The sequence below is a fragment of the Gilvibacter sp. CC01 genome, assembly GCF_055755295.1.
Map to the genome: position 1 here is coordinate 1,153,501 of NZ_CM146909.1, position 57,671 is coordinate 1,211,171.

The window sequence follows — 57,671 nt, forward strand, 5'->3', positions numbered from 1 at the left end:
CTCCACTTTCATTGCTGGCAGTTCAATAGGCTCTACACCTGGCTGCGATAGCATGGCCCCTTTTTTACCTAGGGTAAGACAGATCATTTTAGCACCCCAATCGTGTAAGGTCTTAAAGAGTTCTTTCGGTTCGAGCGCATAGCCAAAAATACGTTCTACATCGTCTAGACTTGCCTTTATAAGGGCGCCGTAAGCACAATATTTCTTTACCACTTCTAGAGCCTCTGCTCTATCTGGCCAAATAGAAGGTGCGTAATTGATATCAATGCTCACCGTAGCTCCAGCGCTATGGGCAATTTGTGCTGCTTGTAATATACTTTCTCTTGCCGGTTGACGGCTAAGTCCAAAACAACTACAGTGAAAAAGTCGAGTTCTTTTGAGATCTTCTAAAGGAAGCCGCTCGGCACTAATCTGATAATCTGCAGCGCGCATAGGAATAAACTCCGGACTGCCTTCGGTTCGTGACACAAAGATGACCGTAGTTGGGTGCGCTTCTACTTCTTGCAAGCCATTAAGGTTAAGCTCCGCTTCCTCAAAGCGCTCTTTAATATAGGTGCCAAAGCCGTCTTTACCAATGGCAGCGATTAGGCCTACATTTAAGCCAAATCGCGCCAAATTCATGGCAACGTTTGTTGGAGATCCACCTAAATATCTGTGATAGTCCTTTATTTCTGCTATAGGTCGCTCTTTTTGATTTCCTATAAAATCGATCAGGGTTTCCCCTGCGCAAATGATATCGAGTTGCTCTTTTTGGTCCATTAAAATAATTGTTCTGGAGGCGTGAGTTGGTTTAGCTCCTCCCGTAATTGATTGTTTAAAAAAGTAAGGCCGTATTGGAAGGAGGCGTTCATCCAGCCAAAGCCTTCTGTGGTAATATACTCAAATTCGGTTCCTACATTGCCGTATTCTGCAAAGACCAGATGTGTTGCTTTTACGACATCGTATTTCTCTGGAATAGTCCCGTTGTAATCCGCAGCATTTCGCACTATCATATAAAGCCATCGGTAAACGGCCTCCTGCAATTCTTTATGAAAACCATAGGCTTGTAAACCTTTCCAGATCATCATCTGATGCGGAGCCCAACCATTGGGGTAATCCCATTGGCGTTGTGGTCGCTCTGGGCCAATAGCTCCCCTGCTTACTGCATCACAAGAAGTAATACCTCCTTGCTCCATAAGTTTTGGCAGCAGATTTTCTATTAAAGCTTGTGCTTGCTGCTGGGAAGCCATGCCGCACCAAAGTGGTGTTAACGCGGTTGCAGAATTAAAAGCTACTTGTTCATTGAGGTTGATGTTGTAATCGAAATAAGTACCTGCGGACTCATTCCATAAATATCGGTCTACCAATTCCTTTCTCTTTGCAGCAGCTTTGGTGAACTGCCCGCTGTGATACACCTTGTCGCCAAAAACAAAATGATCGTCAAAAACCTCTTTTATCAAATCGGCAAAATCGGTTTCGTATTTATAGAGAAAGGCATTGAGCTCTACCAAGACCAGATCTGCACAACGGCCTTCCAAACGGTATGAAGTATCATGACCCGATTCTCTTACAGTTCTATCATGTACAAAATAGGTGTCTAAGGCCTTATTCTTTATAGTGCCGCTAGTGTACTGGTCGATGTATTCTTTTATGCTGATACCAGCCTGCTGGGCGTGCGGACCAATAACGGAATCGTAATGACCAGATTCTGCCTCCGGAGTGATTCCAAGGCCTTCTGCCAAAAATTGGTTGAGTCCTATAGTAGTCAATCGTTTACCCGGCACCATCCAAACAGTTTCGTATTCTGTGATAGCCGTGGCCAAATGGGAAGCCAGCCATTGGACGTCCCCAGTCTTCTCAAATACTTCTCGGATCTGACTCGAATAGAAAGGCGGTTGTGTTCGGGTGAGGTAGTAAGACCTATTTGCGTTCAAAATCTTCCCGTAATGCTGAATTTGATATTGAAAGTTATCGGCCATGGAAAGCGCCAAATGCGTCTTGCCGTCTATATGCAAACCTATGCTCTCAAAATAGGAATCCCAGCCATACATTTCGTTAAAACGTCCACCGGGAACAACAAAAGGTGCACCTCTCAAAGCATCATCTTGCTGATAAAGCCGCAAGGCGAGAATTCCTGGTTGATTATTCAAGCTAGCTACATACTCTGGAGTAATATCTTCTGGCAATTGTACCACCTCAACAGAATGAGCTGCCTCAAGTGCTTTGTAATAGTCTAAGGCTATCTTATCTCCAAAGGGCACATAGACCTTTAGGGCTTGTTCTGCTAAAAATTCATTCTTAGTATCGGAGATCAAAGCTGCGATTCCGTCGGCATCTAGGCTACGCGTAAGACCGTCCCAAAAGTAATCACGGATCATACGCGAAACCCTATCGGCAGGAGGCTCTTCTAATTTGCTCAATGGAATCACGGTCTGGCTAGCCCCTTCTCGCTGGGCAATAACCAGTTCTTGTAACAGATTGGACAGGAAATATGTTCCCTTAAGCATATAGGCCTCGCCAACTGTATTGCTTAGTTTAAACGCTTTAGGCCCCTTATCATTGATAGTGATCTTTTTGTCTCCATCGGTGTCTTCTTGGGCCAAGAGCGCTTCTAGTGTTGCAGCTATGTCTAGTCTGAACTCCATGAGTGGTACGGCTAAATTATGCAGTCAATGCCTGCTTTTGGATCATTCGATAAAAGATCCAGATCGCAATTAAGATCAAAGTTACCGGAACCAAAGCAAAATAGAAAGCCGTTGCTCCGTCATAGGCCTCAAACACATGGCCGGTAATTATAGATCCTGTGGTTCCTCCTAAAGCAGAGAAGATCACTATCAAACCAGAAACGGAGCTGTGCATATACTTGGGCTGCGAGCTCAATATCGTTGAGTTTATTGTCGGATAGATGGGCGCCAAGAAAAAGCCCAATAATGGCATTAGGTATACCACCAAGGGTGCATTGGTCCAGCTGATGTTACCACTAACTTCGGTAGTCCCCGCTAAAGGCAAGGCAAGTAAAATGATCGCCGCTACGGCTAGTAAACAAACCGACAGGACATAAATCCATTTGATCCTTGCCAATATAGCTCCGGAGGCAAAACGCCCGATCATGGTCGCTCCACCTAAAACCGCTCCAGCCTGAATTGCCATAGACGATGGCGTGCTTAAAATATCTTGATAAAAGGTCGGAAACCAAGTCTGGAAACTCTGTTCTATAAGTACGTACAAGAAAACGCTCACTATAAAAACCAAGACCAAAGGCTTGGCAATGGTTGCGAACATTTCGTAGAAATCTTCTTTTAAACTGCGTGATTCTATCTTCGCGGCACTTTCATCTAGTTTTGAGAAGCACAATACAATTAAGGCCAAAAGCGACAATCCACCTAAGAACCAGTACATATTGTACCATTCTTGTGACTTCGGATTGGCATCGTCCACAAATAAACTAAAGGCTACATTACCCACTAGAATTCCGGCCATAAAGAAGGCCTCCAAAACGCTCATAAAACTGGCGTGTTGTTTAGCATCGTCGGTAACCAATCCAATGGTAGCAAATACCGAGACCTTGATCAGCGCAAAGGAAATTCCAATGGCCATAAAAAGCAGCTTAAAGTACCAAAACGCATCGGTAAAAGGCATTAAACAGCAACAGGCTGCAACCAGGATCAGACCGATTATCATGGACCTTTTAAGACCGATCTTGGGCAAGAAAGAGGCCAATAAAAATGATGTAATAGCTATAGGCAGGTCTTTAAACCCTTCTAACACGCTAGCGGCATCTTTAGTGATATCGTAATTGCGTTGAACCTGTAAAATAACCGTCCCTACGCTGTTGAGTAAAATTGCAAATACAAAGTAATTGAGCAGCAGGGCTATTTTAATTCCGAGTCCTTTCATGGCTATTTTTTAAATGCTAATCTTGCTGAACCTTAAGCCTCATGGCCAACACTCCAGCGATGATAAAAAAGACTCCGGCGAACAAAATGGCATTGATAGCACTATTGCCTAAAGCAAATTCAATGAGTGGTCCAAAGGATACGGTTTGAATAAGCATCGGAATAACGATCATCATATTCACGATTCCCATATACACTCCTCGACGGTCCGCAGGGATCACTTTAGAAACCATAGCGTATGGAATACCCATCATAGCAGCCCAACCGATACCAAATAGGATCATTGGTAAGAGAAGTACATACTCGTTCTTTATGTAAGGCAGAGCCAACATCGCCAAACCGGTAAAGAATAAACTGATCACGTACACTTTTTTCGAACCAAATTTCTTGGCAAAAGGTACCAAAGCTAGTGCTACGATCATGGTCACAAAATTGTAGGTTCCGTTCATAAGTCCAACTTGCGCTAAGGCCTCGTCCGCAGTAAGTCCCGGAAGCGAAGCTTTGAGCATTGGAGAAATAAACTGCCAGTAAATGAACAAGGCATACCACTGAAAAAAGTAGACCGCAGATAGTTTCCACATGAACTTGGGCATATCCTTGATGGCTTCGGAGGTCTCCATGAGCGGGACCAAGAGATCGCCAAATTTTTTGATACTCTTATTGTCTGGATTATTCTTGATGAGTCGATATAAAAAGGACAGCCAGAATAAGGCGATCACAAGCATTATGATCACCAATAGATTGTAATTCTCGTACAGATAAGGCCAAAAATAGGCAATACCCATACCTAGTAAAATAGGAGCCGAAAGTACTACTACTAAGGCGCTAACAACCTGAATCAGCGGATGTGGTTTACCTTCGTTGAATTCACGGATCTCTGCCAGTTCTTCGTCTGTAGGTGGTATTTCCGGTGTTTTCCAGACCGACCACAGGACAGTTGCAATAGAAGCGAAGGCCCCTAAAAAGAACGAATAATACACCCAAGTTGGAATGCTGGAGCCACTTGTAGCAGCCTCGGCCCCACCGCCAAACCAATCTTGGAATAAGAAAAGTGAAAAATTAGCAATGGTAATACCTGCCCCAACGAACAAGCTTTGCATTTGATAACCAAAAGTGTACTGCTTTTCAGGTAACTTATCACCCACAAAAGCACGGTAGGGTTCCATAGCAGTATTGTTTGCCGCGTCTAAGAGCCAAAGTAATCCTACGGCGAACCATAGTTCCGGACTAAAAGGGAAAGCAAACAAACACAAACTGGCCAAGATAGCTCCTATGAGGAAGAAAGGTTTTCTTCGGCCCCATTTTGGCGACCAGGTCTTGTCAGATATCGCTCCAATAATTGGTTGGATCAATAAACCCGTTACGGGGCCAGCCAAGTTGAGCAGTGGAAGTTCTTCGTGATGCGCCCCTAGGAATTCAAAGATCGGGTTAACCGCGCTTTGCTGTAAACCAAAGCTAAACTGGATCCCAAAGAATCCTACATTCATGTTCCAAATCTGCCAAAAAGAGAGTTGTGGCTTCGGAATCTTAGAAATGATACTCATACCTGTTTATTTAGTTGCGAATTAGTACCTAATATCCGCAATTTTTTAGGCAATTCTAAGAATCATTCACAGAAATTGAGATATAGGCAACGAAAACGTTATCGAAAGGCGTTTCCCTAGCTTTTTAATCGAAGAGAGTGCTGGTTTGCTCAGCCTGTATCATACGTAGCGCTTCTTGCATAAAGATCACTCCGGAGGCGCTGTAACCCATTTGTGTCTTACCTCCTAAAGTCTTGCTAATAGGGTTGTAATACTCTTGATAAGCCCAGTTGGGTTTGGAGCTTATTTCAGCTTCAAAGGCAGATGCGATCTGCTCGACTAATTCTGACTGTCCCTGTGCTGCTAAGCCGAGGGTAAAAAGTCCCATCCATACGGGCCATACTCCACCGTTGTGAAAATCACCCGGATGATTCTTAAAGCTGTAAGAATAATTTGTTTTAAGCAGATTCCAATCGTAAGAGTCCTCGGTTATAACAGGCCAAAACGCGGGTATCAAAGCGGCGCCTGTTTCACTTTTAAAAGAAGAGACCCTTGCGCGTATCGCATCCTTTTGTGCAGTGCTTAGACGCCAATACAACAAGGCTAGGGCATTTCCCCCAGCATCGAAACGCAGGTCGTAATAACCCGGCAGAAGAAAGGCGGCGAAATTCTCTACCCCTTTATCTAATGCATCTTGAAAACCCGCTTTGTGGTATGCCTTTTCTATACCAGTGGCTTCTGGCCAAAAATTAAGCTGTGTTTTACTATCTATATCGAATCCAATATCGCAGCCCAGATCCGAAAGTGCCTTTTCGGCAAACATCCGCAGTAAATTATCATATAGTGTATAGCCATGAACAGGATATTCATCTGCCCAATTGCCACTCAAGGGCGTGTAGATCCATCCTTTATTATTGAACTCTAAGTTGACCAAATACTCACGAGTTTTAAGCACTTTAGGCTCCATCACTTTCCAAGTAGCTTCGTCCCCGGTGTGTTTGTAATAGAGACAAGCTCCCAGAACAAACCAAGTATGGGCATCAATACGTCCGGCCAAAGACCCAAAAGATACTTCACCGCTACGAGGATCTATATTAGAAGGGATCATACCCGCTGCGGACTGATGTTCCGCAAGGGTGAGCAAGGAGGCTTTGAAGGCTTCTAAATGCTTGGCATCTTTGGTAATCAAAGACGCCAGACCACAGACCATAGAATCTCTGGACCAAATACGCTTGTAGTTGTCCTCGTCGAGGGTGCTAGCCAAAAAACCGCTGGGAGTGGCCAGATCGGTTAGGAGTTGGTGTGCTATATTTTGCTGCCCTGCTAACATAGTTGCTCTAGTTGGCCATAAGGCTAATTGCGAATCCTCCTCCAGCAGCCATGGCAATGGTCACTTTGGAATCTTTAGTTACCTCCATGGTTTCTATGGCGTAAGCTGTAGGGTTGTCGTTCCAATGAGCACCCTCACCATCTTTGTAAATGGTCGCTGTATAGGTCTTTCCTTCTGGCAAGAAATCAAAACTAACTTCTTGAGCTCGAACCGTCTCGCCTGTGATTCCACCGACAAACCAATTCTCACTGCCTTTTTCTTGTCTGGCGATTACGACAAAATCGCCCACTTCTCCATCCAAAACGATCGACTGTTCCCAATCTACGGCCACATCGCGAATAAATTGGAAAGCCGGATGGATCTCGCCATTGACGATATAGTGTTCTGGCAGGTCTGCAACCATTTGGATCGGGCTATAGATCACAACATAAAGCGCCAATTGTTGCGCCAAAGTGGTGTTTACCTGATTAGAAGTCTTGTACTCGTCGAACTTAATATTAAAAACTCCAGGGGTAAAGTCAATTGGACCGGAAAGCATCCGGGTAAAAGCGACTGTAGGCAGATGATTCGGAGGGTTACCTCCATCAGGTGACCAAGCGTTGAATTCTTGGCCGCGCAAACCTTCTCTAGAAATTGCGTTCGGATAAGTTCTGCGCTTCCCAGTGGCTTTAATAGGTTCATGCGCATTGATGGCAATCTTCTTTTTGGCTGCTTCGGTCAAGACCTTATGGTAGTGATTCACCATCCACTGGCCGTGGTGGTATTCTCCTTCTGGAATTATCTTACCCACATATCCAGTCTTTACCGAGTTCATGCCGTTCTCTTTCATAAAGTTGTAAGCCACTTCCATTTGCTTCTCGTAGGTACGCGGAGCTGCCGAGGTCTCGTGGTGCATGATCACTTCTACTCCCTTTTCTTTTGCATAGGCCATTACGGCGTCAAAATCGTAATCCGGATAAGGGGTCATAAAGTCAAACACTCCTTCTCTGTCGGTGGTATTGATCCATTGGTCCCAGCCAGTGTTCCAGCCCTCTACCAATAAGCCTTTAATGCCATTGGCCGCAGCAAAGTCGATGTAGCGCATAGCGTTTTCGGTAGTTGCACCGTGGCGTGATGAATTTTTAGCACCTTCGATATAGGTGTTCATGTCTTGGCTACCTTCCATATCCCAGGTGGATTTACCAATATGCATCTCCCACCAAATCCCAACGTATTTCATGGGCGTGAAATAGCTTACATCGCCAATTTCGTTGGGCTCGTTTAGATTTACGATAAGATTGGATTCAATAAGGTCTCCTGCGGATTCTCCCACCTGTAGCGTTCGCCACGGCGTATTGAAAGGTACAGTTAATTTGGCCTTGCCACCTAAACGCTCAGAACCTACCAATTCAGAAGTCATTTTATAGGTTTGCGTATTGACCTTTAAGGTCATGCCCGAATAGTTGGTCAGATCGGCCTCGTGAAAGCTCAAATACAACCCGCTGTCTGTCTTCATGGTCACTGGAGTGTTCACAGCGTTCTCTGGTATATAGGTGGCCACTAGCGCCGGATGGTCGCGCATGCTAATTGCGTCGATCTCACTGAATTTTGAATTGGTATATAACTGCTCATATATGTCCCAGTCTCCAGGTAACCACCAAACGTTGTGATCTCCCGTAAGGGCAAACTCTGTGTTTTCATCTAGTAATAGTACCTCTTTCATATGCTCTTGTTCCGGAAACTCGAATCGGAATCCAAGACCGTCGTCATACACTCTTATCACTAAAGAAAACTTTCTGGCAGCATCTCCTTGTTCACTGTAATCCAGTTTAAGCTCATTATAGGCGTTTTGTACCAAGCGCTGTTCGCCCCAGGGCATTTCCCAGGTTTCGTCCATTGTACTACTACTCGCTCCAGTGAGGGTCATGTTCTTGCCTAGATACTCCATGTCTTTAAATTCAAACCCAACAGTAGAGGTATCTACTATGGTTTTCCCCTTAAAAGTTACAGCATATACTGGGGTCCCAGTCGCGTTCAATCCAGTGTTAACTACCAGATTGCCATCCGGAGAACTCACACTGCTTTGCAACTCGGTTTCAGAACAGGAAATACTAACAATTGCCACGGCAAATATCATGACTAACAAGCGCATAGTACTTTTCATATATTATTGATTTTTGATAGGCAGATAAACTTCCGCTTCCCATTGGAGTGCATCTCCTCCCATATGTGGGTCGTTCTTGTACACCTCAAAAGGCAAGGGATCTACCTCGATATTGTTATTTTCAGCATGTCTTAACAACCAATACCATGATTTGTCAGAGATGCTGTAATTCCCATTAAAAATAGTCTTTATTCCGCTAAAAGCCTGAACCTCTTTGAACTTAACTACTGCGGATGGCGGTAAACTGTCTGAGGCTCTAATGGGGAAACAAAAGTCGAAAGCAATACTATCTGTCTTTTGGTCCCACTGTGTAACTCGCAGGAAGGGATCGCCTTGCAGTTCCAAATTGTTGGAGTTGATGTATCCCATAACATCGGCGATATTACCCAGCATGGTTCGGGCTTTTTGTTTTGCCGTGGTTCGCACCGAGACATAAGCACAATAGCGGCCACTTACCTCAGCTTGCGTTACCCGACCTACCCGATAGCGCTCCCGATAATCAACCCACTCCTTGGCCAAATCTTCTACCGTACGGATACTGCGTTTTACAAAATCGGTTTTGTAAACAGGCGCATAGAAATTCTGGATCCACTTATGGTTCAGATCGGTAATGTAGGCGGTTACCTTGGTAGTACTATCTGATGTAGGTTCTAGTTCCCATCGATACTCAAACAGGGAATCTTTGAGTTCTACTCTTTGTAAATAGCTCGAATACGGTACCCTTGATACTAGTTCTACAGCTGAGCTGTCTGCATCGCCTTTTACGGCCATCCAAGCCCCAAGATTGCTATATACCAATCCTGCCGGGTCCTTGGTTTCAAAACTGATGCGGTAATTGTAGGGCTTGATCAAAAAGTGCCAGGACAAAAGCAGCACTAGAGCAAGCGCCAATACCGTCCAAAGTCCACTTTTATTCATTGATCATGTTTAGTTTTTCAATTACAAGCTTACCCACCTGCTGACCCTGATCTATTCCATTCTCAACAGCGGCACGGTAATGAATTCCACCGTACATACGGCTAATAGCGGCTTCTCTGGCTGCAGCATCAAAAGATTCGAAAGAACGCACCGGGAGGCCATACGGCAACTCTGTATCGTCCAAAAAGGCAAAGTCGTCTCCGAAGATATCAGTAAGCACCGTTGCAGCAGCATTAGAGATCACGGAGTGACCACTGGTATACTCTGGGAATGGAGGCGTCTGTAAAATCGGCTCCCAGTTCTCGTCGATATGCTTGTTTATGAGTGTTTCCGGACGCACTAGATTAGATCTGTATTTCTCGGCCCAACAATTGATAAATCCATCAAACAAAGCGATCGAGGTTTTGGTATAGGCGTAAATGGTCTTGTTCAGATCTGCCTCTGCTTGCTTACAGGCAATTTTAGTGATACCCATCCAGTGAGCTCCGGGAGTGATCTTTTTGGTGGCAAACATCAAGTGTCCGCGAGTAACCGAAACATAAGGGTTACAATCCCAAAATTGAGCGATCTCTACCTCTTCGGATTTATCTCCAGCTGCAGTGATCTTTTCGCTTATGTCGTAAACCTCTTTGAGCTCTTTGTAAAAATCACTGTCTGGCTCTAACGAAAACGCTGGGTGACTGATAGGTTTAAACTGTGCAGCAGAGTCCAGCACCATAGGCCGGATCTTGTTCCAGTGCGGCTCTATTCCCTCCATATAAGCAGGAGGAGTAGGTTGCCAACGCGCCGGATCATCAATATCTACGGTAAACTTGGGCATGGTACGGGTTTGCTTGTAGTTGTCTCCGTCTAACCAGGCTTTGATATGATCGGCCACTTTCAAGCCATAGTTTTTAGAGGCTTCAAATTGCTGCGGATTGATCTCTTCCCAACGAGCATAAATACTGTCTGCATACGACTGCATCATATCTTCTGAAAAGATCAGTGACTTACTCACTTCCATATGAGCAACCAATGCGGCTACGCCAGTATTGACCTGCTCATCGCTCAGTGCAGGAATAGGCGTTAGCCCGGGCAATTGCCCAGCAAGAGAATTGTATTGTGAATCGCGCTGCGCCATGATCTCATAAGCAGCGACATTTGGATACGCATAGATTCTACTGGCAACCGGTGGAGAGAAAATATCGTGCACCATAACTTGGGTCACTTTGTCTACCGAAGCCTGAAAATCATTAGCGGAAACAGCTAAAGGTTCTGCCTCTTTACAGGCAAATAAGCTCAGCAGTAACACACTGCAAGCAGCTGCACGTTTAATTGTTTTTGTCATAGCTGCGTATTTCATAAATCTGCGTTTTATCGTTATTGAACACAGCCAGCAGGTAAGGCTTGTTCCCTAATTTTATCAGTTCCAAATGTCGCAAGGATTTTCGTAAAAACTGCAATTCTTGCGGCCAAATTATCTGCGGATCCGCTCCGGGAAGTATCAGGGTTCCCGGCTGGGAGTCATAGCGCCCATGAAAGGGGATCACTCCGTCGTAGTTCCCACCTAAAAGCAATTGCTCATCGCCTCGATTTAGAAAATCGAAAGCAAGGGCATCTTTAAGCGGTGCCAACTGCAATTGCATTCCGAAGGGAATAAATTTATAACTCCCAGAATCATTGCGCAAATAGCCAGAGGCCAATTGATGGACCTCAAAGCGTTTAGCGCTTTCAAGAGCATTTCGACCCATTACTTCTGCAATGGATTTACCCGCAAAGTCCGCAAAATTTGGAAACTTCTTTTTTAGACTGACCATTTGGCCAGCGAGTTCGTCTAAGGGTAATAGCGGATAATAAGTGCCCTTTTTGGATTGAGCTAAAACTGTTTCTGTGGCTCCGTTGTTGTCAAAATCTGCATAATACATCAAAAGCGGTTCGTTTTCGCTGGCTTTGAATTTAGCGTTCAATCCCCAATTGCCCAACACCAAGTCCAAGTCGCCATCGGCGTCCATATCGAATGGCAGAATAAATTGCCACAATCCGTTTAAGTCGGATTTAACAGGATCGACTTGTGTAAAGGAGCCAGCTTCCACTTTTAAAAAGACAGGTGCCATCCACTCCCCAACAACAATAAGGTCTTTTTGTCCATCTTGGTCAAAATCGTGCCAGATGGCATCGGTTACCATCGCCAATGAAGAAAATGCTGCCGGTACACTGCGCTTTAATACTCCGCTTTCATTGATCAACAAATAAGATTCAGGCTGCTTTCCAAAGTCGTTGGTTACAGCATAATCCCCCACAAATACGTCTAGATCACCATCGTCATCAAAATCAAAAGGAGCGACAACACTCGCATTAGAATAGGTCTGTTCTAAAACGCTTGATTGCTCCTCATCTACCGTAAGAACTCTTTCTAACAAAGCAGACGCCTGACCACTAAAATCAGCTCCAGCTGCACCTAAAATCAGCTCTTCTGTGCCGTCACCATCCAAATCTGCAAAAGCAGCGGCGACTTCCTCATAAACCTTGTCTTGGACTAAAAGAGGTGTTTCCAATTTAGTAATACCTCTTTCCCCCAACTGGAATAAAGCCGGCTCTTCGAATTTGGAACTTCCAATGAACAGCTCTTGCTGCCCGTCATTGTTCCAATCGCCCACGGCTACAGCTGGTCCTCTGTCAGACAAACGATAAGGCAAAAGTTTTTGACGGTTAAAATCTAGGTAATTATCTTCTTTATGTCTGTAGTCTAATCCAAGTTTTGAACTAGCCTCTCTAAACAGTACTGTATGGTTGGCATTGCTAAAAGTCCACTGCTGCGTTGCATCATCTTTATTGATCCGCAACCGCTGATTTGGCTTTACTGCTTTAAGCACTTGAGCCTCTCCTTCTGGCCAAACAATAACTAGAGAGTCTATCGCACTACTGTCTTGCAGTCCAAATTCAATAAGCGGTTCACTGCTGGACTGAAAGCCCCGAGCCGTATACAGTTCCTTGTAATAGGTTTTCCCTTGCTGATATACATAGGTCTTTGCGCCTATAGCAGACGGATTAGTGGGGCTACCTTTTAGCTCCAATTGGAGGTAATTTCCTTTGGAGTCAATATCGTTACGATATACTAAAAGCGGTGCATTCAAGGCATTGCTTATAACATCCATATCGCCATCCCCATCGAGATCGGCCAAGGCAGTAGCTCCAGCAATTTGAGCATCAGGCCCGATCCAAGCTTGGGTCTGATCAGTAAATTGCATACTAGCATTACCGCGAAAAACCTTGTTGGAAACGGCTCCAGAAGGCATCATATCTAAAGCCTTTTGGTCGACGAGCTTTTTACTCTCGCGGCTTTCATCTATGGCTTGGGCAGATAAAAAGCGAATAAAATCAAGGTCGTTAGGACGTTTTGGAATCCCGTTAGAGACCCAGAGGTCCTGATAACCGTCTTGGTCAAAATCGTGGAACAATGCAGCCCAACTCCAATCCGTAGCAGCCACACCACTCATCAAGGCTGTTTCTATAAAACTGCCATCTGGTTGATTCAAAAACAACATATTCCGACTAAACTGATAGTGATAGCCGTATTGCAAGAGTCGCATGCGCTGGGTTTGGAAATTCTCGTCTCCTTCTGAGGCTTTGATCACCGTTTCGTCTTCGGGCAGCATATCTAGAGTTATCAGGTCTGGTCTGCCGTCATTGTTGATATCCGCAGCATCATTACCCATAGAAAAACGAGAAATATGCCCAAAGGCATCGCGTAACTGTTCGCTAAAGGTACCGTCGCCATTGTTGAGATAATAGTAATCGTCTTCGTGGAAATCGTTGCCAATATACAGATCCGGATAGCCGTCTAAATTAAAATCAGCCACTGCCACTCCAAGGCCATAACTACTAATGCCCCCATATATTCCAGCTTCTTCGCTCACATCCGTAAACACTCCATTATCGTTGCGCATCAGGCGATCGCCAGTCTTTTCGTTGCGCTTTTCTCTGAGCGAGGATCGGCCAAAGGAACCTTGGGTATGCACGGCGTGGTTCAGCAAATAGACATCTAAATCGCCATCTAAGTCATAGTCTAAAAAGGCTGCAGAGGTTCCATAGGTCTGGGCATCCAATCCATAGGCGGCTGCTTCTTCTTTAAAGGTCCCGTCTCCTTGATTGATAAAGAGTTCATGCCCGCCGGTAAAGCCGTTGATCCCAACTACTGCACACACATAGATATCCAGTAAGCCATCGGCGTTGACATCGGCCATTACGGCACCAGTGTTCCAACTGCTATTTCCGGCTACACCTGCAGAAGCAGGAGCCTCTTCGAACTGAAAACCACCTTTATTGTAGTATAGCTTGTTAGGCCCCATATTGGCTGTGGCATAGATATCTGGAAGTCCATCTGCATTGACATCGCCCACTGCCAATCCACCACCATTGTAGAAGTAGAGATAATCCAATATGTTCAAACTGTCACCCTCTACTAAAGTGTTTTCAAAGGAAATTCCTGTTTGCTCGGCAGAGAGCAAACTAAAGGCCGTCTGCTGTTTTTGGTCTTGCTCTGCGCAGGACCACAACACGAAGAGTCCGGCAAGCAAAGCCCATTTAGTCATTCAAACGATGGATTTTAGGTTCGGAATCATTAATAGCAGTGATCATAAAGCGATTGCCGTTGGCATCTTTAAAGATCTGCATATGTTTGATCTCATCTTTTACAAAGAAGCCAGAGTCTGCATAATCTTGCCAAGCAAAATTCCCAGAACCGTCGTTTAGCAATACGGATCCGTAGTTGGCATCCAAACGCGAATACTGCGGCTTGAACTCGTAGTTGTTCCCTCCTAAGAGCAGGTCTAGAGCACCATCGTTGTTGAGATCTGTACATTGGATTCCACAAACACAGGAAAGTTGAGCACGTGCAGGTAAAGCAACAAACCTAAAGCTCCCGTTACCCTCGTTAATAGCAACCGTATTCTGTGAGGTCACTACCTCTTTTACCAATGCCCTGCCTAATACTGCAGGAGTGAAGAGTTCCTGAATGCTCTTTTTAGCATATTCAGACGCACGTAAATTCTCTTTCTTTAGGAATACCATTTGGTTAACGATCTCCTTCTTCTGATGGATCGGCATATCGCGACCATCTATTCTTTGCGTCACTAATTGTTCTATGGTTCCGTTATTGTCAAAATCGCTTATCCAGATCTTCATGGGCTGATCTGCACTAGGCTTGTAGTGCAAATTCTCTCCCTGATTACCCAGCACCAGATCAAGGTCTCCATCGCCATCTAGATCTGCAGCTTCTACTGCATTCCACCAACCTGTTAAGTTTTCAAGATCTGTAGTGACCATGCTTAGAGCCCCATCTTTGAGTTCGTATACCATAGGTGCACCCCAGTCTGAAATGGTGAGCAATTCCTTGGTTTCATCGCCTAAAAGATCGATCCATTGGGCATCGGTGACCATTCCACTCAGACGGGACAGGTTTTTAAGCACCTTGGCCGAAGCCAATTGAAACTGGCCGCCCCCCATATTCTCTAAAAAGACAGACGAAGGATCAATTCCGTAGATACCAATTACAGAACGAGCTCCTAAAAAGACATCCATATCACCATCGCCATCATAGTCGTAAGGTGCTATAGAAGAGATATTGGTTGTTCCAGGAGGTAAGGCCAAGCTAGACTTTTGGAAAATACCGCTGCCGTTGTTCACATATAGTCGAGCAGTAACCGAAGTATTCTCGTTCACTTGATTTCCACCGGAGCCGACCATCAGATCCAGGTCACCATCGCCATCGGCATCAAAAAAGCTCGCCGCAGTATCTTCTAATTCCAGATCTGCGATCAACGCTGGTTGTTTACTCTCACGCATCTTGCCATTTCCAGCATGCAAATAGATCATGCCGGATTGTCCTTTAGCTCCACCAATAAAAACATCTTCGTGACCATCGCCATTTACATCTGCAACAGCAAGCGCAGGACCTTCTTGAGAGACCTTTTTGTAGATCATACCTTCGTAGTCAAAGTCTTCGTAATTGTTTTCTTTATGCGGTTCTAAGGATGCCGCCATCTCAGTAACCAAAGTCTTTCGTGCTAGCGGTTTTGGTGGCTGGTAGGTCAAGGTAGCAGCGCTCATATCAAAGTCGTAAGTAGCGTTGGCAGCCAGATCGGTGCGCAGCTCGGTACGATCATCGGGCCAAATAACTCGCAACGAGTCTATCTTGGTGGCAGTTCCCAGACCAATGGTCATTGGATGCTCCATAGACGATTGAAATCCTCTAGACGGAATCAACTCTTGCAACACCTCTTGTCCGTCGTAATACATCCGAACACGAGTCCCAACAGCAAAACGGTTCTTATCGGTTCCTTTAAAACGCAATTTGACGTAGTTGTTATTTAATTGTTCGGAATTGTTTCGGTACAAGAAAGATGGCATGTTTACATTATTGACCACCAGGTCCAAGTCTCCGTCGTTGTCTAGGTCACCATAAGCAGCACCGTTAGACAGGCCTGGTTCGCCTAGGCCCCATGCATTGGCCTTATTGTCAAAGGACAGGTCTTTCTGATTGTGGTACGCATAGTTCGGAATTGGTACCACAGGCATCTTATCGATAATACTGTCTATAGCTTCCTTTTTTCCAGTCAAGGCCATCTTTTGGATGATCTCGTTGGCAAAGAAGTCCACAAAATCGAGATCGGTAAGGTCGTGGTTTACCCCATTGGTCACAAAAATATCGCGGAAGCCGTCGTTGTCCATGTCGAACATCAGGCCAGACCAGCTCCAATCCGTAGCGGACACTCCACTGTAATATGCGATCTCGGAGAAACTTCCGTTGCCGTTGTTAAGCTGTAGTGTATTCTGAATGTATTGCTGATAGAAATCCTTGCTCTGCTTCAATTTAAAGACATTGTAGCCCTCGAACTCCATAACTGACTTTACGCGTTGATCACCATCGGGTAGCATATCGGTAATGAAGATATCTTGGTTTCCATCGTTATTGATGTCTGCCATATCGATTCCCATCGCAGAAAGGCAAAGGTGAGACATCCAATTCTTAATGTCTTCTGTAAAGGTTCCGTCTCGGTTATTGATGTAGAGGTAATCGCGCTCGTAAAAATCATTGGAGACATAGATGTCTGGCCAAAGATCGTTGTTAATGTCGGTCACCATAACTCCAAGTCCAAAACCGATAAGACTACCGTATATGCCAGCTTCTTCACTAACCTCGGTAAAGGTGTCGCCGTCATTTCTAAGCAGCATATCACCAACTCCGCGGAAGATCTTAGGCACGTCCCAGTCTTGCGCTCTAACATCGCGTTGATGCGCAAAGCCTAGCGAGGTTACTGGTATGTTACTGTTATTCAAAATATAGGCATCCAGGTCACCGTCTTTATCATAGTCAAAGAAGGTAGCATGCGTACTGAAACCTGTTTTTGCCAAATTGAATTCTTCTGCCTTTTCGGTAAAGGTCAAATCGCCGTTGTTGATATAAAGATCGTTGTCGTGATTGTCGCCTTCCATATTTCCGGCATTACTCACATAGATATCCAATAGTCCGTCTTGGTTGATATCTACCATGTTTACTCCTGTAGACCATGGCTTGTTTCCGGCAACTCCAGCGCTGTCGGTTATATCTCTGAACTTAAAATTCCCTTCATTGAGAAAAAGTTTGTTGGGCCCCATATTGGCAGTCATGTAAATGTCTGCTAAACCATCGTTATTGATATCGCCAATGGCAACCCCACCCCCATTGTAAAAATTGCGGTATTTGAAAATGTTGAAGTCTTTCTGATTGACAACTGTGTTGGTAAATTCAAATCCTGTTTCTGCCGGGTCTGTCTTGGTGAACAGTGTAGCCGCTAGTTCCTCTGTTTGCTCGTTCTCAGTAGTCTCTTTACAAGAGATAAGCACAAGGCTCAATAGGCCTGCACATAAGAAGAATTTATTCATTGGGTACTTGAATAAGATCATTTGTTATTTCTAAAACCACCGCTTCGCCATTGTTTTGCGTTACAATTAAGTGCGGTTTGTTATTTATTGTTATTGGTTGTATTGCTCTGCAGCTTCCAGTCAAATTCAAATTCGGATCGTTAACAGCGTTAAAACCAGTTTGCGGATCAAAGAGCAAAATACTGCCTTTAGAGGCATCTAAGCGCCCTATTTGGGTGCTGATATCAGTGCGATTCCCAACTGAGAAAATATCCGGAAAACCGTCTGAATTAAAGTCTTTTACAAAGATATCATTCACGGTGGAAATTTGCGCAGAAAATGGGAGGGAACTTGTGTTAAAGTTACCGCTGCCGAGGTTCTCAAAATAGGTGGTTGCAAGATTGGTAACTTCCTTTACTGCAGCGACTTCCCATTGAGATTCCGGGAAGAGTTCTTCCTTGGTTGCCGCAGCAAAGGCTGCATAGGACAAATAGTTCTTGTTGAGTTGTGGTATTTGCTTGGCCAGCTCGTCTTTAGAGGGCAGCAAAACCTCTTTCCCCTTATAATTATAGCTGATAAGTGTTTCTGCGGATCCGTTACCGTTAAAATCTCCGCGGTATAGCCGCAACGGATTCATTTCTGAGGCTGTCAAACGAGAATTAAGCCACCAATTACCTGCAACGATATCGAGATCTCCGTCTGCATCAAAATCAGCTACTACAGCAGTCTCCCATAGACCCGAGTTGGCTTTGAAAGCCGATATTTCCTGCTTTTCTAATTTGCCTTTCTTGTTGATGTATAATTGCAGCGGCATCCAATGGCCAACAATTAATGCATCTGGCCATCCGTCATTATTAAAATCATTCCAGAGGATCTGCTTCACTTTGCCCAAGTCCATCCAAGACGGAGCAATACTAGCCGTAACATCGCTAAAACCTCCCTGGCCATCATTGGACAATAATAGCTGCGTGGCATTGGAACCAAACTCTTTGGCTATACCATCTACAGCAATGCTAAGGTCTAGATCGCCATCCTTATCAAAATCTACCACAGCCACCCCAGCTGCATTGACCGCAATAGCCGCAAAAGCATCCTGATCTTTCACAAAGCCGTTTGTAGTATTCCAATACAAACGAGGCCTAATGGTCTTACCTTTGGTGAATTCGTTTCCTCCACTAACCACTACTAGATCTAAACGAGAGTCACCATTAAGATCAGCGAAAAGGGCATCGACATCTTCTGCGAGCTTATCAACTTCAAGATCGAGCTCGGTATAGTCTTCAAAACTCCCATCTGGCTGCTGTAATTTCAAAACAGAAGCTTGTCCCTTGGCTCCGCAGAAAAACACATCTTCCAAGCCATCTGCATTTATATCGCCAACGGCTACCCCAGGGCCTTCATTGGTGCTCGCATAAGCAATGAGTGGATCTAAGTTGAATTCTAGGGAGGCGTTCTCTTTGTGGGAAAACAAGTCCTTTTGGGTAGGCTTTATAAATGAAGTGCCGCTTGTCGATGGCAGACGACTGTGCCTGAATTTACTGTCGAGCGAAAGGCTGTAAATCTTATTGATCTCGGGTTGGTATAAAACCGTATTTCTCAGATGATCTCCTGTCCAAGAGACTACAACAGAATCGATCTTGGTATCGTTACTTAAACCAAAATGCATGCTAGCATCCATAGCGCTCTGATAGCCTCGTGTTGGGAAAAACTCTTGATACTGCATTCCAGAAGGCGTGTAAAGCCGAACACGAGCCCCTATAGCGCGGCCGTTGCCAATACTATCTGATTTACTCGAATCATTGTAGGCATGCACTTGGAGCTGCCAATAATTTGTGGAATCTTTTTCACGGGTCAGGTTCTTATAGACCGTAGCAGTTTGATTCACGTTATTGGAAACTATATCTAAGTCGCCGTCATTATCGAGATCTGCATATATGCTCCCGTTGCTAAAGCTCGGCACTCCCGCCACCCAATCTTTGGATTGATTAGAGAACATTTGTCCAGTTTCATTCTTATAGAAATAATTAAGCGTTTTCTTTTCTGGAATCTTTGCTACAAAGGCCATGTCTTCTTCTGTCATGCCTTTGCCCAGACGCTTTTGGATACTCTCGTCGGCAATGAAATTGATAAAATCCATGTCGTTGGTAGCCCCAAGGATTCCGTTACTGATAAAGATGTCCTTGAGCCCGTCATTGTCAAAATCTGCAATTAAGGGTGCCCAAGACCATTCCGTGGCAGAAATTCCACTTAAAAATGCAGTCTCATTAAAACGCATATTCCCTTGATTGAAATGCAAGGCGTTCTGCATATACTGAGGTGCATAGCCGTTGCGCAGATAATTGCTGTAGGTAGAATAACCAAATTCGACACCGGAAGATTTGTAGGTTTGTAGATCTTCTGGCAGCATGTCCACAGATAGAATATCGGTGAGCCCGTCGTTGTTCAGATCGGCAAGATCAACGCCCATGGTATAATGTGAAGTGTGCCCTAGAGGGTTTTGCTTACTGCTGATCTGCTCGGTAAATACTCCGTTGAAGTTATTGAGATAGAGGTAATCATTCTCAAAGAAATCATTCCCCACATAAATGTCAGGCAAACGGTCGTGGTTCAAATATCCAAGACCCAGACCGAGACCATAGCCTATTGGGCTTTGATAGATACCTGCCTCTTCTGAAATGTTGCGATAAAAACCATTTTCATTGGCGTATAGTCGATCTCCTGACAGGGAATCGATCTGTTTGCGTTTGCTCCCTCGCCCGTAATTGCTGTTCGGATTTACAGTGTGATTCATGAGGAACATATCCAAATCACCATCCTGATCATAATCGAAAAAAGTGGCCTGGGTTGAATAGCCTTTAAAGTCTAAACCATACAAAGAAGCTTGTTCTTTAAAGCTGGGAACGCCGGTATCAGAAAATCCTTGATTTACATACAATTTATTGCCCCCAGCTTCTGGATCCAAAGGAGCTACTTTGCTCACGTAGAGGTCTAATAGACCATCGTTATTAATATCTACTGTAGTTACTCCAGTGGTCCAGCCGGAATCATCTAGGACTCCTGCAGCCTCGGTTATTTCTTCAAACTTAAAATTTCCTTGATTTAGGTAGAGTGCATTTGGACCCTCGTTAGCCGTGAAATACAAGTCAACAAAGCCATCATTATTAAAGTCTCCTGCTGCTAGTCCGCCACCGTTGTAATAATAGATATAGTTGAGGATGTTTCGCTCAGGACGATTCAATAATCTATTTTCGAAATCGATCCCGGTACTTTCTGCAGCAACGATTTCAAAACGATAATCTTTTGGCTCATCTACTGCGGAATCACAAGCGGCCAACACTAGCAAAAAAAGGCCAGTAAAACCGAGCAGAAAAGAAGAATATATGGAGGATCGCAGCTTCATTTGAACGTGACCGAAATGTACGATTTAGCAAAGAAATATGCGAAAAATCAACCCAGATAATGAACAAGAAACTTTATTTATAAGGTAAAAAAAAACAGGCTCCCAAAAGGAGCCTGTTTCTATCTTGAAAAAGGAAAATTCTAGTAACCTTCGTTCTGAACCAAGTTAGGGTTAGAAAGAAGTGCGTTAATTGGAATTGGATACAAGTTTCTGAAGCTAGCGCCTACAGAAGCAGGATCTTTGAATTCCCAGTCACGAGTGAACTGTCCGAAACGCAACATATCGTTACGTCTCCAGAACTCGTACCAAAGCTCACGTCCACGCTCAGCTAACATATCAGCTTCTGATACACTTCCTAGTGGAGAAGCTCCACGAAGTGCTCTTAGCTCGTTAACCATAGCAGTAGCGTCTCCGCCCATACGCATCATAGCCTCAGCTTTCATCAAGTGAGCATCTGCGTAACGGAATACGATCTCGTGAGAAGTAAATGATCCGTTTACTGGGTGATACTTGATCAAACGTACACCAGTAGCCTCGCCGTTACCTTGAAGACCAGGAAGTTCTTTAGTAAATACTAAGTCGTTCCCAGGACGGTCTTTAAGTTTAGTACCGTCTTCGTTGTACTGTTGGTTGATCAAGAATCCGTAACCAATACCTAAGTTAGTGTCATCTGCATTAGATGCATCTGGCACCCAACCACGACGCTCTTCTTGACCGTCACCTACGTAGTTAGAGTTTGGATCTCCTTCGAAAGAGTCATAGAACTCAGCCAAAGTAGTAAATCCGTTCCAACCACCACCGGCGTTGTCAGGAGCATTGATGTTGTAGTGCATACCATTCCAGATACGGTTACCTACAGAGGTAACAGCCCACCAGATGGTTTCGTTATCTACATCTTGCTTGAACAGATCAAAGTATCCAGCTTGCAATGCAAAACCATCGGCAGCGATAGCATCAACAGCGTCGATTACCGCTTGATAGTCTGTATTGTCGATAGAACCTTTGTGACGCTCAGCGTTAAGACGCAACTTAGCCAACATGAAGTTAGCAGCAGCACGAGAAGCGCGGTTGGTCTCTGCACTAGGTCCTGTAGCAGGAAGATCTGGCAATGCAGTTGTCAAATCGTTAAGAATGAAATCGTAAGCCTCAGCAGATGTAAGTACAGTAGGGTTTACCTCTGGTCCGTCATCTACGTTTCTGAATGGAGCAACTCCCCAGAAATCCATTACGAAATACATACTAAAAGCACGTAGGAACTTCGCCTCAGCAGCTTGCTGTGGAGTTGGGCTTGAACGAGAATCGATAACTTCCGAAGCACGGAATACATTCTGGTTCAAGTTGTTCCAAGTGTTCAAAATATACTGGTGTGTTGGAGACCAAGTGTGCGCGTGTAGCGTACGCCAGATTCCGTTATCACCCCAGTCAGTACCACGAGTTGGTACTAGGGTCTCATCAGTTGATACTTCATTCAAAGCGAAGAAGTTCGCCTGATCACCAAGTTGCCCGTAAACGTCATTGTATACGTTGTTAAGAGCAGCCTCAGCATTTACCCCGTTAAAACCAACAGATTCGTCAGTAAGAACAGAGTCAGTAGCCTCAATTTCCAAGTCGGTACAAGAAATTGCCAAAAGAGAAACGAGGGCCATCGCTAGAAGCGATCTTGTGTTCATCAAAATGTTTCTTTTCATAATAATTTTAGAATTTAGCATTTATACCAAATGAAATTGTTCTCGGTCTAGGGAAAGCCGTGTAATCGATACCGTAAACAGGGAAACCGTTCAATAGATCTCCACCACCTGGCGATACAGAAACTTCAGGATCAAGACCAGAGTAGTCAGTGATCACGAATAGGTTCTGTCCGATTAGCGACAATTGTAGCGCGTCAAACAATCCATCTTCTTCCATCGGCACGTTGTATGACAACGTCGCGTTCTGAAGTCTTACAAAATCCCCTTCTTCTAGGAATCTTGTTGAAACATCTGCAGCAGCGTCAAACGATTCACCAGCAGTAAGTGTGCTTGGTAATACGTTACGGCCCCCTCTAAATGCACCAGCCGTAAAGAATGCGTTTGCTGTGTTGTTGTAGATGTAGTGTCCGAACTGTCCGTTAAAGAATGCCGATAACGTCCAGTTTTTATAAGCAACTGTAGTAGAGAGACCAGCAGTAATATCTGGTAAAGCGCTCTTTCCTACGAATTTTTGTACGTCTCCTTCAGGATACAATGGTTGTCCTGTAGTAGCGTCGAATCCACCAAACTCTCTCAAGAAGTAAGAGAAAAGTGGCTGACCTTCTTGCAGCTGCTGAGCAAATGCAAGAGATAGACCTTGACCACGGATAGTACCTGCTGGGAATTGACCCTGTAGGCTAGTGATCTCGTTCTCGTTGTAAGTCAATTGGAAGTTAGCATTCCAGCTAAAGTCTTCTTGGTCTACGATATCGTATCCTAGAGCGATCTCAATACCTTGGTTGATTACCTCAGAATCTGGCAAGTTCAAGAATACGAATGGCTGAGCCGCTGGCTGAGCAGAAATAGTACGTAGCAATAGGTCTGTAGTAGACTTGCGGTATACGTCAACAGTAGCCGTGAAACGGTCGTTGTTAACACCAAAGTCGATACCAGCACCGAATTGCATAGTTTCTTCCCACTTCAAGTCAGGGTTAGCGAAAGACTGAGAAGAAGTACCTGGGATGTTGATATCACCACCGTCGTTGATAACGTCTCCACCACCAAAGCGCTCACGCTGTAGGAAGTTACCGTATCCTAGACCATCCTGGTTACCAGTGATACCCCAGTTTAAACGAAGTTTTAAAGTAGATACGTTATCTCCGATGAAATCTTCTTCGTTGATCTTCCAAGCTACCGCTGCAGAAGGGAAGTATCCATACTTGTTGTCATCACCAAAAGTAGATGAACCATCCGCACGCATAGTAGCAGTGAACAAGTACTTGTCAGCTAGTGTATAGTTTACACGAGCAAAATAAGACTGTAGTTCGTCAAAGCTATCGAAAGTATCTCCAAACAATGAACGGGTACGTGCACCAGTGGTGTTCCCGATGTTATCCTGAAGGATTTCTGGGAAAAGACGGTTTACGAAAGTTCCGTTGATGTTAGGAGCATATCCGTACTGCTGGTAAGATCCACCGATCTGGCTCTCTACTGCATCCGCAGAAGAAACAAGATCGTCGATCATGTCACCTAATTGAGTCGTAAAGAATCCGAAACCACTTAGGTTACGTCCGTTACGATCGAATTTTTGGTAAGAGTAACCTGCAAGAACATCCAATGAGCTGTTCTCAAATTCTTTTTTGTAGTTTAAAGTAGCTTCCAAAAGAGTGTTAGTAGCCTCACGCTGAGAAACACCAGCCACACCGTTTCCGAATGCACCTTGGTCTACGTTAAGCGCTTTTCCACTTGTAGCACTGCTTAAGAAAGTGTCAGTATAGTCATAACCTAGATTAACTTTTGCAGAAAGCTCAGACGTAACATCATACTCAGCTGAGAAGTTAACAAGGATACGATCTGTGTTACCTAAGTTCTCTGTGTAAGCCAACAAAGCAGCAGGAGAAGTTAGACCACCAGTCCCTGTAAAGTCAGGGTTATTAGGCCAAGTTGGGTTTGCTGAGTAAGCAGAACCAAGTAAGTCACCTCTAAATCCGGCAGAACCAGAAAGCGGTGCAAACTCGTCGTTGGTACGACCGTAAGAAGCCTGTAATCCTAATTTAAGTTTGTCTTCCAAGAAACGGTGCTGTGCGTTCAAACGTCCAGTAACACGCTCTAGAGAAGAGTTCTCTACGATACCGAAGTTCTTTCCGTAGCTAAAACTTGCACGGATGTTACCATCACCGTAATTGTTAGTGTAAGACAAGTTGTTTGTTGTAGAAGTAGCTCTTCTGAAAGCAACATCTTGCCAGTCCGTGTTTGCACCGAAGTTGCGTTCAGCGATGTCAAAACCGTTGGCAGTAGAAGCAGCTAAATAAGAAGGAGCATCAAGCAAGTCATACTCATTTGCAGCTTCAGCTACAGAGAAAGTAGAACTCAACTCAAAAGAACCTCCACGACCACTACGACCAGATTTGGTAGTAATGATCACAACCCCGTTCGCACCACGAGAACCGTAGATAGCAGTTGCAGATGCATCCTTAAGGATAGAAATGCTCTCGATATCATTTGGGTTCAAGAAGTTTAACGGGTTACGAGCTCCAGCAGAACCGAAAGTAGTTCCTGAAAGCTCTAAACTTGTGTCGTTGGCTAATGGCACACCATCAACTACGAAAAGCGGGTTGTTGTTAGAGCGGATAGAGTTCGAACCACGAATTCTAAATGCCACTGCAGAACCTGGTTCCCCAGAATCCTGAGAAATCTGAACCCCGGCAGTCTTACCTTGGATCAATTGTTCTGGAGAAGCGATAACCCCTTGGTTAAAGTCGTCCGATGTAACCGCCGTAACTGCACCAGTTGCGTCTTTCACAGTCGTAGAACCATAACCAATAATAACTACCTCTTCTAGTGCTTCAGTGTCTTCCTGCATCACAAAGTTGATAGTAGTCTGTCCGTTTACTGAAACTTCGGATGTAACAAATCCAACATAACTAAACACGATAGTGGCGTTAGGATCAACGTCGCTAAGCGAATAGTTACCGTCAAAATCTGTTTGAGCTCCATTAGATGTTCCCTTAACAAGAACATTCACCCCTGGTAGCGGTCCTGTTGCATCAGACACCGTACCCGAGACGCTAATCTGAGCGTAAACTGTACTCCCGAGTAGCGCAAACATCGGAAGTAGAAAAAGTCTCATTAGTAATTTGTTTTTCATACAGTTATTTGGTTTAGATTAAATAAAATTTCAAATTGTTTTAAAGATTTAACAACAACACTGATTGCTCAGGCTGCTGCCGTTATTTTTAGTCTATTACGCTTTAAAGTGATAAGATACGACTTTTTCACCAAAAAAGCGGTTGATGAATTTATGCTTTGAGCTTCAGTTAAAGAAAAATCAATTCCCCTCCAGTGATGGCTAATTCGCTGCCCCCGCTGAGAGTGTTCACCTGCTGTTTTGTCGTGTACTTTTACCGCTGTGGCCGTTGCATTTTCGCGAGGGGATTGATCTCCAAAATTAACTGTACTGTTTCGATGGTTGTGTGGTCGAACTGCGGCAGATTGCTCACCTGTAAAAATAGAAAATAGGCTCGTGTATGGTTTGTACCCACCATAAACGGCCTGTTCAGTTCTGCGATCTGAGCTAATTTTCTGCACTATCATGTTCATTAACTTCCTGATACCGAGAGACTTTGGTTGCAATCTTTCGATTTGAAGTCAGACAACATTAAAGCCTTATTTTCTTAACGTTGTCTTAATTTAATGGCTAATATTTACTTTTTTTTTGATTATTAAAAATAAACACTCTTAAAAACGCGATTTTCATAACCGAAAACGTTTTCGTATTTTCGACTCCAGAAAACGGCACAGAACGAAAAATTAACGAAAACGTGTGAGCTGTAGTCTTAAGCAAGGTTTTTGTTTAATCTTTACAGGCGTAAATTTTCGTAAATATTTTTCGATTTTCGTAGATGCCCGAATGTGTTTTCTACTAATGGTAGCCCTAAAGCTGCTACTGGCTTATGACTAACAACAACCAACTATAATAACCACCACTAATCTACCCGAGTGTCGGCAGACCCTATGGAACAAGTTACTCTTAAACAAATTGCGGAATATCTAGGCATTTCTATTGCCACTGTATCTAAAGCCTTAAAAGATTACCCAGATGTAAGCCAAAAGACAAAAGCCTTAGTAAAGGCCGAAGCGGAAAGGCTCAATTACCAACCCAATAGTTTTGCGGTCAACCTGCGTACCAAAGAAAGCAAGACCATCGGACTCATTATACCTGAGGTAGTACACTTCTTCTTTGGGAATATTGTAAGAGCAATTATAACCCAAGCCGAAAAGAAAGGTTATTTGGTGATCATTCTACAATCCGATGACAATCCGGAATTAGAAAAGAAGCAGATCGATCTGCTGATCAGTAAACGAGTTGACGGGATCATGATCTCCTTGGCCAACAATACCGTAGACATCTCTCATTTGCAAAAGGTGATGCGTTTGGGCATTCCGCTAGTAATGTTCGACAAGATATCTAAACTGGTCCCTTGTTCCAAAATCATCATTGACGACCGCAAAGCGGCCTATGAAGCAACCAAACATCTCATTGATCAAGGATGCACCAAGATCGCTCACTTTAGAGGCCCGCTCCTACCACAAAACTCCATCGATAGATTCCTCGGATATAAAAAGGCCCTAGAAGACCACGGACTTGAGTACAATTCCAAACATGTCTTCCTATGCGATCCTATCATCTATGAGAAAGGTAGAGAACACGCTGCTGCCCTATTGGATCAAGGAATGGACATAGATGGGATCTTTGCCAATACAGATATGGTAGCCATTGGTGCACTTTCTGTCTTTAACGAAAGAGGCATTAAGGTTCCGGAGCAACTCAAGATCATAGGTTTTAGCAATTGGTTCATCTCCTCTGCAATGACCCCAACTTTGAGCACCGTAGATCAAGACGGTGTAAAAATGGGTAAAAAAGTATTCAAAAGACTCTTTAAAGAATTGCGGGCCAAAAAGAACGGACAACTGCTTCCACCAGAAACAATAGCCATGCCAACCAAGGTCATAGGAAGAGGCTCTTCTATGGTAAGCAAAGCAGCCCTTACCGCCAAGTCCTAATCCTTTAATCGAGCTTCGAGTTCTGTCATTGGAATTTCTGTAGTAGCTCCAGGCGTTTCAGCTACTAAAGAACCTAGGGCACAACCTAATTTAAGGGCTTGTTGCGGGCTCTGATCTGCCAGATACAAGCTGTATACAAAAGCTGCCAAAAATGCATCACCGGCACCTACGGTATCAACCACCTGCGCTGGAAATCCTTTTTGGCTATAGAACTCCTCTCGATGCAGCACTGCGGCTCCCGCTGCACCTAAGGTCACACAGAGCGTTTCTGTTTGTGTTTTGGCAGCGAGTAAACGAAGTTGCTGCTCTAATTCGTCCGCAGTAATATCCAACTCCCTAAGCACCAAAGGAAGCTCATCTTCATTAAGCTTAATACAACTGGCCTTGTCCATTAATGGAATCAGCTGATTCATTTGATAATGTGGTGGCCTGAGGTTGATATCGAAAACCACGGTATCGCAACGCTCTACTAATTTGTGGAGCTGGCTCAGGTTGAATGCTTCACGCAAGGCCAAACTACCAAAAACCAAGATGGGATTATCAACTAAAATTTCAGGTGCTGGAATATGATCCCAAGCCACTGGCTGGCCTATGGTATAAGTGGCTGCGCCTGCTTGGTCAAGTTCCACATTAACATAACCCGTAGCCAACTCTTTATGCGGATAGATACAAGTCGTGTCTAGCCCGAGCTCTTCGAGATCAAAATAGGTTTCATGCCCTCTGGCATCATTTCCCACAGCACTGATAAGTTGTACTTCTGCACCGAGCCTATGAAGGCGAAAAGCTACGTTAAATGGAGCTCCTCCCAATACTTCACGATCCGGGAAACAATCCCAGAGAATCTCTCCATAGCAAACCACATTAGGCGTATTAGGCTTCTTCATCTACAAGCTTTTTCTCCAAGTCTTCTAAAGACACGCCTTTGGTCTCTGGCATTTTAAAGATCGCCCAGAGCAATTGTAAGACCATCATTCCCGCAAAGAAGTAATAGATATACCAAAGCGAGTCCCTAAGAATTCCTTCTTGCTCGTCAATAAAAAATGGGGTGATGAGAGTTATCAAAGCTGCAAACACCCAATGGGTACTTGTGCCCCAACTCTGGCCGTAAGCCCGAACTCGATTCGGGAAGATCTCTGAAATGAACACCCAAATAACCGCACCTTGTCCAATGGCGTGTGAAGCGATGAAAATACAGATAAAGGTAAGTAGCATGGCTGGAGAAGCATTCGAATAGAAACACCATCCGACCATAAGCAAACTAACAATGTAACCTATTGAACCTATAATTATGAGTTGTCGGCGCCCTAATTTATCAATAAGACGAACCCCAATAAGGGTAAAGACCAAATTCACGATTCCTATTGCAATAGAATTAAATAGTGATTCTTCTCCGCCCAAACCGGCTTGTTCCAAGATCTGCGGCGCATAGTACAACACAAAGTTGATTCCACTGAGTTGGTTGAAAAAGGCGATCAAGAAGCCTAACCAAAGTACACGATTGTATTTCTTCTGAAACAGTTTTTCACTGGTTTTAGGTTGAAGCAAATCTTGTTTAATCTCTTGCAAGACATGCTTGGCCTTATCTGCTGCGGAGTAGATAATTTCTAAAATTCCAAGAGCGCCTTGGTCGTCCTTTTTGTGAATGGCCAACCAACGCGGGCTGTTGGGCACTTTCAATACCATTATGGTATACAACAAGGCTGGCAAGGCTTCTACCCCGAGCATCCAACGCCAATCGTTGGCACCATCGAAACCTTTGAGTAACCAATTGGAAATAAAAGCAACCAAAATTCCAAAAACCAGGCAGAACTGATAGAGCGCTACCATCTTACCTCGGTTCTTGGCAGAGGTGATCTCAGAAATATAGATCGGCGCAGCCACAGAAGATACTCCTACTCCAACGCCACCAATAAATCTAAAGAACGAGAACGAATACGGATCTGGCGCCAAGGCGCTTCCTATAGCTGAGATAAAGAATAGCACCCCGATCCAAAAAAGGGTCTTTTTTCTACCTAATCTCTTAGTGGGGATACCTCCGGTTAGAGAGCCTAACACTGTTCCCCATAATGCCATAGACATGATAAAGGTTCCGTGAAATAAGGGCGAGGTGTTCCAAAGTTCTTGGATAGGTTTGTTCGCACCACTGATCACAACGGTATCGAATCCGAAGAGAAAACCGGCCAAGGCCACCGTGACCGACCATATTACAATTTTGTTCATCTTGTTGTTGGTTAGTTAGTTATTTCCAAATGCTTGGAATGGAATCTATCCGAAAGTTACGTATCCCAGACTTGCTTTGGTTAACCACCTGCACCTCATCATAAGGTATAGTGGGAAAAATTTGTTCGGTAAAGACATAGCGCCCCCAGTCTACAAACACCTCAATGGAAGAAGCGTCTATATAGACCGTTACATCCATCTCTTCTCCATTCGGCGTAAAGGGCTGGCTGTGGCGTTCTGCTCCAAAAGACGGCTCAAAGTCTACAATACCGCTTTGGGTTCTGTCAAAGGTCATTGTACTGTCTTGCGGAAAGAAGCCCAGTTCTATCTCTTCGCGTTTATCATTGCTTAAAATAAAGAAGGTAGTCTCATTGGCCGGAGCCTTAAACTGAATTCTATGCTGATTCAACGGAACAGAATCAAAGTAGACTTGTCCTGGAGCGTCTGCTGCATAAACTGGTTCGCGATCATAGACCAAGGTATCTACCTTGTCATAAGGATAATTGGTTAGGCGAAGCCCTTCTTTAAATTCTTTAAGTTTCAGGCTGCGCGGCAAGGTCATAGAACTGCGCCATACTTCAGTTGGGGTGTTGCGCGCGTAGTTCCAATTGCTCATCCAGCCTATGAATAGTCGCTCCTGATTAGGCTCATTATTATAAGTTACGCCCGCGTAGTTGTCTGTACCGTAGTCTATCCAAAGTGGTTCTTCTTGATCTGTTGTAAAAGTTTCTCCGTCCCAATCGCCAATGAAATACTGTGTTCCGGACCCGCCATTTGGCGCGCCTGGATTTATACTGATTAGTAACACCCAACGCGCATCATATGAACCGTGAATGCGAAGCTTAAAAAGATCTGGACATTCCCAAACCCCTCCGTGAGCGCCCTTGTCTTTGCCAAAATCGCTCATGTGTACCCAATCTTTTAAGTTCGGAGATTTATAGAATTTGGCATGGTCACCTGCAACCAGAACCATGACCCACTGCTCGGTTGTCTTGTCCCAAAATACTTTTGGGTCTCTAAAATCTTTGATTCCGTCATTGCCAATAACAGGATTGCCCTCATACTTGGTCCAAGTGTCTCCATTATCTAAACTGTAGGCAATGCCTTGGGTTTGAAAATCGGTTCTTCCGGCTTGTTCGCCTTCCATGAGGTGGTAGGTGAAAATAGCGACCAGTGGCGCTACACCGTCTTTTCCGAAGCCTGAAGTATTGTCGTGATCTACCACAGCGCTGCCAGAGAAGATGAGTCCGTGCTCATCAGGGTATAAAGCAATGGGCTTGTGCTCCCAATGTACCATATCTTTACTGGTGGCATGACCCCAATGCATCGGCCCCCAAACAATATCGTCTGGATAATACTGATAGAACAAATGGTAAACGCCATCATTGTATACCAAGCCGTTGGGATCGTTCATCCATTTGGCAGGCGGCGAAAAATGATATTGTAAGCGATAAGGTTCATCGTAATTGGAGCTGAACTGTGGAGTTACCTCCGCGGCATTTTGCGAAGCCTCTTTGCATCCCACAAGGAAAACAAGGAGTAAAAAAGGGAGATATCGCATGGATGTTTACTTAGTTGTGCCGCTAAGATAATAGAATTGTATTAGTTGCCGCCCACAAAAAAAGCAGCCCTGAGGCTGCTTTTCTGCTTTAAGTGTAAAATTAACCCTAGTGCGCAAAGCGGTAAGCCATTTTTGGCTTTACCTTACCGAAGATTCGGTGTTTTAACCAACGTAAAATCCCTGCTACACTGTAAGGAGTGAAATTGAACTGCAAACGCAGCTCTTGAGGGCTTTTACTTGAAACCGCATAAGCACCTTGAATATCAAAATCCAAATAAGGTGTATCAAATACCTCTTTTTTGGAGTAGTCATTTAAGACAAAAGAGTTGTCCCATGCCTTGAGGTAAAAACGAACCTTGGTGTAAACGGCCTCTGGCAAGGTCACTGCTTCGCGGGTCTTTATAAAAAGCCCGGTATGCTGACCTCTGAGTTGTAAACGGGTTTGTTGCATAAAAGATTCAATACTGGTGGTGTTGCCATTAGAATCTACTAATGCAAAACCGTTTATGTTTAGAGACATCTCTGCTATTTTTAGCGGATCGTTCTCTTTTTGTGTCAAACTTAAATTAAGGGTGTGCGCACGTTGCGTCTCCCAATGGGCAGCTAAGTCCAAACTGTTTGGAAAGGTCTGCCAAATACTCGGATAGAATTTTCTGTTCTTCATAAGCGTGTATTAACAATTAAATACAGGGCAAATTTCGGGCAATTCTATCCGCTTTTGCGCAACAAAATCCTCCGATTTATATGCTATTTGAACCTATGAACAGAGGGATAAAAGACTTGTTTATAGCACAATATATCATCTAGACGAGGGTGTATATCTGTGTAACTCAGGTTACGAAAATAAAGAGATGGTGAGAATAATTTTGATTTTAAAATAAAGAACAATTATGGCATTATTCAATTCAATTTTCAAGGCATCGATAAAAAAAGATAGCAACTACAACCTACTGAGCGTAGATAATTATAAGGAAGCAATAAGCAAAAAGACAGTCCAATTAGTAGATGTGCGCACTCCAGGCGAATTTAGAGCCGGGCATATTTCAGGTGCTGTGAACATAGACTTTTTTGATCGAGCAAACTTCAGATCGAGATTCGAGAAGTTTGACAAAGAAAAACCATTGTATATCTACTGTCGCTCTGGTAACCGCAGCCAAAAAGCCGCAAATATCATTAAGGATTTAGGATTCAAGGAAATTTATGACCTGGCCGGCGGGATCATGAGATGGTAATAATAACCCTATAAACATTATAACAAGGTGCAAAAAGTAAAGATCATCGGCCTATTGGCCATCGCAGTCACTATATTCAGCTGTAAAGAAGCGACGAAAGACACATATAAGAGCGCAAGCAAAGAAATGTTAGCTGCCCCTGGCGAGTATGCTGTACACCCAGGTAAAGCACTACTGGAGAATAAGTGTAACCTGTGCCACAGCCCAACTGCGTCCAATGATGAAGGCCGAATTGCTCCACCTATGGCAGCAGTTAAAGCACATTATATAAATGAAGACACCTCTAAAGAGGAATTCATCGCAACACTTTGGGATTTTGTGCAGCAACCTTCAGAAGATAAAGCAAAAATGCGCGGAGCCTTACAACGATTTGGTCTTATGCCTTATCAAAAATTCGATAAAAAAGAAATTGAACTAGTAGGTGAATATCTCTATGACTTTCAAATAGAGGAACCCGCATGGTTCAGAGACCATTGGCAAGGAAAGCAACCCGTCAAAGGACACGGCAACAAAGGTAATAGACAAAAGCAACGGCAAGGCCACAGACTATGATGTAAATCAAGTAAGAGGAATCCGGAACATCGTACTACCCAAATAAACATAGCCGTAAAAAACGAGAGATAGCTATGTAACACGGGTTACCTATGTTTTATTTACAATAGGATAATTTTATGCCATAAAAACAAAATAATAAGTTTAAACTATGGAAGCTATTCTAGATAAACAACAAACCAACAGCATGCCGCGTATTGGTGACGCGGCTCCAGACTTTAAAGCAGTGACCACAAAAGGTCCTATAAAGATGTCTGAATTTGCCAAAGACAAATGGGTGGTGATGTTCTCGCACCCTGCCGACTTTACCCCAGTATGTACCACAGAAATGAGCGGATTTGCCACTCGAAAGGCTGAATTTGACGCCCTGAATACTGAATTGTTAGGACTTAGTATTGACAGCATACACGCTCACCTGGGCTGGGTACAGAACGTACGTGAAAACACAGGAGTCTATTTTGACTTCCCTATCATAGCCGATCTAGACATGAATGTGTCTAAGCTATACGGTATGCTACAACCCAATGAAAGTGAGACTGCAGCCGTACGAGCTGTGTTCTTTATCGATCCTTCAAAAAAGATAAGACTTATTATGTACTACCCGCTGAATGTGGGTAGAAACATGGACGAGATTCTGAGAGCATTGGAAGCCCTGCAGGAATCAGACAAACACAAGGTTGCTATGCCACTTAACTGGAAGAAAGGGGACAAAGTGATTGTTCCTCCGCCAAAATCATTGGATGAGCTGAACGAGCGTCTTGTCGATGAATCATTAGAGAAAGTAACCTGGTACCTAGCAAAAAAGGAAATTTAGATAAACATGCTTCAGTAGGATTGGCATCATATGAAAATTTAGGTGCCAATCCATTTTATCAACACTAAGGAAACTTTTATGAAAATCAAACAATTCGAATACAAACCGTTGGCCCACTACTCATACGCCATTGTTAGTGATGGAGTAATGGCCATAATAGACCCCGAGCGTGACCCGATGCAGTATTACCAATACGCCAAGCAAGAGAACGCCAAGATAGTAGCTGTTATTCAAACCCACCCGCATGCTGACTTTGTAAGCGCACACCTACAGATACAACAAGAAACAGGAGCTACAATTTACAACAGCGCCCTTTTAGGTGCCGATTATCCACATCAGGGATTTGATGAAGGTGACACTATAAAACTAGGTGAGATCTTGCTGTCTGCACGCAACACCCCCGGGCATTCGCCAGATAGCATTACTATTGTAGCCGAAAGTGACAACACTACAGCTCTTTTTACAGGTGACACCTTATTCATAGGTGATGTCGGCCGCCCAGATCTTAGAGAAAAGGCCGGGAACATGACCGCCAAAAGACAGGAACTTGCTGGAATGATGTATGATACGATACAAAACAAGTTCAATGATCTGCCCGACGAAGCTTTGGTATATCCGGCGCACGGAGCGGGATCACTCTGCGGAAAGAACCTGAGTAGTGACAACAGTAGTACGTTGGGGCAAGAACGTATAGGTAACTGGGCATTCAAAAATCAAACCAAGGAGCAATTTGTGGCAGCTATTTTAGATAGCCAACCGTTTATACCAGCCTATTTCGGATTTAATGTTGGCATAAACAAAGTAGGAGCTCAGAACGTAAGAACTGCAAGTGCGGTCGTACCGTTCAAATACAACACTATAGCAGAAGGGCTGATTGTAGATGTAAGAGATCAGCAACGCTTTAAAACAGGTCACCTAGAAGGTAGTATAAACATTCAGGCTAAAAGTGAAAACGATAAGTTTGAGACTTGGTTGGGCTCTGTGATAGCACCAGAAGAGGCCTTTACTTTGGTTATCGACAAGCCTGAAGAGCTCGATGGTATACTGGATCGTGTGACCAAGATAGGTTATGAAGGACAACTCAATGCTGTGATCACCTTAGACAACGAGGCATTGGTCGGCAGTGACCTACTGAATGTTGAAGACTTTAGAAACAATCCCGACGCTTACACTATAGTAGATATTCGCAATGAAAGTGAAATAAACCAGGGAAAAATCTTTGCCACTGCCCTTGCACATCCACTGAATGAGCTAAGATCAACCTTAGACCAAATACCTACTGACAAACCCATAGTGGTACACTGTGCCGGGGGTTACCGCAGTGCAGCAGGTAGTAGCATCATTGCCAGCATGGTAAAAGGAACCGCGGTCTATGACCTCAGTGAGGAAGTAAATTCTTTTAAATAAGACCTTTCTTGGTAAAAAGGCCCGCTTTAAAAAGCGGGTTTTTTCAACTAAGGTATCAACGTTAACATACTAGAGTTGTGTAACCCTAGTTACTATACATCCCTACTAACAAGACTAACTTTACATCACTTTTCTAAGGTATGGAAACAGAAATTCTAGCAAGGATACAATTTGCATTCACCGTTGCTTTTCACTACATCTACCCCCCTTTAAGTATAGGTTTGGGGTTGCTAATGGTAGTCTTTGAAGGGCTCTACTTAAAAACACGTAATAAGCAATATCATATACTGGCCAAATTCTGGACCAAGATCTTTGCGCTCACCTTTGGTATTGGTGTGGTGACAGGTATAGTTATGGAGTTCGAGTTTGGCACTAACTGGGCCGTTTACTCACGCTATGTAGGTGATGTATTTGGCAGCGCCCTTGCGGCAGAAGGGATATTTGCCTTCGCTTTAGAAAGTGGCTTTTTGGGTATTCTGCTATTCGGCTGGAACCGTGTTAAACCCTGGGTGCATATGGTTTCTACTACTGGTGTATTCCTCGGATCCATGTTCTCGGCCATATGGATAGTTGTAGCCAATAGTTGGCAACAAACCCCAGCAGGATATCATATAGTCGGCGAGGGCCTAGAGGCCCGTGCAGAGATCACAGACTTTTGGGCCATGGTCTTTAACCCATCAAGTATGGATAGGTTGACCCATGTTTGGCTTGGAGCGTTTCTGGCCGGTGCGTTTCTGGTATTGAGTGTTCACGCTTTTTACCTAATAAAAGGACGCTATGTGAAGATCTCTAAAAAAGCATTTAAAATTGCACTAATAATTGCCACCTTCTTTTCAGTGGGCCAGCTGTTCACCGGCCATAAATCGGCAGAGGGAGTGGCAAAAAACCAGCCGGCCAAGCTAGCCGCTTTAGAGGGTCATTACGAAGCCTCTGGCCCGGCGGATATGTATCTTTTTGGATGGGTAGACCAAGAGCGACAACAAGTAAGTGGGCTTAAAATACCCGGCGGGCTTTCGTTCTTACTCGATTACGATACCAATGCGCCTGTAACAGGGCTCAATGCCTTTCCAGAAGATGAACGCCCCAAACAAGTGAATGCAGTGTTTCAATTCTACCATATAATGGTGACCATTGGAATGCTACTCATAGGTCTTACCCTTTTTAGTATGTTCCTCTGGTTGAAAGGAAAACTCTTTAGCAAGAAATGGTTGCTATGGATCTTTGTGTTCTCGGTTTTGCTACCACAGATAGCCAATCAGGTAGGTTGGTTTGCTGCCGAGATGGGACGTCAGCCCTGGGTGGTCTATGGGCTACTAAAAACCTCCGATGCCTTTTCACAAGCAGTAACTGACAATCAGATCTTGTTCTCACTCGTACTTTTCTTAGTGATCTACACCCTGTTGTTCCTGTTGTTCATCTACTTGCTCAGCAAAAAGATAAAACACGGCCCCTATGACGAGTCAGAAGCTCAGGATCGGCCATTTACCAAAGAAATAACTAAAGCCGTGACCGGATAAAAGAAAAAGTATATGGAGACATTTTTAGGATTGGACTACCCCACATGGTGGTTTTTGGTAGTTGGTGGACTATTCTCTGGTTATGCCATTCTCGATGGTTTTGACTTTGGTGCTGGAGCTTGGCATTTGTTCTTTAAAGAAGAAATGAGTCGCCGCATAGCGCTAAATGCTGTAGGCCCAGTATGGGATGGCAATGAGGTATGGTTGGTGATTGGTGGTGGGGCATTGTTTGCTGGATTCCCCCTGATGTATGCCACCTTCTTTTCATCGCTCTATATACCCTTTATGTTATTTCTGATGTTTATCATCTTTAGAGCCATAGCTATAGAATTTAGAGGCAAAGAACCTATGAAGTGGTGGCGCAATCTTTGGGATGTGTGCTACAGCGTCTCTAGCATTATGCTTGCCTTTTTATTGGGAATCGTATTGGGCAATGTGTTGCAAGGGATCCAAATTGGACCCAACTACTTATACCAGGGCGATGGAGTCTTTGAATTTCTAAACCCCTATGCACTAATGACAGGCGTAACAACCCTTGGGCTGTTCATGTCGCATGGGGCAATCTACCTTTTGCTAAAAACAGAAGGACGCTTATTCGCTAAGCTGCGTTTGCTATTGAAACGAGGCATGATACTATTTATGGTAAGTTTTGCCATCACTACTCTTTATACCTTACTATACATCCCACATCTGTCTGATGGTTTTAAGGCCAACCCTGAGCTATTTGTAGTCCCTTTGCTTGTCTTTTTAAGTATTGCTAATGTGCCCAGGCTGGCCAATAGAAAAAGATACAGACTTGCTTTTTTGTTCTCCTCCATTACCATTGCACTACTTCTGGTACTTGTAGCGGTAGAGCTCTACCCAGACCTGCTTATTTCATCTATAGGCCCAGAATACTCCATTGATATTTACAAGGCAGCATCGTCTACCAAATCGATGCAGATCATGCTCACGATAGTTGCTATAGGAACACCCTTGGTATTGGGCTACACCATTTTTGTGTATAAAACCTTTAGTGGCAAAGTTAAAATTGACGATCACAGTTATTAAAAGTATACCATGCGTAAGCTAGTTTATCTAATAATACTTTTTTCTCTCGGAGCATTTGCACAGCATGACCCAAAGCAAAGCGAACCCGAGACCCTAATGGAGATCTTTAAAAACTCGCACGTACACGGCCATGTACGCAATTACTTTATGAATACAGCCAATCAGGGCGAGCTAAGAGACTATTACACCAATGCCCTAGGCGGTGCTATTGCAATAAAGACGGCACCGTATAAAGGTTTTGAAATTGGCATTAAGGGTATCTTTACCTATAAGACCTTCTCTGCAGACCTTAATGAACCTGATTCTACAACTGGTCAGGTATCAAAATGGGAACACGAACTTTACGATATAAATGACCTAGACAATTTCAATGACCTGGACAGGCTAGAACAGCTCTACCTGCGCTACAACTTTAAGGACGGTTATGCTACCTACGGCAAAATGGAAATTGAAGATACACCGCTACTCAACGAAAGTGACGGGCGCATGAAACCCTTTGCATTTAAAGGGCTGTGGTTGAATTACCAGATTAAGGACCACCATTTTAACCTAAGCTGGCTAGACCGTGTATCACCTCGTAGTACTGTGGAGTGGTACAGTTTTCAGGAAGCCTTGGGGCTTACCAACAACGGTTTTCAACCCAATGGCGAAGTGGCCGAATACGCCGAACACCTGGAGTCTGAAGGGATAGCCATGTTGCAATATGAGACCGCCTATAAAGACTTTGACCTGCAAGTGAACCACTGGTATTTGCACCGGGTGATGAACACCAGCATGTTGCTTCTAGACTGGCACAAAAACGATTTTCACCTCGGGTTGCAATACGCGCTACAGCTGCCGGATAATGCACAAAAAGAGCTGGAGTACGACAACCGCTACCTGCAACCCGGAGAACGCGGACAGGTCTTCTCAACAAAAGCAGGGTTAAACAAACCGCATTGGAAGCTTGATCTGGCCTATACCCACGCCTTTGATACAGGGCGGTTCTTGTTCCCCAGAGAACTAGGCCGCGATCATTTCTTCACCTCAATCTCTCGTTCACGGCTGGAAGGTTTTGGCGATGTAGACGTACTAACCATTAGTGGCGGGACAGATTTAAAAATAGACCGCTTCTACATTGGGGCCGAGTTCACAACTGTATTTGGTGCAGAGGTAGATGATTTTCAGTTCAACAAATACAACCTAGATGAATATTACCAACTGAACACCCATCTGCACTACGAGCTAGACGGCTTCTTAGAAGGCCTTAAGCTAGATCTGCTCTACGTTTACAAGGAAAATACAAATAACACTGACCCCGAGACGATCTTTAATACAAGTAACTTTCACCAGTTGAACTTTGTGGTGAATTATGACTTTTAGGGCGTCAATAACAAGATGTAATTTATCAGCACTGTAAGTGATCCATTTAAGATGCTCTTATATTGTCTTCTATGCACACATCAACAACCTCCTATTTATGTTTTATTTAAACCTAGACTTCCTCTGCATGAGATCTTAAAATTCAGCGGATTCAACAGAAACAAAATTCACCTCTGTGTAACCTCGGCCAACTAAGGAGCGTCTCAATTCCAAATAACAAAGCCATGGCAATAAACAGCAAGGTCTTAGAATGGGTCTTTAGGCTATACGTTTTTATATTCTTGAGTATCTACGGATTTGGCAAATTGGCAGGAGGTCAATTTTACAGAAAAGGACAATTACCGCCAGAAGTAGGTCAATTAACCTTAGAACAGGCAGACAGCTTTAGTCTGGGATGGACTTTTATGGGACATTCCTACGGCTATATCTTAGCCATTGGAAGCGTACAATTGCTGGGTGCATTTATGCTTCTGTTCAATAAAACAAAACTGCTAGGCACCCTGGTTTTACTACCCATAATGGTAAACATCGTTCTATTCGACATTGTTTTTCTCGAACCTAAAGGCGCCTTGGTCAATGCCAGTATTTATCTGTTGATGCTATTGGGTATTTTATGGTTCAATCGATTGGCAATACAAAAAGCACTCAAGACAATAACCACTCTTAATTCAACTTCTACTCCTAGGTTTTTCAATCATGGCTGGAAATTCATCCTTCTTGTTTTGCTGCTGATGGCTGGAATCTTTTTTATAGATCAGACTCTTGTTGGCTTGGTGGGGAGGTAATCTAATCACCTACAATCATCAATCCAGTAAACGAAAAAAGCCCGCAGCTTTCGCTATGGGCTTTTTGAAGTGCGGATGCCCCCGAACGAAAAAATGATGTCCAGTGGACATCATTAGTGAGGGGTAGGCCTGTCGCGTCGGAAGTGATAGTTCTCTAATATTGATTTAAGGCAGCTCTTCTAGGAGTGTGACTGCCGCGCAGGCGGTTCGACCGCTGAATCAAATAAAAAAACCTCCAGTGGATGTTTTTAGCGAGGGGCCGGCGCTGAGGGAGCAGGCGGTTCGACCCCTTAAACAAACGAAAAAAGCCCGCAGCTTTCGCTGTGGGCTTTTTGAAGTGCGGATGAAGGGAGTCGAACCCCCACGCCTTGCGGCACTAGATCCTAAGTCTGGTATATATTGCACTAATAAAACATAAATTAACTCATTTTCAATGGTTTATGTTTTTCATCATTTTATTTAAAGTCAATTAATATCAGTTAATATCAACATTTGTTGTACCTATGTTGTACCCAGAATTCCTAATAAAGACGTATCTTTAAAGTGAATTTTTGACAAAATGTTGTACCTGATTTGGCTTTCGTATCTAAAACAGGTTCAAAATGTCAACGAGTGCAAAAATAATACTTCGCAAAAAGCCTAATGCAAAAGGGCTGTATCCGCTTGCAATTAGGATAACCAAAGACCGTCGTTCAACTTACAAACACATAGGCCATTACATTGAATTAGAGGATTGGGACTCTAAAAACCTAAAGGTAAAAAAATCGCATTCTGAAGCTGAAAGCCTGAACAATTTGATAGCTTCCAAACTATCCGAAGCCAGAAAAGGGCTTATTGCATTACAGACGGATAATAAAGGTGCTACTGCTCGACAAATCAAAAAAGAAATATATAAGCCAACTTCGAGCTTAACTTTTTTTGATTTTGCTGACGAGCATCTTGAAGCCTTAGAAGCTGAAAAGAAAATCAATCGCCATTCTACAGATTCAGCTTGGGTGAGTTATATAGAAAAATACTGCTCTGGCCGACATTTGACTTTCCAAGAAATCAATGAGCGCTTTCTCAAAAAATTCAAGATTTATTTAAAGGGTTCTTGCTCATTAACTGAAACTACTGCAATGAATGTAATGGTATTGATAAGGTTACTGTTCAATAGAGCCATTAGGGATAAGGTTGTAAGTAAGGAAATATATCCCTTTGGCAAGGATAAGTTTAAAATCAAATTTCCCGAAACCACAAAAACAGGGCTTTCAGGAAAAGAAATAAAAGCCCTGGAAAGTGTTACTGAACTAACTGATATGGAAAGACACTCATTAAATGTTTGGTTGTTCAGTTTCTATTTTGCTGGAATGCGTGTTTCGGATGTGTTGTTTATAAGGTGGTCCCAGATTTATGATGGGCGATTGCATTATAGAATGGGGAAAAATTCAAAGTTACTCTCCCTTAAAATTCCAGCTAAGGTTGAAAAAATCTTGCTACAGTACATTGAGGACAGAGTAAATGATGATGACTTTGTTTTCCCGGAAATGAAAAAAGCTGACTTATCTGATGCGAAAGACATATATCGAAAGAAAAAAGTAGCAAATAAAAAATTCAATGACCACCTTAAAAAGATTGCGAAAAGAGCAGGCATCCAGAAAAAAGTTACGATGCACATTGCTCGACATTCTTTTGGCAATATTGCAGGCGATAACATTCATCCGCTTATGCTTCAAAAATTATATCGGCATACGGATTTGAAAACCACCATTAACTATCAAGCTAATTTTATTCATAAAGATGCTGACGATGCTTTGGACAGTGTGGTAAATTTTTTATAAAAACATATTTTCTTAAAAACTCTAACCTATTAGAAAAACAAAATAAATATATTTAAGTATTTGCTTAAATAATTATATAATTGTAGCTTTACTCAAAATTGTAATTATGGCTCTTGAATTAAGTTGCACCCGTGCCGAGGCAGACCAGAAGCAATTGATGCGCTGTCGTGAGACGTTGAAAACAAGTTCAGAATCAATCAACAGTATTGGCAAGGTACTCGCCCTGGCAGGTAATGAGACCAGACTGAAGATACTTTTCCTCTTGAAAGAGGAAGGTGAACTTTGTCCTTGTGATTTTTCAGATATACTGGAAATGAGCGTACCCGCAATTTCGCAGCATATCCGTAAAATGAAGGATGCTGAATTGATAACTTCGAGACGTGATGGTCAAACGTTGTACTACTCCTTGGTCAAGGATTCAAGCAATGTGTTGGAAGGAATATTCGGTAGGCTTAAAGAAAACAAACAAGTAGCATAGAATGAACACATCCAAATCATCAAATACAGCAGCGTACACCGGCATTTTCACAGCGGTCGCTGCCTCAGTCTGTTGCATCACACCAGTGCTTGCACTATTGGCAGGAACAAGCGGTATTGCTTCGACATTTTCTTGGATAGAACCTTTTAGACCTTATTTAATCGGACTGACAATTTTAGTTCTTGGATTCGCTTGGTACCAGAAGCTAAAGCCAAAATCACAGCACGAAATTGATTGTGCCTGTGAAGATGATGAGAAACCTTCTTTTCTACAATCAAAAACATTTCTGCTTATTGTGACCCTCTTTGCGAGTCTAATGCTGGCATTTCCCTATTACTCAGGAATATTTTATACCCAACCAACCAAGGAAATCGTATATGTGCAACAGGACAATATTGTTAAAAAAACCTTTACCGTTGAAGGAATGACTTGTACTGGTTGCGAAAACCACGTCAAGAGCGAGGTAAACAAGTTGGACGGTATACTTTCTGTTAAGGCCAGTTTCAAAGAGGGCATAACAATAGTCAAATATGACCGCACCAAAGTATCTGAGGAACAAATAATAAACGCAATCAACAGTACAGGTTATAAAGTCTCTGAATAATATGGATACTACAATTTTAAAATCCACCATTACCTGTCCCAAATGCGGGCACAAAGAAGAGGAACAAATGCCCACCGATGCCTGTCAGTTTTTCTATGAATGTAAAAACTGTAAGGTAGTAATTCGGCCAAAGGAAGGCGATTGTTGCGTGTACTGTTCATATGGCACCAAGGCTTGTCCACCTGTCCAAAATGATATGAAATGTTGCGAATGAGCAAAATTAAAATTCCGTTAAACCCAACAAAAACTGTTAAAATTTTGTAATTTTGCATTGATGAAAAAGATCTTCCATAAGATATTATCCGTTTTGATGGCTTTGGTAGTGATGTTCACTACAATGTCGTTTACGGTGGATATGCATTATTGTGGGGATTCTTTGGTTGATTTTAGTTTCTTCACAAAAGCAGAATCTTGCGGGATGGAAAAAGCACAACCAACCAGGGGTTGTGAAAATCCTGCTATGAGCGAGAAATCTTGTTGCTCGGACCAAAAAATAGTGAAGGAAGGTAGCGACGACCTTAAAACATCATTCAATAAACTTACTTTTGAGCAACAGACCTTCGTTGCCACATTTTTCTACACCTATATCAATCTTTTCGAGGGACTTGATGAAAACATTGTTCCCTTCAAGGATTACTCGCCCCCCTTTATTGAACGGGACGTTCAGATACTTTACGAGACCTATTTAATTTGATTTTTAGACAGTAGTCCGATTCCGATACCCATCGGAACGGCACTAAGCCCAACGGTTATCCCGTTCTGGGCACGTTTTGTTGTATTCAACTTTTAGAATTGCAACAAGACCACCATTGTATAACTGTCTAATTATCATTTTGTATGCTGAACAAAGGCATAAAATTCCTTATAGAAAATAAGCTCGTTGCGGTACTGATGCTCGCCCTTTTCGTGGGTTGGGGCATCGTGAACGCACCCTTTAATTGGGACACCGGAATATTGCCCAATGACCCTGTGGCTGTAGATGCCATACCCGATATTGGCGAAAACCAACAGATTGTTTTCACCAAGTGGCAGGGGCGCTCCCCTCAGGATATCGAGGACCAGATTACCTACCCGCTTACCACTTCCCTTCTCGGAATACCTGGCGTCAAGACCATTCGCAGTTCTTCGATGTTCGGCTTTTCGAGTATCTATATCATTTTTGAAGAGGATATCGAATTCTACTGGTCGCGTAGCCGCATCCTCGAAAAGCTCAATTCGCTACCCAGTGGTCTGTTGCCCGATGGTGTCAATCCCGCCTTGGGTCCAGATGCTACGGGATTAGGCCAGATTTTTTGGTACACGCTGGAAGGCCGTGATAAGGACGGGAACGTCACGGGTGGATGGGACTTACAGGAACTTCGTAGTATACAAGATTACTACGTAAAATATGCTCTTTCTTCTGCCAGCGGTGTTTCAGAAGTGGCTTCCATCGGTGGTTATGTGCAGGAATACCAAGTGGATGTTGACCCTGAAAAGATGCGTCAGTACAACATCGGTCTGGCCGATATAGTAAAGGCGGTTAAGGAAAGCAATCAGGACATCGGTGCGCAGACCTTGGAAATGAACAAGGCCGAATACCTGGTGCGCGGTCTGGGCTACGTGAAATCCATAGCAGATATAGAAAATGCCGTAGTTGATTCCGAAAATTTCACATCTATCCGAATCAAGGATGTAGGCAAGGTACACTTGGGACCAGCTACACGTCGAGGCATTTTGGACAAGGAAGGTGCCGAAGTTGTGGGCGGTGTGGTGGTAGCCCGCTATGGTGCCAATCCGCTGGAAGTCATCAATAATGTCAAAGACCAAATCGACGAGGTAAGCTCGGGGCTTCCTTCAAAAGAACTGGCCGACGGTAGAACCTCCCAAGTCACTATTGTCCCCTTTTACGACCGTACCGAACTCATTCAAGAAACCTTGGGTACGCTCAACGAGGCCCTGACCTTGGAAATCCTGATTACCATTTTGGTCATTATCATAATGGTTTTCAATCTCAGAGCATCCATATTGATTTCTGGATTATTGCCCGTGGCGGTGTTGATGGTCTTTATCACGATGAAGCTCTTTAATGTGGATGCGAACATTGTGGCACTTTCGGGTATCGCCATTGCTATTGGTACGATGGTAGATGTCGGGGTCATCCTTGCCGAAAATATGATTCGACATCTGGAAGACGAAGATTTACGGGTAAACAAAAACGGTCAACCCTATACAACAAACGAAATCGTTTACAACGCCACATCCGAAGTTTCCGGCGCTATTGTTACTGCTGTAATGACTACAATAATTAGTTTCCTTCCGGTGTTTACGATGATTGGTGCTGAAGGGAAACTCTTTCGACCATTGGCATTTACCAAAACAATGGCATTGGCCGCTGCACTCGTTATTGCCCTATTCCTTATACCGCCATTCGCAGCCACTTTCTTTAGAAAGACCGAAATGCGGGAACGGCTCAAATATGCCATCAATGGGCTTTTAATCCTTTTGGGAATCACCGCAGTGATTTTTGGGTATTGGATAGGATTGGTACTTGTCGCTTTTGGCTTGGTAGCCATTTTATCGATGCGTGTTACGCTTTCGCGAAATCGAGCTGGCGAGATTCACGACCAAAGGGAGAGCGTAGCGGTAAAGCAAAAAAATCTCATCAATACGGCTATTGCCACAATCGCAGTTGTATTCCTATTGGCTGAATACTGGCGACCGCTCGGCTTCGACCGCAGCCTGATTATGAACCTCATTTTTGTAGCGGTAAGCTGTTTTGGTGTTCTGGGCATCTTTTCGCTACTCAGAAAATACTACGATAGCATCTTAAGATGGGCATTGCAAAACAGATTGCTGTTCTTGATAATTCCCACCACATTGCTGGTTCTCGGTTTCTTCATAATGCGCAACACGGGTAAGGAATTTATGCCAGCGCTCAACGAGGGTTCGTTCCTGTTGATGCCTACCTCGCTACCGCACTCAGGTGTAGCCGAAAATAAACGGGTCTTGCAACAATTGGATATGGCGGTGGCCACCATCCCTGAAATCGAGACCGTGGTCGGAAAGGCAGGCCGCACCGAATCCGCGCTTGACCCGGCACCGCTTTCGATGTACGAGAACGTGATTCAGTACAAGTCGGAATATATGCGCAACGCTTCAGGGGAACGGCAACGCTATCGGGTAAACGACGACGGACTTTTTGTATTGAAAAATGATAGGTTCCATATTAATCCGAACAACGAAGTAGAAAACGATGCCAGTTATGAAGCATCCCAATTGCAAACTACCATCACAAGAAACGAATTGATTCCCGATGATGATGGCGAGTACTACCGAAACTGGCGACCTGAAATCCAGAGCCCGGATGATATCTGGAACGAAATCGTCAGGGTCACTAAACTGCCCGGTATTACTTCCGCCCCTAAGTTACAGCCTATCGAAACCCGATTGGTGATGCTGCAAACGGGTATGCGCGCGCCAATGGGCATTAAGGTCAAGGGGCAGGACTTACGGGAAATCGAAGCTTTCGGCTTGGAACTCGAAGAAATATTGAAACAGGCCGAAGGTGTAAAAGAACAGGCCGTATTTGCCGACCGTATCGTGGGCAAACCCTATCTGTTGGTGGATATCAAACGGGAACAGTTGGCGCGTTACGGGGTTTCGATTATGGACGTACAGGAAATCCTGCAAGTGGCCGTAGGTGGGATGCCCCTGACCCAAACAGTCGAAGGTAGGGAACGCTACGCCGTTAGGGTACGCTACCCACGAGAGCTGCGTGATAATCCGACCGACCTAAAGAATATCTACGTTCCCGTGGAAAAAGGAAGCCCCGTTCCCCTTGGCGAACTCGTGGACATCCGGTATGAGCAAGGTCCGCAGGTCATCAAAAGTGAGGACACCTTCTTGGTCGGCTATGTTTTATTTGACAAGCTGGACGGCTTTGCCGAAGTGGATGTGGTGGAAAATGCCCAGGCCTTGATTCAAGAAAAGATAGACAGCGGCGAACTGACCGTACCCAAAGGCATCAGCTACAAGTTTACGGGCACCTATGAAAACCAGTTGCGTGCAGAGAAAACCCTGTCCATCGTGGTTCCGCTATGCTTGATTATCATATTTCTCATTCTATACTTTCAGTTTAAATCGGTCACCACCTCATTGATGGTATTTACCGCCATTGCCGTAGCATTTGCAGGTGGCTTTGTGATGATTTGGCTCTATGGACAAGACTGGTTTCTCAATTTCAATTTGTTCGGTGAGAACCTTCGCGAGTTGTTCAATATCAAAACTATCAACCTGAGCGTTGCGGTCTGGGTCGGATTCATCGCACTCTTTGGTATTGCTACCGATGACGGTGTGGTGATGGCAACCTATCTCGACCAATCTTTCGATAAGGAAAAACCGAATGACAAACCGGGCATTCGTCAAGCTACCCGTGAAGCGGCAGGCAAGCGTATCCGTCCCTGTTTGATGACGACCGTAACGACCGTTCTTGCCTTGTTGCCAGTGCTAACATCCACCGGAAAGGGAAGCGATATAATGATTCCAATGGCCATTCCCATTGTGGGTGGGATGCTCATTGATGTAACCTCATATTTCCTGTTGCCCGTACTATATAGCTGGCGGGAAGAAAATCAACTTAAACGAGCGAGCAAATGAAAAATGTAAAAATCATCATCGGATTATTGCTTGTTTCTTTTTACGCGGAAGCGCAAGAGCTTCAATCTTATATACAGGAAGCAGAAGCGAACAATCCAGATATTCAGGCTTACGAGCTGCGGTACAATATCGCCGAAGAAAAAGTGAACGAAGTCAATACGCTACCTAATACTGTGGTAAGCGCAGGATACTTTGTAAGCGAACCCGAAACCCGAACGGGTGCGCAACGGGCACGATTTTCGATTTCGCAGATGTTGCCGTGGTTCGGTACGATAACGGCACGGGAAAACTATGCCAGCTCAATGGCGGAAACCGAGTTTGTTGAAATTGCCATTGCCAAACGAAAACTGGCACTTTCGGTCGCCCAATCCTACTATCAACTATATGCCATCAATGCGAAACAGGATGTACTGGACGAAAACATCCAACTACTACAAACTTACGAACGGTTGGCATTGACCTCTGTGGAAGTGGGCAAGGCTTCCGCAGTTGATGTTCTACGGTTGCAGATTCGCCAGAACGAACTGCAACAACAAAAAGAGGTCTTGCAGGAGGAGTATTTGGCGGAACAGGTCAGCTTCAACAATCTTTTGAACCGAAAGGAAAGCATTGCCGTTGAAATCGTCCCAGAAATGACCATCCCAACGGAAGACCCGATATACAGCGATGAAGGATTGGCGCTTAATCCCGAACTGCTCAAATATGATAGACTTTACGAGTCCATTGAACAATCCGAATTGCTGAACCAAAAGGAAAGTGCCCCGAACATCGGTTTTGGATTGGACTATGTACCCGTTTCCGAACGTCCCGATATGACCTTTAGCGACAACGGCAAGGATATCGTGATGCCAATGGTATCGCTGTCCATACCTATTTTCAACAACCGCTATTCATCGGTTTCCAAACAGAACGAACTGAGACAACTGGAAATCGAATCACAAAAAACAGAGCGTTTGAATGTACTTGAAACCGCTTTCGCGAAAGCAAAATCACAGCGCAATCAAGCCCGTATTCAGTTCAATACCCAAGAAAAGAGTTTAATGCAGGCTAACGATGCCGAGGAAATATTAATAAAGAATTATGAAACGGGAACCATCGATTTTAACGATGTGCTGGACATTCAGGAATTGCAACTGAAATTTCAGATGAACCAAATCGAATCCATAAAGATGTATTACGTGCAATCAGCACTTTTAAACTATTTAATAAATTAAAAATGAAAATATTACAAATCACCACCCTATTGCTGTTTTCTTCTACTGTATTTGCCCAAGTAGGCACAAACGGTGCGGACAGAAATGAAGAAGGTAGACCTGTCAAGGAGTATAACTTAACCATTGAAGAAAATGAAATGACGCTCGCTGGTGTAACAGCAAAAGGAATGACCATCAATGGTAGTATTCCTGGACCAGTCTTGGAATTCACCGAGGGCGACCTCGCCATTATCAATGTTACCAATAAAATGGATGTGGAAACCTCTGTACATTGGCACGGGTTGATATTACCCAATTTTTACGATGGCGTTCCCTATTTGACCACGCCACCTATTAAACCAGGAACAACTTTTCAATACAGAATCCCAATCAACCAATCAGGCACCTACTGGTACCATTCCCACACGATGCTACAGGAGCAAAGCGGTGTTTATGGGTCTATTATTATTCACCCAAAAGAAAAAACTCTGGAATATGACAAGGATTTGGTTGTGGTACTCTCTGATTGGACCAACGAAAATCCTATGAATGTTTTGAGAAACCTTAAAAGAGGTAACGAGTGGTATCAGGTCAAAAAAGGTACGGCGGTTCCTTTGGGCAGGGTTATCAAGGAAGGCGCATTTGGTGCACAACTGAAATTTTGGAGAGACCGTATGGAAGGAGCAGATATAGCCGACATCTATTATCCGGCATTTCTGACCAATGGAAAATCATTGGCCGAGTATCCCGAATTCAAAACAGGCGAAAAAGTACGGCTTCGCTTTATCAATGCATCCGCCTCTACCTATTACTGGATGGATTTTGGCGGTGGCAACCCTATGGTCGTTGCGGGCGATGGTATTGATGTGGAACCTGTACCTAAAAGCCGTTTCCTTTTTGGTATTGCCGAAACCTATGATGTTATCGTAACCATCCCTGAAGGTACTTTGGAAGTTACCGCCACCGCTCAAGACGGTTCTGGTAGCACCTCGTTGCGCTTGGGACAGGGAAGCCTGTATCCAGCAAAAAGAATTGAGAGACCGGACAAGGTTGCAATGATGAAACAAATGGCCAAAATGGATATGAAGATGGGCGCCCCTGCAATGGTGGGTAACAAAAAGAAAAAAACACCCGAGTTTTTGAAGGAAAATTACGGGATGAAAATGGATATGAAAGATGGCCAGATGAATATGGGAATGCAAGACAAAATGTCAATGAATAAAGGCGAAATGGGCGACAATATGAAGATGGACGACCATAAGCAAATGAAGATGGATAAAAAGATGGACGGTATGGCAGGAATGAAAAAAGATTCAATGCCAATGAAATCTACCGAACCTTCGCATATGATGGGAGGCCATATGGGGCACGATATGCCTATGATGCAAAAAGACACTTCCTCTTTTGATTACGATACCCGTAAAACCTATTTCAACTATGATTTCTTAAAAGCGAAGGAAAATACCACCTACAAGGCTGATTTGCCCGTAAACGACATTCTATTAAACCTGACCGGAAATATGCAACGCTATGTGTGGAGTATTAACGGTGTGCCACTTTCAGAAACGGATAAGATTAAAATCAGGGGTGGTGAAGTAACCCGCATTACCCTTAACAACCTAACGATGATGCACCACCCGATGCACCTTCACGGGCATTATTTTAGGGTAATCAATGAAAATGGTGAGCGCTCGCCGTTGAAACACACCGTCAATGTGCCACCGATGCAGAAAGTGGTTATCGAGTTCTATAACGAGGAGTATGGCGATTGGTTCTTTCACTGCCACATCCTGTACCATATGATGGGCGGTATGGCTCGCGTATTCAGCTATGATACCCCAAGGGATGAAAGGATGAAAAACTTTCCCGTTCAAAAACTGATTGACGAAACAGACCATTACTATTCTTGGGGATTGTTGCGTGCAGGCTCAAACTTTAATGAACTATTTCTGATGTCAAGCAATATTCGGAATGAATTTGGTTTAAGAGCAGAGTTCGATTATAACAAAAACCTTGAAGCCGAAGTAAACTATAATAGGTATCTCAATGATTGGGTGCGCCTCTATGTAGGAGTAAATACCGAAACTTCTACACCCGACTCGTATGACACCTTTAATACAGTAGGTCTAATTGGTGTAAAATACTTTACGCCTTACCGATTTAATGTAGATGTGAGTGTAGACCATCAACTGCGCCCAAGGATACGTCTCGATAGGGAACTGTTGCTTTTTCCACGCTTTTTCCTTGAAGGGGAATACGAATACCGGGCAGACTTTGGTTGGGTGAACGATATAGGCGATACATCCTATCAGGGCGAAACGCAATGGTTGGTGGGAACCTCTTATATCCTATCCCGAAATTTTTCAATACAAGCAAATTACAATAACCGATATGGCTGGGGTGGCGGTCTTTTAGCCCGATTTTAACAAAGTAACAATTTAAAACAAACACAAAATGAAAACAGTAAAGAGAACGATAGGTACAATGGCACTTGCTACCGTAGTGATGGTAACAGTTTCCTGCAAGGACGGAAATAAGAACGAACCCGCCAAGCCAATGAGCAATGAAATACATCAAGAAAAGATGGATGATAAGGAAGATATGGCTATGGATAACAGCCAAGATGCCAAGGCAGAAGCGATATTGAAGGACTATTTCAACTTGAAGGACGCTTTGGTCAACGATGACAATTCCAAAGCAAAGGAACTGGGCAACACCTTGGCACAATCGCTCAAATCCTTTGATGCATCGAGCTACTCGGACAGCGAGCAGAACGAACTAAACGATATCATTGAGGATGCCACCGAACACGCCGAGCATATTGGCGAGAGCGATATAGCCCACCAACGCGAGCATTTTAAAACGCTTAGCAAGGATATGACCGATATGGTGGCGATAACGGGAACTTCAATGACCATTTATGAGCAGTACTGCCCAATGTACGATAACAATAAAGGCGGTGCTTGGCTAAGTATGAATGAAGAAATCAGAAACCCCTATTTCGGTGCCCAAATGCTAAAATGTGGTAAGGTGCAACGTGAAATCAACTAAGTGAAAATAGTAAAAATCATAGCGTGGATAGCATTGGTTGCCTTTGTGGTCATCCAGTTTTTTCCTGTGGACTATAACCAGAGTGAAACCGTACCACAAACCGATTTTATGCTCGTGAATAATGTACCTGCAACGGTAGAACAATCGTTGCAGGTTTCCTGCTATGATTGCCATAGCAATAATACCGATTATCCTTGGTACAGCAAGGTACAACCCTCTTCTTGGTACTTGGAACATCATATCAAAGAAGGAAAGGCAGAGCTGAATTTCAACGAATGGGGCAACCTTTCCGACCGAAGGAAAAATAGCAAATTACGGTCTATCATAAACCAGATTGAGGATGGGGAAATGCCTTTGGATAGTTACACGCTAATTCATCGGGATGCAATTTTTTCTGAGGCGAACAAAACAGCAGTAATTGACTATATGAATAAACTAAAAGATAGCTTGGAATAAAGTCCTGCTGCGGGAAGGGTAGTATGATGGTTCGTAGTAACCCTTTCCGTAACAGACACAAATTAGTAAAGTAATGAAACACACCTATCACATACACGGAATGACCTGTAACGGTTGCAGAACCCACGTCGAGAAAACGCTCTCTAAAGTGGACGGTGTAATTGATGTATTGGTCGATTTGGAAAAATCTGAAGCGGTCATTGAAATGGAATCGCATATTCCTATCGAATCATTTCAGGAAGCTCTAAAGCAAGATGGTGGTTCGTATAGCATTCACAAATCTGGCAAACATCATCACAAGGATGATTCGGCTAAAGTTAATACTGAGCATAGTCGAAGTACGAAAGCGAAAAAGCAAAAACCAAAAGGCAAGGGAACCGGAACGTTCTACTGCCCGATGCACTGTGAAGGCGATAATACTTATGACAAGCCAGGCGATTGCCCTGTCTGTGGAATGGATTTGGTGGAAGAGCAAAGCTTTTCCGCCAGTTCCCGCAGCGAACAATGGACGTGCCCAATGCATCCTGAAATTGTAAAGGATGAACCGGGAAGCTGCCCCATTTGTGGTATGGACTTGGTACCGATGAAGCCAGATTTGTCCGCAGAGGAAAAAACCTATAAAAAACTGCTCAAAAAGTTCTGGATAGCCACGGCCTTTACACTGCCTATTTTCATCATTGCGATGTCCGAAATGGTCAGCAACAATCCGCTATACGATATTTTGGAACTGAAATACTGGAACTGGATTCAGTTTGCACTTTCCCTACCCGTGGTGTTCTATGCCACTTGGATGTTCTTCGAGCGTGCTTATCGAAGCATAAAAACGTGGAACCTCAATATGTTCACGCTCATTGGCATCGGTGCTGGTGTAGCTTGGTTGTTTAGTGTATTCGGGATGCTGATGCCGGACTTTTTCCCAGACCAGTTCAAGACCGAAGCGGGCACCGTACACGTGTATTTTGAAGCGGCCACGGTCATTCTCACGTTAGTTTTACTTGGCCAACTATTGGAAGCCCGAGCCCATAGCAAGACAAATTCCGCGGTCAAGGAACTTTTAAAACTGGCGCCAAATAAGGCAGTTAAAGTCGTGGATGGTGAGGAACAGGAAGTGGCCATCGACCAAATTGAATTGGGCGATATTCTTCGGGTAAAACCGGGCGATAAAATTCCCGTTGATGGTGTTATCACCGAAGGCGAAACATCCATCGATGAATCGATGATAACGGGCGAACCCATTCCAGTCAACAAGTCAACCGATGATAAAGTCAGTAGCGGAACTATCAACGGCAACCAGTCTTTCCTTATGAAAGCGGAAAAGGTAGGTTCCGACACTTTGCTTTCACAAATCATCCAAATGGTCAATGATGCCAGTCGTAGCCGTGCGCCTATCCAAAAACTGGCCGATACCGTTTCAGGTTACTTTGTGCCCATCGTGGTCATCATCGCCGTAATCACTTTTGGGATTTGGGCAATTTGGGGACCAGAACCAGCTTATGTGTATGCCTTGGTCAATGCCATTGCCGTTTTGATTATCGCCTGTCCCTGTGCATTGGGATTGGCAACACCGATGTCCGTGATGGTCGGTGTGGGTAAGGGTGCACAAAATGGGGTGCTCATCAAGAATGCAGAGGCACTTGAAAAAATGGATAAGGTAGATACCCTTATCGTGGATAAAACGGGAACGATTACCGAAGGAAAACCCACGGTGGAAAAAATGGGGTCTTTTGATAACGGTTTCAGCGATAGCGAAGTACTGCAATACATTGTTTCCCTGAATAATCAAAGTGAGCATCCCCTTGCGGAAGCCACCATCAAATACGGCAAAGAACAAAAAGCTGATTTCTTAAAAGCCGACGGGTTCAATGCCGTAACCGGTAAAGGTGTTGAAGGTAATGTAAACGGTAAAAAGGTGGCTTTAGGAAATGCCAAAATGATGGAATATGCAAAGGCGACGCTTTCCAAAGAAATGGAAGAAAAAGCCCAATTCTTCCAAAAGCAGGGCAAAACCGTTTCCTATCTCGCGATTGATGGAAACCTTGTCGGTTATGTAGTAATTGGTGATAAAATTAAGAAAACGAGTGCCAAGGCCATCAAGGAATTACAGGACAAGGGAATCGATGTGATTATGCTCACGGGCGACAACCACGATACAGCTCAGGCAGTGGCCAACGAACTCAATCTTGCAGATTTTCAAGCGGGAATGCTTCCCGAAAACAAATTGCAGGAAGTTGAAAAACTACAAGAAAATGGAAAAGTCGTGGCGATGGCAGGTGACGGTATCAATGATGCACCTGCTTTGGCAAAAAGCGATGTAGGCATCGCAATGGGAACGGGTACTGATGTGGCCATAGAAAGTGCTGCCATTACTTTGGTCAAAGGCGACCTACACGGTATTGTCAAGGCAAGAAATTTAAGCGATGTGGTAATGCGAAACATTAAGCAGAATCTGTTTTTTGCGATGATATACAACACCTTGGGAATACCCATTGCTGCGGGATTGCTCTATCCATTTTTTGGGATTTTACTATCACCAATGATAGCTGCTTTGGCGATGAGTTTCAGTTCGGTTTCGGTCATAGCCAATTCGCTTAGGCTTAAAGGTTCAAACATTGATTAAGTTATATGGTAAAAAGAAAAACAGCGATAAAAATTAGAAAGGTACACCGCTATTTGGGCATCTTCTTGGGCATCCAGTTCTTGATGTGGACGATAAGTGGGATGTATTTTAGTTGGACAGACATTGACGAAATACACGGTGACCAATTTCGGCAAGACCCAGTAAAGGCATCTGCTTTTACAAGTTTGATAAGTCCATCCGAAGTGAATCTTGAAGAAGCAATAGTCTCGGTAGAACTTCGGGAAATCGGTGGTAAACCTTTTTACTGGATTAATGACAAACAGCTCTTTGATGCCAAGACAGGCAAAGTAAAGAAAGTAATCTCAGAAAGTGAAGCTCTGAAAATCGCTGAACGGAATATGTTGCCGGAACTTCAAGTAAAAGGAATCGAGCGCATCGAGCAAGTAGGCAGCCATAGCGAGTATCGTGGCAGACCGCTTCCGGCCTATGTCATCAGCTATGAAACACCTAAAAACATCAAGGCCTACGTTTCCGAAAAAGATGGCGCATTCCAAACGCTACGTCATCGGGATTGGCGTTGGTTCGACTTTCTATGGATGACCCATACGATGGATTATGAAGGTCGCGACGATTTCAATACAACCGTACTACGTGCCTTTTCCCTACTTGGATTGATTACCGTATTGAGCGGGTTTTTGTTATGGTATATCAGTTCACCAACAATCAGAAAAATAAAAAAGAGAAACAAATAACACCAAAAATTCAAAAACTATGGAACATTCAAAACACGCAAACAAAGGAAAATACAGAACATTTTTTATGATGCTGGCTTGCTCATTTGTAGCAATGTACATCACAATGTATCTCAACACCTATGAACTCGACCACGTATGGTTCAGCCTAACGCGCTTCTATATGGTCTGTCTGGGCATAGCAGCAATGGCAGTCATTATGTGGTTTTTTATGCGGAAGATGTACACCGACAAGAAAAAGAATATTGCCATTCTTTTAGGTAGTTTGGTCTTGTTTTTTGGGGCATTGTTTTTGGTTCGCGACCAAAAATCCACAGTAGGTGACGTACTATGGATGAAAGCAATGATACCGCATCATTCCATCGCTATATTGACCAGTGAACGAGCGGACATCAAAGACCCAGAGGTGAAGAAACTGGCAGAAGAAATCATCAAGGCACAGCGCAGGGAAATTGCCGAAATGAAAGAAATGATTGAACGATTACAGAACGAAAAATAAATAGCTATGAACAAGAATTTCATATATATCGCTATTGCAGTCGTTGTCGGACTGCTTGGTGGTTGGCTCATTTTCGGTGGCTCATCGGAAGAATCTATGACAGATAAGCACGACCATTCCACAGAAGCGGAAGGTCAAATGTGGACCTGCTCGATGCACCCCCAGATTATGCAACCCGAACCAGGTGATTGTCCCATTTGCGGAATGGATTTAATTCCTGCGGAATCAGGTGCTGATGGACTTGCAATGAACGAAATAAAGATGACCAAAAATGCGATGGCATTGGCGGACATCCAAACATCCATCGTGGGAAATGCTTCTGTAGATGATGAGAATATGATTTCCCTTTCGGGAAAAATCAAGATGAACGAGGAAGAAAATGCGGTGCAGGCCAGTTATTTCGATGGTAGAATTGAACGGCTCAACGTCAATTTTGAAGGTCAGGAAGTACAAAAAGGGCAATTGTTGGCAACCATTTATGCACCTAATCTGATAGCTGCTCAGCAAGAATTGATTACTGCGGCTTCGCTAAAAGAATCGCAACCCTCACTATACAAGGCGGTACGCAACAAACTGAAACTTTGGAAACTCTCGGAAGCCCAAATCAATAGCATAGAGGAATCCGGCAAGGTCAAAGAGAACTTTCCGATTTATGCGACCGTATCCGGAACGGTTTCAGAAAAAATGGCTGCCGAAGGCGACTATGTAAAACAGGGACAGCCCATTGTAAAGGTGAGTAACCTAAACTCTGTATGGGCGGAATTTGATGCCTACGAAAACCAGATTTCAGAGTTTAAAAAAGGGCAGAAAATTTCAGTAACGACAAATGCTTATCCAAATAAGGAATTTGATGCAACGGTCTCATTTATAGACCCTGTTCTGAATACCCAAACCCGCACCGTAACCGTTCGGGCCAATCTCAAAAATAGCGATGGAATGCTAAAACCCGGAATGTTCGTAACTGGCAAAGTAGAAGGAACAACGGTAAATACGGAATCAAACCTGACCATACCTGCAAGTGCTGTGATGTGGACGGGTGAACGGTCTTTGGTGTACATCAAAACCAACGCCAACGAACCTGTTTTTGAAATGCGGGAAGTTACTCTTGGCAATCGCAATGGCGATATGTTTACGGTTACATCCGGTTTAAAAAATGGCGATGAGATTGTGACCAATGGCACTTTTACCGTAGATGCAGCTGCGCAATTGCAGGGGAAGAAATCGATGATGAATCAAAGTACTGAAGAAGAGAAAGAAATGATGGCGATGGAAATGTCACTTTCAACTTCTTTTCAAGAACAGTT

At 43.8% G+C, this 57,671-nt stretch carries 41 protein-coding genes (2 of these 41 only partly in view); 23 read left to right on the forward strand and 18 right to left on the reverse strand.

The annotated features are described in order from the left end of the window. The 14 genes from AC0J2F_RS05495 to AC0J2F_RS05560 all read right to left on the reverse strand — a co-directional run. Positions 1-759 carry the 5' portion of a carbohydrate kinase family protein gene (locus AC0J2F_RS05495; protein WP_473009183.1) on the reverse strand. The gene continues 183 nt to the left of window position 1, outside the view, so 759 of the gene's 942 nt are visible here — the first part of the coding sequence; the start codon lies at positions 757-759; its stop codon lies beyond the left edge, outside the window. Beyond that, positions 759-2,624, reverse strand: a complete 1,866-nt coding sequence (locus AC0J2F_RS05500) for a trehalase family glycosidase (protein ID WP_473009184.1) — start codon at positions 2,622-2,624, stop codon at positions 759-761. Before AC0J2F_RS05500 ends, AC0J2F_RS05495 begins: the two co-directional genes overlap by 1 nt. Before the next feature lie 16 nt (positions 2,625-2,640). Beyond that, positions 2,641-3,876 (reverse strand): MFS transporter, encoded by a 1,236-nt coding sequence (locus AC0J2F_RS05505; RefSeq protein WP_473009185.1) that lies wholly within the window; start codon positions 3,874-3,876, stop codon positions 2,641-2,643. A gap of 16 nt (positions 3,877-3,892) precedes the next feature. Beyond that, a complete protein-coding gene (locus AC0J2F_RS05510) occupies positions 3,893-5,419 on the reverse strand; it encodes an MFS transporter (RefSeq protein ID WP_473009186.1) in 1,527 nt (508 codons plus the stop codon). A 124-nt stretch (positions 5,420-5,543) separates the two neighbouring features. Beyond that, a complete protein-coding gene (locus AC0J2F_RS05515) occupies positions 5,544-6,728 on the reverse strand; it encodes a glycoside hydrolase 100 family protein (RefSeq protein ID WP_473009187.1) in 1,185 nt (394 codons plus the stop codon). A 7-nt stretch (positions 6,729-6,735) separates the two neighbouring features. Further along, a complete protein-coding gene (locus AC0J2F_RS05520) occupies positions 6,736-8,871 on the reverse strand; it encodes a glycoside hydrolase family 97 protein (protein WP_473009188.1) in 2,136 nt (711 codons plus the stop codon). 3 nt (positions 8,872-8,874) lie between these two features. After that, positions 8,875-9,789, reverse strand: coding sequence for a GyrI-like domain-containing protein (locus AC0J2F_RS05525; RefSeq protein WP_473009189.1), 915 nt, complete (start codon positions 9,787-9,789; stop codon positions 8,875-8,877). Further along, positions 9,782-11,131, reverse strand: a complete 1,350-nt coding sequence (locus AC0J2F_RS05530; protein ID WP_473009190.1) for a vanadium-dependent haloperoxidase — start codon at positions 11,129-11,131, stop codon at positions 9,782-9,784. The genes AC0J2F_RS05525 and AC0J2F_RS05530 overlap by 8 nt, the downstream gene beginning before the upstream one ends. Beyond that, a complete protein-coding gene (locus AC0J2F_RS05535; RefSeq protein WP_473009191.1) occupies positions 11,100-14,360 on the reverse strand; it encodes a VCBS repeat-containing protein in 3,261 nt (1,086 codons plus the stop codon). Before AC0J2F_RS05535 ends, AC0J2F_RS05530 begins: the two co-directional genes overlap by 32 nt. Continuing rightward, entirely contained in the window at positions 14,353-17,712 is a 3,360-nt protein-coding gene (locus tag AC0J2F_RS05540; protein WP_473009192.1) for an FG-GAP-like repeat-containing protein, read from the reverse strand. The genes AC0J2F_RS05535 and AC0J2F_RS05540 overlap by 8 nt, the downstream gene beginning before the upstream one ends. Next, a complete protein-coding gene (locus AC0J2F_RS05545; RefSeq protein WP_473009370.1) occupies positions 17,684-21,007 on the reverse strand; it encodes a VCBS repeat-containing protein in 3,324 nt (1,107 codons plus the stop codon). The genes AC0J2F_RS05540 and AC0J2F_RS05545 overlap by 29 nt, the downstream gene beginning before the upstream one ends. Positions 21,008-21,210: 203 nt before the next feature. After that, positions 21,211-22,758 (reverse strand): RagB/SusD family nutrient uptake outer membrane protein, encoded by a 1,548-nt coding sequence (locus tag AC0J2F_RS05550; RefSeq protein WP_473009193.1) that lies wholly within the window; start codon positions 22,756-22,758, stop codon positions 21,211-21,213. A gap of 7 nt (positions 22,759-22,765) precedes the next feature. Then, entirely contained in the window at positions 22,766-25,867 is a 3,102-nt protein-coding gene (locus tag AC0J2F_RS05555; protein ID WP_473009194.1) for a SusC/RagA family TonB-linked outer membrane protein, read from the reverse strand. 86 nt (positions 25,868-25,953) lie between these two features. Beyond that, a complete protein-coding gene (locus AC0J2F_RS05560; RefSeq protein ID WP_473009196.1) occupies positions 25,954-26,331 on the reverse strand; it encodes a hypothetical protein in 378 nt (125 codons plus the stop codon). Between the two features lie 405 nt (positions 26,332-26,736). On the opposite strand from AC0J2F_RS05560, the gene AC0J2F_RS05565 reads away from it, so the two are divergent. Next, positions 26,737-27,801 (forward strand): LacI family DNA-binding transcriptional regulator, encoded by a 1,065-nt coding sequence (locus tag AC0J2F_RS05565; protein ID WP_473009197.1) that lies wholly within the window; start codon positions 26,737-26,739, stop codon positions 27,799-27,801. Here the strand turns inward: AC0J2F_RS05565 and AC0J2F_RS05570 are convergent. The 4 genes from AC0J2F_RS05570 to AC0J2F_RS05585 all read right to left on the reverse strand — a co-directional run bounded on the left by AC0J2F_RS05570 (position 27,798) and on the right by AC0J2F_RS05585 (position 32,246). Then, positions 27,798-28,685, reverse strand: a complete 888-nt coding sequence (locus AC0J2F_RS05570; protein ID WP_473009198.1) for a carbohydrate kinase family protein — start codon at positions 28,683-28,685, stop codon at positions 27,798-27,800. The two genes, AC0J2F_RS05565 and AC0J2F_RS05570, sit on opposite strands and share 4 nt — an antisense overlap. Then, complete coding sequence (locus AC0J2F_RS05575; protein WP_473009199.1) at positions 28,672-30,021, reverse strand: sugar porter family MFS transporter; 1,350 nt, start codon at positions 30,019-30,021, stop codon at positions 28,672-28,674. Before AC0J2F_RS05575 ends, AC0J2F_RS05570 begins: the two co-directional genes overlap by 14 nt. Positions 30,022-30,040: 19 nt before the next feature. Next, the gene (locus AC0J2F_RS05580; RefSeq protein WP_473009200.1) at positions 30,041-31,582 is read right to left on the reverse strand and encodes a glycoside hydrolase family 32 protein; all 1,542 of its coding nucleotides are present in this window, start codon (positions 31,580-31,582) and stop codon (positions 30,041-30,043) included. Between the two features lie 106 nt (positions 31,583-31,688). Beyond that, a complete protein-coding gene (locus tag AC0J2F_RS05585; RefSeq protein ID WP_473009201.1) occupies positions 31,689-32,246 on the reverse strand; it encodes a hypothetical protein in 558 nt (185 codons plus the stop codon). A gap of 226 nt (positions 32,247-32,472) precedes the next feature. Between AC0J2F_RS05585 and AC0J2F_RS05590 the strand changes: the two genes are divergently transcribed. The 22 genes from AC0J2F_RS05590 to AC0J2F_RS05695 all read left to right on the forward strand — a co-directional run. After that, positions 32,473-32,814, forward strand: a complete 342-nt coding sequence (locus AC0J2F_RS05590; RefSeq protein WP_473009202.1) for a rhodanese-like domain-containing protein — start codon at positions 32,473-32,475, stop codon at positions 32,812-32,814. A 27-nt stretch (positions 32,815-32,841) separates the two neighbouring features. Further along, entirely contained in the window at positions 32,842-33,366 is a 525-nt protein-coding gene (locus tag AC0J2F_RS05595) for a hypothetical protein (protein ID WP_473009203.1), read from the forward strand. Between the two features lie 151 nt (positions 33,367-33,517). Then, entirely contained in the window at positions 33,518-34,180 is a 663-nt protein-coding gene (locus AC0J2F_RS05600; protein ID WP_473009204.1) for a peroxiredoxin, read from the forward strand. A gap of 78 nt (positions 34,181-34,258) precedes the next feature. Beyond that, on the forward strand, positions 34,259-35,587 hold the full coding sequence (locus AC0J2F_RS05605; RefSeq protein WP_473009205.1) for an MBL fold metallo-hydrolase: 1,329 nt from the start codon (positions 34,259-34,261) through the stop codon (positions 35,585-35,587). A 140-nt stretch (positions 35,588-35,727) separates the two neighbouring features. Then, positions 35,728-37,104, forward strand: coding sequence for a cytochrome ubiquinol oxidase subunit I (locus AC0J2F_RS05610; protein WP_473009206.1), 1,377 nt, complete (start codon positions 35,728-35,730; stop codon positions 37,102-37,104). Positions 37,105-37,116: 12 nt separating this feature from the next. Further along, a complete protein-coding gene (cydB, locus tag AC0J2F_RS05615; RefSeq protein ID WP_473009207.1) occupies positions 37,117-38,154 on the forward strand; it encodes a cytochrome d ubiquinol oxidase subunit II in 1,038 nt (345 codons plus the stop codon). Between the two features lie 9 nt (positions 38,155-38,163). Beyond that, positions 38,164-39,516: a hypothetical protein gene (locus AC0J2F_RS05620; protein ID WP_473009208.1), complete on the forward strand. Its 1,353-nt coding sequence runs from the start codon at positions 38,164-38,166 to the stop codon at positions 39,514-39,516. Positions 39,517-39,740: 224 nt separating this feature from the next. Beyond that, positions 39,741-40,301: a hypothetical protein gene (locus AC0J2F_RS05625; protein ID WP_473009209.1), complete on the forward strand. Its 561-nt coding sequence runs from the start codon at positions 39,741-39,743 to the stop codon at positions 40,299-40,301. A 602-nt stretch (positions 40,302-40,903) separates the two neighbouring features. Continuing rightward, positions 40,904-42,121, forward strand: a complete 1,218-nt coding sequence (locus tag AC0J2F_RS05630; RefSeq protein WP_045802086.1) for a site-specific integrase — start codon at positions 40,904-40,906, stop codon at positions 42,119-42,121. A gap of 106 nt (positions 42,122-42,227) precedes the next feature. Then, positions 42,228-42,599 (forward strand): ArsR/SmtB family transcription factor, encoded by a 372-nt coding sequence (locus tag AC0J2F_RS05635; RefSeq protein WP_473009210.1) that lies wholly within the window; start codon positions 42,228-42,230, stop codon positions 42,597-42,599. Between the two features lies 1 nt (position 42,600). Next, positions 42,601-43,203 (forward strand): mercuric transport protein MerTP, encoded by a 603-nt coding sequence (gene merTP, locus AC0J2F_RS05640; RefSeq protein WP_473009211.1) that lies wholly within the window; start codon positions 42,601-42,603, stop codon positions 43,201-43,203. Between the two features lies 1 nt (position 43,204). Continuing rightward, complete coding sequence (locus AC0J2F_RS05645) at positions 43,205-43,417, forward strand: GDCCVxC domain-containing (seleno)protein (RefSeq protein WP_084598184.1); 213 nt, start codon at positions 43,205-43,207, stop codon at positions 43,415-43,417. A 60-nt stretch (positions 43,418-43,477) separates the two neighbouring features. After that, complete coding sequence (locus tag AC0J2F_RS05650) at positions 43,478-43,897, forward strand: HYC_CC_PP family protein (protein WP_045802082.1); 420 nt, start codon at positions 43,478-43,480, stop codon at positions 43,895-43,897. Between the two features lie 143 nt (positions 43,898-44,040). Then, positions 44,041-47,838, forward strand: a complete 3,798-nt coding sequence (locus tag AC0J2F_RS05655) for an efflux RND transporter permease subunit (protein ID WP_473009212.1) — start codon at positions 44,041-44,043, stop codon at positions 47,836-47,838. Further along, on the forward strand, positions 47,835-49,052 hold the full coding sequence (locus AC0J2F_RS05660; protein WP_119638282.1) for a TolC family protein: 1,218 nt from the start codon (positions 47,835-47,837) through the stop codon (positions 49,050-49,052). The genes AC0J2F_RS05655 and AC0J2F_RS05660 overlap by 4 nt, the downstream gene beginning before the upstream one ends. 2 nt (positions 49,053-49,054) lie before the next feature. Next, positions 49,055-51,457, forward strand: coding sequence for a multicopper oxidase domain-containing protein (locus tag AC0J2F_RS05665; RefSeq protein ID WP_138257797.1), 2,403 nt, complete (start codon positions 49,055-49,057; stop codon positions 51,455-51,457). Positions 51,458-51,485: 28 nt separating this feature from the next. Then, entirely contained in the window at positions 51,486-52,082 is a 597-nt protein-coding gene (locus AC0J2F_RS05670; protein ID WP_138257798.1) for a DUF3347 domain-containing protein, read from the forward strand. Continuing rightward, a complete protein-coding gene (locus AC0J2F_RS05675) occupies positions 52,083-52,538 on the forward strand; it encodes a heme-binding domain-containing protein (protein ID WP_138257799.1) in 456 nt (151 codons plus the stop codon). A gap of 73 nt (positions 52,539-52,611) precedes the next feature. Then, the gene (locus AC0J2F_RS05680; protein WP_138257800.1) at positions 52,612-55,155 is read left to right on the forward strand and encodes a heavy metal translocating P-type ATPase; all 2,544 of its coding nucleotides are present in this window, start codon (positions 52,612-52,614) and stop codon (positions 55,153-55,155) included. A 5-nt stretch (positions 55,156-55,160) separates the two neighbouring features. After that, a complete protein-coding gene (locus tag AC0J2F_RS05685; RefSeq protein ID WP_138257801.1) occupies positions 55,161-55,868 on the forward strand; it encodes a PepSY domain-containing protein in 708 nt (235 codons plus the stop codon). 19 nt (positions 55,869-55,887) lie between these two features. Next, positions 55,888-56,367 (forward strand): DUF305 domain-containing protein, encoded by a 480-nt coding sequence (locus tag AC0J2F_RS05690; protein ID WP_045802073.1) that lies wholly within the window; start codon positions 55,888-55,890, stop codon positions 56,365-56,367. A gap of 6 nt (positions 56,368-56,373) precedes the next feature. After that, positions 56,374-57,671, forward strand: partial view of an efflux RND transporter periplasmic adaptor subunit gene (locus AC0J2F_RS05695; protein ID WP_473009213.1) — the 5' portion only. The gene runs 412 nt beyond the window's last position; only the first 1,298 of its 1,710 coding nucleotides appear in the window; it begins with the start codon at positions 56,374-56,376; its stop codon lies beyond the right edge, outside the window.

What these genes read in the sequence shown, in the direction of transcription:
- AC0J2F_RS05525 (WP_473009189.1), bottom strand. Translation starts at nt 9,789, where the DNA reads ATGAATAAAAGTGGACTTTGGACGGTATTGGCGCTTGCTCTAGTGCTG.
- AC0J2F_RS05645 (WP_084598184.1), top strand. Translation starts at nt 43,205, where the DNA reads ATGGATACTACAATTTTAAAATCCACCATTACCTGTCCCAAATGCGGG.
- AC0J2F_RS05625 (WP_473009209.1), top strand. Translation starts at nt 39,741, where the DNA reads ATGGCAATAAACAGCAAGGTCTTAGAATGGGTCTTTAGGCTATACGTT.
- AC0J2F_RS05530 (WP_473009190.1), bottom strand. Translation starts at nt 11,131, where the DNA reads ATGAAATACGCAGCTATGACAAAAACAATTAAACGTGCAGCTGCTTGC.
- AC0J2F_RS05605 (WP_473009205.1), top strand. Translation starts at nt 34,259, where the DNA reads ATGAAAATCAAACAATTCGAATACAAACCGTTGGCCCACTACTCATAC.
- AC0J2F_RS05535 (WP_473009191.1), bottom strand. Translation starts at nt 14,360, where the DNA reads ATGACTAAATGGGCTTTGCTTGCCGGACTCTTCGTGTTGTGGTCCTGC.
- AC0J2F_RS05635 (WP_473009210.1), top strand. Translation starts at nt 42,228, where the DNA reads ATGGCTCTTGAATTAAGTTGCACCCGTGCCGAGGCAGACCAGAAGCAA.
- AC0J2F_RS05510 (WP_473009186.1), bottom strand. Translation starts at nt 5,419, where the DNA reads ATGAGTATCATTTCTAAGATTCCGAAGCCACAACTCTCTTTTTGGCAG.
- merTP (WP_473009211.1), top strand. Translation starts at nt 42,601, where the DNA reads ATGAACACATCCAAATCATCAAATACAGCAGCGTACACCGGCATTTTC.
- cydB (WP_473009207.1), top strand. Translation starts at nt 37,117, where the DNA reads ATGGAGACATTTTTAGGATTGGACTACCCCACATGGTGGTTTTTGGTA.
- AC0J2F_RS05600 (WP_473009204.1), top strand. Translation starts at nt 33,518, where the DNA reads ATGGAAGCTATTCTAGATAAACAACAAACCAACAGCATGCCGCGTATT.
- AC0J2F_RS05580 (WP_473009200.1), bottom strand. Translation starts at nt 31,582, where the DNA reads ATGCGATATCTCCCTTTTTTACTCCTTGTTTTCCTTGTGGGATGCAAA.
- AC0J2F_RS05680 (WP_138257800.1), top strand. Translation starts at nt 52,612, where the DNA reads ATGAAACACACCTATCACATACACGGAATGACCTGTAACGGTTGCAGA.
- AC0J2F_RS05515 (WP_473009187.1), bottom strand. Translation starts at nt 6,728, where the DNA reads ATGTTAGCAGGGCAGCAAAATATAGCACACCAACTCCTAACCGATCTG.
- AC0J2F_RS05620 (WP_473009208.1), top strand. Translation starts at nt 38,164, where the DNA reads ATGCGTAAGCTAGTTTATCTAATAATACTTTTTTCTCTCGGAGCATTT.
- AC0J2F_RS05685 (WP_138257801.1), top strand. Translation starts at nt 55,161, where the DNA reads ATGGTAAAAAGAAAAACAGCGATAAAAATTAGAAAGGTACACCGCTAT.
- AC0J2F_RS05690 (WP_045802073.1), top strand. Translation starts at nt 55,888, where the DNA reads ATGGAACATTCAAAACACGCAAACAAAGGAAAATACAGAACATTTTTT.
- AC0J2F_RS05520 (WP_473009188.1), bottom strand. Translation starts at nt 8,871, where the DNA reads ATGAAAAGTACTATGCGCTTGTTAGTCATGATATTTGCCGTGGCAATT.
- AC0J2F_RS05630 (WP_045802086.1), top strand. Translation starts at nt 40,904, where the DNA reads ATGTCAACGAGTGCAAAAATAATACTTCGCAAAAAGCCTAATGCAAAA.
- AC0J2F_RS05500 (WP_473009184.1), bottom strand. Translation starts at nt 2,624, where the DNA reads ATGGAGTTCAGACTAGACATAGCTGCAACACTAGAAGCGCTCTTGGCC.
- AC0J2F_RS05550 (WP_473009193.1), bottom strand. Translation starts at nt 22,758, where the DNA reads ATGAAAAGAAACATTTTGATGAACACAAGATCGCTTCTAGCGATGGCC.
- AC0J2F_RS05505 (WP_473009185.1), bottom strand. Translation starts at nt 3,876, where the DNA reads ATGAAAGGACTCGGAATTAAAATAGCCCTGCTGCTCAATTACTTTGTA.
- AC0J2F_RS05660 (WP_119638282.1), top strand. Translation starts at nt 47,835, where the DNA reads ATGAAAAATGTAAAAATCATCATCGGATTATTGCTTGTTTCTTTTTAC.
- AC0J2F_RS05655 (WP_473009212.1), top strand. Translation starts at nt 44,041, where the DNA reads ATGCTGAACAAAGGCATAAAATTCCTTATAGAAAATAAGCTCGTTGCG.
- AC0J2F_RS05570 (WP_473009198.1), bottom strand. Translation starts at nt 28,685, where the DNA reads ATGAAGAAGCCTAATACGCCTAATGTGGTTTGCTATGGAGAGATTCTC.
- AC0J2F_RS05560 (WP_473009196.1), bottom strand. Translation starts at nt 26,331, where the DNA reads ATGATAGTGCAGAAAATTAGCTCAGATCGCAGAACTGAACAGGCCGTT.
- AC0J2F_RS05670 (WP_138257798.1), top strand. Translation starts at nt 51,486, where the DNA reads ATGAAAACAGTAAAGAGAACGATAGGTACAATGGCACTTGCTACCGTA.
- AC0J2F_RS05650 (WP_045802082.1), top strand. Translation starts at nt 43,478, where the DNA reads ATGAAAAAGATCTTCCATAAGATATTATCCGTTTTGATGGCTTTGGTA.
- AC0J2F_RS05590 (WP_473009202.1), top strand. Translation starts at nt 32,473, where the DNA reads ATGGCATTATTCAATTCAATTTTCAAGGCATCGATAAAAAAAGATAGC.
- AC0J2F_RS05585 (WP_473009201.1), bottom strand. Translation starts at nt 32,246, where the DNA reads ATGAAGAACAGAAAATTCTATCCGAGTATTTGGCAGACCTTTCCAAAC.
- AC0J2F_RS05540 (WP_473009192.1), bottom strand. Translation starts at nt 17,712, where the DNA reads ATGATCTTATTCAAGTACCCAATGAATAAATTCTTCTTATGTGCAGGC.
- AC0J2F_RS05610 (WP_473009206.1), top strand. Translation starts at nt 35,728, where the DNA reads ATGGAAACAGAAATTCTAGCAAGGATACAATTTGCATTCACCGTTGCT.
- AC0J2F_RS05555 (WP_473009194.1), bottom strand. Translation starts at nt 25,867, where the DNA reads ATGAGACTTTTTCTACTTCCGATGTTTGCGCTACTCGGGAGTACAGTT.
- AC0J2F_RS05665 (WP_138257797.1), top strand. Translation starts at nt 49,055, where the DNA reads ATGAAAATATTACAAATCACCACCCTATTGCTGTTTTCTTCTACTGTA.
- AC0J2F_RS05575 (WP_473009199.1), bottom strand. Translation starts at nt 30,021, where the DNA reads ATGAACAAAATTGTAATATGGTCGGTCACGGTGGCCTTGGCCGGTTTT.